Raw genomic sequence first — 56,010 nt, forward strand, 5'->3', positions numbered from 1 at the left:
CGGTCAGTCCCCTCTCCCTCCGGGCGGTCCGACGTTTCGGGAGGGTTAGGGTGAGGGCGCTTTTAAGCTCTTAGCTGCTCACCGGCAGAATCGGGCTGCCCAATCGCTCCAGCAACGTCGCCTGCGCACTGCGCGGGTTCTGGTTGCCGGTCGGCGTGTTGCGGATGTAGCGGCCGTCCGATTGCAGGCTCCAGCTGTGGGTGTTGTCGGTCAGGTACAGCTCCAGCTCTTTCTTGACCCGGGTCAGCAGCTTCTTGCCTTCCACCGGGAAGCAGGTCTCGACGCGCTTGTCGAGGTTGCGCTCCATCCAGTCGGCACTGGAGAGGAACATCTGCTCCTCGCCACCGTTGAGGAAGTAGAACACCCGGGTGTGCTCAAGGAAACGGCCGATGATTGAGCGCACGTGAATGTTGTGCGAAACCCCGGCGATGCCCGGACGCAGGCAGCACATGCCGCGCACCACCAGGTCGATGCGCACGCCGGACTGGCTGGCCTTGTACAGCGCGCGGATGATCTTCGGATCGGTCAGCGAGTTGAACTTGGCGATGATGTGCGCCGGCTTGCCGTCGAGGGCGAATTGCGTTTCGCGGGCGATCATGTCGAGCATGCCCTTCTTCAGGGTGAACGGCGCATGCAGCAGCTTCTTCATGCGCAGCGTCTTGCCCATGCCGATCAACTGGCTGAACAGTTTGCCGACGTCTTCGCACAAGGCGTCGTCGGAGGTCAGCAGGCTGTAGTCGGTATACAGACGGGCGTTGCCGGCGTGGTAGTTACCCGTGCCGAGGTGCGCGTAACGCACGATCTCGCCAGCCTCGCGACGCAGGATCAGCATCATCTTGGCGTGGGTCTTGAAGCCGACCACGCCGTAGATCACCACCGCACCGGCCGCCTGCAGACGGCTGGCCAGTTGCAGGTTGGACTCTTCGTCGAAGCGCGCCCGCAGCTCGATGACCGCCGTCACTTCCTTGCCGTTACGCGCGGCATCCACCAACGCATCGACGATTTCCGAGTTGGCGCCGGAGCGGTACAGCGTCTGGCGCACAGCCAGAACATGCGGGTCTTTCGCGGCCTGACGCAGCAGGTCGACCACCGGGGTGAACGACTCGAACGGGTGCAGCAGCAGGATGTCCTGCTTGCTGACGACGCTGAAAATGTTCTCGCTGTTCTGCAGCAGCTTCGGAATCTGCGGCGTGAACGGCGTGTATTGCAGCTCCGGATGGCTGTCCAGACCGGTGATGCTGAACAGACGGGTCAGGTTGACCGGGCCGTTGACCTGATACAGCTCGGTCTCGCTCAGGCTGAACTGCTTGAGGAGGTAGTCCGACAGGTGTTTCGGGCAAGTGTCGGCGACTTCCAGACGCACGGCGTCACCGTAACGACGGGAGAACAACTCCCCACGCAGGGCACGGGCCAGGTCTTCGACGTCTTCGGAGTCGAGCGCCAGGTCGGCGTTCCGGGTCAGGCGGAACTGGTAGCAGCCCTTTACCTTCATGCCCTGGAACAGGTCATCGGCGTGAGCATGGATCATCGACGACAGGAACACATAGTTGTCGCCAGGGCCGCCGACTTCTTCAGGCACCTTGATGATCCGTGGCAGCAGGCGCGGCGCCGGGATGATCGCCAGACCGGAATCGCGACCGAAGGCGTCGATGCCTTCGAGCTCGACGATGAAGTTCAGGCTCTTGTTCACCAGCAACGGAAACGGGTGTGTCGGGTCGAGGCCGATCGGAGTGATGATCGGCGCGATCTCGTCGCGGAAGTAGCGACGGACCCAGGTCTTGAGCTTGGTGGTCCAGTAGCGGCGACGGATGAAACGCACCTGATGCTTTTCCAGCTCCGGCAGCAGGATGTCGTTGAGGATCGCGTACTGGCGGTCTACATGACCGTGCACCAGCTCGCTGATGCGGGCCAGGGCCTGATGGGGCTGCAGGCCGTCGGCGCCAGCCTGTTCCCGGGCGAAAGTGATCTGTTTCTTGAGGCCGGCGACGCGGATTTCGAAGAATTCGTCGAGGTTGCTGGAGAAGATCAGCAGGAACTTCAGCCGCTCCAGCAACGGGTAGGACTCGTCCAGCGCCTGCTCCAGCACGCGGATGTTGAACTGCAGTTGCGACAATTCCCGGTGGATATACAGGCTGCTGTCATCCAGGCCGGGGATCGCGATCACCGGTGCCGCTGCGGCGGACTCGGTGGCCGGCGCGGGCGGCGCAGGTTCGAGTTCCGGCGGGGTCTCGGTAATCTGCTCGACCACGGGTTGAGCTTCTTTTACGGCAACTTCAGTGAGTCCTTCGGTATTCATCGAATGTTCCTGGGAGGGCTATTTCTGCTCTCGTAACAATTGAGCGGCACGGACAGCAAAGTAAGTCAGGATGCCATCAGCGCCGGCACGTTTAAAGGCGGTCAGGGATTCGAGGATCACGCCTTCGCTCAACCAGCCATTCTGGATCGCCGCCATGTGCATGGCGTATTCGCCGCTGACCTGATAGACGAAGGTCGGCACTTTGAAGGCATCTTTTACCCGGAACAAAATGTCCAGGTAAGGCATGCCGGGTTTGACCATGACCATGTCCGCGCCTTCAGACAAGTCCGCGCCCACTTCGTGCAACGCTTCGTCGCTGTTGGCCGGATCCATCTGATAGGAAGCCTTGTTCGCCTTGCCCAGATTCGCGGCCGATCCCACGGCATCGCGGAACGGCCCGTAATAGGCGCTGGCGTACTTGGCCGAGTAGGCCATGATCCGCACGTTGACGTGACCGGCCAGCTCCAGCGCCTCACGGATCGCCTGGATGCGACCGTCCATCATGTCCGACGGAGCCACCACCTGGGCACCTGCAGCGGCGTGGGACAACGCCTGTTTGACCAATGCATCGACGGTGATGTCGTTCTGCACGTAGCCGTCTTCGTCGAGGATGCCGTCCTGACCGTGGGTGGTGAACGGGTCGAGAGCGACGTCGGTGATCACGCCGAGCTCCGGGAAGCGATCACGCAGGGCGCGAGTGGCGCGCTGGGCGATACCTTCGGGATTCCACGCTTCGGCGGCATCGAGGGACTTGAGTTCGGATGGCGTGACCGGGAACAGCGCCAGTGCCGGGATCCCCAGCTCGACCCATTTCGCCGCTTCTTCCAGCAGCAGGTCGATGGTCAGACGCTCGACACCGGGCATCGAAGCCACGGCTTCGCGGCGGTTTTCACCGTCGAGCACGAACACCGGCAGGATCAGGTCATCGACCGTCAACACGTTCTCACGCACCAGACGCCGGGAAAAATCATCACGACGATTGCGACGCAGGCGGGTGGCAGGGAACAGACGGTTGGCTGGGGTAAAGCTCACGGCAGACTCCTGAGCCCGCGCAGACGGGCGAGCGTGACAGTTATAAGCGGCCATTATGACGGTCGTATTACAGTTATGTGCACCCCTGTGACACGTAGCCGCAATCCATTGTCGTTGTAGGAAATGTTAACGTCGAGACACATTTCGACACTTTCCTGAATGTGTCCGAAGGGTTAGGCTGCGCGTTCATTTCGCCAGCACCCAGACAATGCTCCAACAATTTCTGCATGACTTCGGCTACTTTGCCTTGTTTCTCGGCACGTTCTTCGAAGGCGAAACCATCCTGGTGCTCGCGGGCTTCCTCGCGTTCCGTGGTTACATGGACATCAACCTGGTGGTGGTCGTGGCGTTCTTCGGCAGCTATGCCGGCGATCAGCTGTGGTACTTCCTGGGCCGCAAGCACGGGCGCAAGTTGCTGGCGCGCAAACCGCGCTGGCAAATGTTGGGTGACCGCGCACTGGAGCACATTCGCAAGCACCCGGACATCTGGGTCCTGAGCTTCCGCTTCGTTTACGGCCTGCGCACGGTGATGCCGGTGGCCATCGGCCTGTCGGGCTATCCGCCCGGACGCTATCTGCTGCTGAACGGCATCGGTGCGGCGATCTGGGCCGCGGCCCTGGCCGCAGCGGCGTACCACTTCGGCGCGGTGCTCGAAGGCATGCTGGGCAGCATCAAGAAATATGAACTGTGGGTACTCGGTGCGCTGCTGGTGCTGGGGGTCGGCCTCTGGTTGCGCCGCCGGTTCAAGAATGCCCGGTTGGCGAAAAAGGTCTACGAAGAAGAACAGGCCGAGCAACTGGCCAAGGCCGAACGGCACAAAGCCGAACAGGCCAAGGCGGCCGAGCCTAAGACACCCACCGAGTAACCCGCTGGCGACAGCAATACAGCCCGATGCCGCTGAGCAGGCTGTAACCGAGCAGGCCGGCCCAGATTTCGGGACTGGCCGGCCACAGCCCGACCTGCGGTGCCAGCCACACCAGCGGCAGGTTCGCCGCCAGCCGCAACAGCTCCAGCTTCAGCGCCCACGGGCGATTCTCCAGGGCCACGCCCAGCACAAACAGACCCGACGCCATCGCGCCCCAGCCCAGCACCAGGGCGCCGGTCGGCAGACTGCGCTCCAGACTCATCAGATAACTGCCCAGCGCCACATACACGCCCAATTGCAGCAGCACGTACCACTGCTGTCGGGCGCCCAGCGACACCTCGAATTTGCGGAATCGGCTCAGGTCCGGCTTGTACATCGGGTACTTCGCCGCCACGTCCGCCGGACGCCATCCGGTGCGCATGAACCAGATTCGCAGCTTGTCCCATTTGCTCCCGGCGCGCCGCGCATCATTCCAGAGCTGTACGTAAAACTGCAGGTTGGCCCACAACGGATTCCAGCTCGCCAGCGGCGTGGTCACGCCAAAAATCACCGGTTCATTGTCGTCCTCTTCCTGGAACGAGCCGAACAGACGGTCCCAAATAATGAACACCCCGCCGTAGTTGCGATCCATGTAGAGAGCGTTCTGTGCATGGTGGGCCCGATGATTGGACGGCGTGACGAAGCACCCTTCGAACCAGCCAAGTTTAGGAATGTGCTTTGTGTGCACCCAGAACTGATACAGCAGATTCAACGCGGCGACACTGACGAACACCGACAACGGCACGCCAAGCACCGCCATCGGCAGGTAAAAGATCCAGCCCAGCACAAACCCGGTGCTGGTCTGGCGCAGGGCGGTGGAAAGGTTGTAGTCCTCGCTCTGGTGATGCACCGAATGAGCGGCCCAGAGGATGTTCCGCTCATGGCCCATACGGTGCAGCCAGTAGTAACAGAAATCGTAGAGGACAAAGGCGAAGACCCACACCCCGACACTGTCCGCCGGCAATCTGAACAGCGCCAGATGCTCCAGGGCAAACCCGTAAGTCACCAGCCCCACGCCCTTGGTCAGCAGGCCGGTGGTGGTCGACAACACCCCGGTGCTGATGCTGCTCACCGCATCGGCCAGGCGATAGTTGCTCACCCCTCGCCAACGGTCGGCGATCAGCTCGACCGCGATCAATACAGAGAAAAACGGCACCGCATACAGAATGAAGTTCATGACGTGCCCTGACGAGATCCGTGTGCACAGATCCTAGGTGTAGCGACAGCCTGCCCCTATGGCAACGAGCGACAAATTAGTGGACATTTAGCGCCATGAATCTGGAGAGAACCCCATGAGCAAAAAAGTTGCAGTGATCCTGTCCGGTTGCGGCGTGTACGACGGCGCCGAGATCCACGAGAGCGTCATCACCCTGCTGCGCCTGGATCAACGTGGCGCCCAGGTGCAGTGCTTCGCCCCGGACATCGCGCAATTGCATGTGATCAACCACCTCACCGGCAAAGAGATGCCCGAGTCGCGCAACGTGCTGGTGGAGTCGGCGCGCATCGCCCGGGGCAATGTCAAGGATGTCCGTGAAGCCGATGTCGATGATTTCGATGCGCTGATCGTGCCCGGCGGTTTCGGCGCGGCGAAGAACCTGTCGAACTTCGCCGCCGACGGCGCCGGCTGCTGCGTTCAGCCGGACGTACTGGCGCTGGCCGAGGCGTTTGCCGAAGCGGGCAAACCGGTGGGCCTGATGTGCATTTCGCCGGCACTGGCCGCCAAGATCTACGGCCCGGGCGTGACCTGCACCATCGGCAACGATGCCGACACCGCCACGGCCATCGGCAAGATGGGCGCCACCCACGAAGACTGCGCCGTGACCGACATCATCGAAGACAAGGCGCGCAAACTGGTGACCACCCCGGCCTACATGCTGGCGCAGTCGATCAGCGAGGCGGCTTCGGGAATCAACAAGCTGGTGGATCGCGTCCTGGAGCTGACCCACGAGAACGACGCCTGATCTCTTGGTCGAACACAAAACCAATGTGGGAGCGGGCTTGCCCGCGAAGACGTCAGGTCAGACAACTATTCGTTGAATGACACACCGCCTTCGCGAGCAAGCTCGCTCCCACAAGGGGTTTGTGTAATGTTCAGGGTTTGCGGGTGAGCCTGGTAAGGATCCGGTCCAGGGCATTGGCGAACGCCTGCTTCTCCCGGTCGCCGAACGGCGCCGGGCCACCGCTGACCTGGCCCTGCTCGCGCAGATCGGTGAACAGGTTGCGCGTCGCCAGCCGTTCACCCATGTTCTGCGCGTCGAACTCCTTGCCTCGCGGATCCAGCGCTGCAACGCCCTTCTTCACCAGCCGGTCGGCCAGCGGGATGTCGCTGCAGATCACCAGTTCGCCCGGCACCGCGTGTTCCACCAGATAATCATCCGCCGCATCGGGGCCGCTCGGCACCACGATCAGCTTGACGATCGCCAGCGCCGGTTTGCTCTGCGGCTGCCCCGCCACCAGCACCACCTCGAAGCGGCGCTTGAGGGCGAACTTCACCACCAGCTCTTTAGCCATCTTCGGGCAGGCGTCGGCATCGATCCATACGCGCATCATCTCAGGCCGCCACCCGGCGCTTTTCCGCCACCCGGCTGCGACCGTAGAGCACTATGATCGCCGCAATCGCCACGACCTGCGCGGTCAGCGAGTAGGCATCGGCGTGAATCCCCAGCCATTCGAAATCGAAGAAAGCCACCGGCCGGGTGCCGAAGATCCCGGCTTCCTGCAACGCTTTCACGCCGTGGCCGGCGAACACCACCGACAGTGCGCACAGCAGCGCCGCGTTGATGCTGAAAAACAGCGCCAGCGGCAACTTTGCCGAGCCGCGCAGAATGATCCAGGCCAGACCGAACAACAGCACCAGCGCCGTAGCGCCGCCCGCCAATACCGCGTTGTGCCCGGCAGGACCGGCCTGCAGCCACAGGGTTTCGTAGAACAGAATCACTTCGAACAACTCGCGATACACCGAGAAGAACGCCAGCACCGCAAAACCGAACCGCCCACCGCCACCGACCAGGCTCTGTTTGATGTAATCCTGCCAGGCCGCCGCATGCCGACGGTCGTGCATCCACACCCCGAGCCACAGCACCATGACACTGGCGAACAACGCCGTGGCGCCTTCCAGCAGTTCCCGCTGGGAGCCGCTGACATCGATCACATACGCCGCCAGCGCCCAGGTACCGAGACCGGCCAGCAACGCCAGGCCCCACCCGACGTTGACGCTGCGCACCGCCGATTGCTGGCCGGTATTGCGCAGGAACGCGAGAATCGCCGCCAGCACCAGAATCGCCTCCAGGCCTTCGCGCAGCAGAATCAGCAGCCCGGAAATGTAGCTCAGCGACCAGCTCAGACCGTCGCTGCCCAGCAAATCGGCAGACACCTTGAGTTTGCCCTTGGCCGCGTCAAGGCGCTGCTCGGCCTGCTCCACCGGCAAGCCGTCCTGCAGCGATTGTCGGTAGGCCATCAAGGATTTTTCAGTGTCCTTGCGCACGTTGGCGTCGACGTTGTCCAGCGAGCTTTCAACCAGCTCGAAGCCTTCCAGATAGGCAGCAACGGACAAGTCATACGCCTGATCACGATCGCCGGCACGGTACGCGGCCAGGCTCTTGTCCAGGGTCGCGGCGGTGTAGTCGAGCAACTGCGCCGGGCCGCGCTTGACCTGCGGCGGCTGCGCCCGTTGCGCGCGGAAGGTCGCGGCGGCTTCGGCGCCTTCGGCAGCCTGCACTTCGGCCGGTGTCTGACGGGCGAGGTCGGCGATGTTGTAGGTCTTGTCGGACTTGGTCGTGGCCGGGTCGGCACTGAACTGTGCGATGTAGGTCGCCAGATCCCAGCGCTGACGGTCGTCCAGTTGATCGGCGAAGGCCGGCATGTCGGTGCCTTCGACGCCTTGGCCGAGGGTGTTGAAGATTGCGTAGAGACTCAGATGATCCAGACGCGTGGCATCACGCAGGTTGGCCGGCGCGGGCTCCATGCCGACACTCGCAGGGCCATCGCCGGCCCCGTTGGCGCCATGACACACCGAACAGTGCTGGGCGTAGAGCGGCGCACCACGGGCCGGGTCCGGGGTGATGATCGGCGCCTGGCTGACTTCATAGGCCACCGCCAGTTTTGCCCCCAGTTGCCGGGCCTGACGGGCGACGTCCGCGCCGTCCTGCTTCGCGGTGATGGCGGCGAGCAGAGCGTCGACGCCCTGCTCCAGGCCGGCCTTCTCCGGTTTGGCCGGCATCCCGGCAATCAACCCTTGCAGCGCCCGGGTGAATTCCAGTTGCTCGCGGTATTCGGCATCGTCGACAACCTTGCCTGCCTCTACCGTTGGCGGGTAGTCGGCGCTGATGTAATCGAGCAGGTGCAGCGCCCGGGGCGCGCCTTCCACGGTATCGGCCAACAGATTGAAACTGCTCAGGGCAAACAGCGGGAACACCAGCCAGGCCAGGAATCGGGACGAGGCAGTCATGAAAGGATCTCAATTGGAAATGCGAAGTAACACATTGTTCACGTCAAGCAGGCCTGACTCAAGCTTTCTCGGCAACCGGGACGGATAACGTGCATTGTCATGCAGCACATAGCCATCACTCGCCCCTATACTGCGTCGCCTCCCGCTTCTCTCGATTAAGGAAAATCTCGTGGTCATGCGCCATTGCCTGCTGTTTCCCTTGCTGTTGAGTGCGCTCCTGCAACTGAGCGGTTGCGGGGCCTACCGCAATTACGATCTGGAACTGCAACAAACCACCGATCAATTGAAAGCAGGCAACACCGACGGTGCGCTGGCCATGATCGAGGCGCATAACCCGGATGAAGAAAAAGACCTGCTGTATTACTTCGAGAAAGGTGCGGTGCTCAGCGCCGCCGGCGAGTTCTCACAAAGCCAGGTGGCCTGGCGCAGTGCCGAACAGAGGGTGATCCAGCGCCAGGACACCATTGAAACCACTGGCGACAAGCTGCTGTCCGCCCTGGGCAATGAATGGGGCAGCATCATCAACGACAAGCTTCGTCGTTACGATGGCTATGACTATGAAAAGGTCATGCTGACTACGCAAATGGCCCTGAACCAGCTGGCCGTGAATGACTTCGATGGCGCCCGTGCGGACATCAAGAAGACCCACGAGCGCGAAACACTGATCGCCCGGCAACGAGAGCTCGAATACGAGCGTGTCGAAAACGCCGCCAAGGACCAGGGCGCCCGTGTGCATTACAAGGACCTGCAGGGTTATCCGGTGATCATGCTCGAGTCGCCAGCGGTCATTGCCCTGAAAAACGGCTATCAAAGTGCGTTCAGCCACTATCTGGCCGGCTTCACGTATGAAGCGCTGGGTGAAAAAGACCTGGCTGCACCGGGTTATCGCCAGGCGATCGAACTGCGTCCTGACATACCATTCTTCCAACAGGCGCTGCGCGACCTCGACAGTCCCGGGCTCAAGGCGGGCGAAAGCGATGTGCTGATCATTGTGCAAAGCGGACTGGCCCCTGCCCGCAGCTCGGTGCGCGTGCCTTACCCGGTGAAGCTCGACGACGGACAGGTGATCGTCGCCAATATCTCGTTTCCGGTGATGGTGCCGGATACCTCCACTCAATCTTTCAACCAGATAACGCTCGACGGTCGTCAAAGGAAGCTGATCACCGTCAACAACATCACCGACATGTCCCTGCGCACCCTGCGTGACGACATGCCCGGGATCATTCAGCGCACCACTTATCGAGCATTCCTGGCGGCGGACGTTCAAGGCACCGATAACCGCCGCAATCCCGCCAAGGCTTCTTACGTGACCCAGCATGACGGTTTCGAGCACGCCGATACCCGCACCTGGCGCACCCTGCCCAACCTCACCCAGGTACTGCGCCTGCGTCTGAAGAAAGGCGAGCACTCGATCAGCCTGCCTACGGCGCCCAGTGCTGCACCTCTGAAAATCCGCATTGATCAGGATCGCCAGGTCATCGGCTTGCGTGCACTTGGCGATCGGATCTACGCCAACGGAAGTGCCTTCCGGGACATCATCACAGGCGGCACGCGAACGGTATCCAGCATGAAGTAAGTGATGGCACTCGACTAACCAGTGCGATTAAAAAGCTATTACATAGCCAGCACCGCCCGCCTATAATGCCGCGCCCTCGTTATCGCGATGCGGCATTAAAGCTCCTCTGTTTATGAGGAATTGGCAGGAGGCCAACGCCACTGTCGATCGGTCCCAGCAGCCCGACCCGCACCCGAGGCTGTCGCTACTCATGGAAGAAGTACCCCATGGCATTTCGCGCTCCCACTCTGATCGCGCTTGGCGCCGTCACTCTGCTGTCCGGCTGTTCGGCGTTTCGCAATTACGATTCCGAACTGGCCCAGACCAACCAGCAACTGGCCACCGGCAACGTCGACGCCGCCCTGACCCTGCTGGAAAAGAACAACACCGGCCCGGACAAGGACCTGCTTTATTACTTCGAGAAAGGTGAACTGCTGCGCGCCAAGGGCGATCTGTCCGGCAGCCAGAACGCCTGGACCAGCGCCGACCAGGTGGTGGGCAAATGGGAAGACTCGGTCAAGCTCGACACCGACAAGTACCTGGCCCAGTTCGGCAGTTTCCTGGTCAATGACAAAGTCCGTCGCTACGAAGGCTATGACTACGAAAAAGTCATGCTGACCACGCAGATGGCCCTGAACCTGCTGGCGGTCAACGACTTCGACGGCGCCCGCACCGCGATCAAGAAGACTCACGAACGCGAAGCGGTGATCGCCGATCTGCGTGACAAGGAATACCTCAAGAGCGAAGAGGAAGCCGAGAAGCAAGGCATCAAGACCGAGTACAAGGACCTGCAAGGCTACCCGGTCGCCAGCCTCGACGCCCCGGAAGTGATCGGCCTGAAAAACAGCTATCAGAGCGCGTTCAGCCATTACCTGGCCGGTTTCGTCTACGAAGCCCTGGGCGAGAAGGACCTCGCTGCACCGGGCTATCGCAAGGCCGCCGAACTGCGTCCGAAAACGCCGCTGCTGGAGCAGGCGCTGGTCAATCTCGACAAGCCGGCCAAGAGCGATGACAGCGACGTCCTGATCGTGGTGCAGAGCGGTCTGGCGCCGGCCCGCGATTCGATCCGGGTGCCGCTGCCGCTGCCGATTTCCGACAACGTGGTCATTACTCCGCTGTCGTTCCCGATCATCAAGCCCGACACCTCCACCGCCACGTTCGCGCAGATCGGTGTCGACGGCCAGCAACTGGACCTGACCGCGCTCAACAGCACCACTGCCATGTCGCGCCGCGCCCTGCGCGATGACATGCCGGGGATCATCCTGCGCACCACCGTGCGCGCGATCACCAAAGGCGTGGCACAGAAGAAAATCAACGAAACCAATCCGCTGGCGGGTCTGGCCGTGGGTATCTCTTCAGCGGTGCTCGAAGGTGCCGATACCCGTACGTGGCGCACCTTGCCGGACACCACCCAGGTGGTGCGCCTGCGCCTGAAAAAGGGTGAACACCAGGTCACCCTGCCGAGCGCCGTGGGCGGTTCGGTGGTCAAGGTCAACGTCGATCAGCGTTATCAGGTCGTCACCCTGCGCGCCGTCGGCAATCAGGTATTCGCCGCCGGCCTCGCCGCTCACGTGACCCCAAGCACCGCCGGCACCGCCGTGGCCAGCCTCAAACAACCTTAAGAACGGAGTCTTTGCATGCGCTTCAAACTCTTCGCCGTCGCCGCCCTCGCCGTCCTGGCCAGCGGCTGCGCCACCCCGCCGCCCCCGGAGCCGGGCAGCGCCGCGAGCAAGGTCGTGGCCATGGGCCCGCAAAAACACATCGCGGTCGGCGCCATGCGCGTTGCCCGCGAGAACGGCTTCATGACCGTCAATGTGCAGTTGACCAACACCCTCAACAGCAACAAGACGTTCTATTACCGCTTCGCCTGGCTGGGCCCGGAAGGTTTCCCGATTGCCGAAGAAGAAGTCTGGAAGAGCCAGATGATGTACGGCGCCCAGACCAGCTTCATTCAGGGCATTGCCCCGACGCCGAAAGCCGTGGACTTCCGTCTGGAACTCAAGACGCCTTAAGCCCGACTCCCTATTCCCGATTCAGAGAGCACTCCCATGTTTGCACGCTTTTCCTTCATCGCCGTCCTCGCCCTGCTGGCCTCCGGCTGCGCCAACACTTCGCCGACCCTGGGCAGCAAGAACATCAGCTACGGCGATACCAAGGCCGTTGAAACCGTGACCAACGAATTCGGTTCCACCGACCTGCAGATGATTGCCGAATCGATGACCCGCTCCCTGGCCCAGTCCGGCGTTCTGCAGGGCCGCCCGGTGGTGCAGGTCTATGACGTGAAGAACAAGACCAGCGAATACATCGACACCCGCGAGATCACCACCACCATCAAGACCCAGCTGATGAAGTCCGGCACCGCCCGCTTCGCCAGCGACAACACCGCGATGCAGAGCCAGGTCGACCAGCTCAAGCTGCAAAACCAGAGCGGTCTGTACAAGAAGAGCACCGTGGCCAAGACCGGCAACATGATCGCCGCCAAATACCGCCTTGAAGGTTCGATCAGCTCGATCGTCAAGCGCAGCAGCGATTACAAGGACGTCTTCTACAAATTCAGCCTGCAACTCATCGACGTTGAAAGCGGTCTGGCCGAGTGGATGGACGAGAAAGAGATCCGCAAGACCACGGAGCGTTAATCGATGCGCACATGGATTGGCATGATGGCCCTGGCTTGCGCGTTCAGCGCGCAAGCGGCCCCGAAAGTCGCGGTGACGGACCTGGCGTATCAGGAACGCGTGGAGCAATACATCCACATCGTTTCGGCGCAGAACAACTACCGCGAGGGTTACTACAGCGCCAGCGGCTCTTCGAGCTACAACGAGCTCGAAGCGTCCACCAGCTACATCGAACAAGGCGAGCTGCGCAAATTCACCGGCGACATCAAGGGTGAAATCCTGCGCACCGGGATGTTCCAGCTGGTGCAGGGCACGCCGTACACGGCATCGTCCAAGGGCGACGTCTACGACGTGATCAAGCGGATCAAGGCCGGCAACTTCAAGGGTGCCGACTACGTGCTGTTCGGCACGGTGTCCGACATCGACTTCACCCAGGACATGAACGAGCTGGCCAATACCGACAGCTATTCAGCCGTACTGGGCCTGACACTGGTGGCGGACTTCAGCCTGATCAACACCAAAACCTACGAAATCACCTCGGCCTTCACGGCGATGGGCGAAGCGCAGGACACCAAACTGGTGAACCACCGCGACATCAAGATCTCGCTCAACCGCCCACGGGTGGTGCGCGAGGTCTCGAAGGCGCTGGGTGAAGACGTGGCCGGACAGCTGAGCCAGCAGCTCGGCGGTGGTGGCTACGAGCAACCGCGGGAACCGCAGCAGCGCAATAATCTGCCGCGTGATACGGCGCCAGTAATTCTGCGCTGACCGGCAGCCGGAAACGAAAAAGGCGACCTGAAAAGGTCGCCTTTTTTATGCCTGCCCGCTTTACGCGGCGGCTTTGCGCAACGTCGCCATGAACGCCGCCGCACCGATGAACAGCCCGGCAAACGTGCGGTTCATGCGTTTCTGCTGGGTCGGTGTGCGCAACAGGCGCAGTACCTTCGACGCCAGCCCGGTGTAGCCGGCCATGACGATCAGGTCGACGCAGATCATGGTCACGCCGATCACCACGTACTGGATCAGCAGCGGCGCGTGAGGATTGATGAACTGCGGCAGCACCGCCAGCATGAACACCAGCGCCTTGGGGTTGCTGATGTTCACCAGAAAGCCACGGAACACCAGCGCCATCGGCCGGCCGATCGGGCGCACCGCCGCGTCATCGCTCATGTCCATGGGCAGTGCACGCCACTGTCTGATCGCCAGATATACCAGGTAGGCGACACCGAACCATTTGATCGCATGGAACGCAGTGGCCGAAGCGGTGAGGATCGCGCCGACACCGGCGCCGACGATGGCGATCTGCAGGGCCAGGCCCAGTTGCAGGCCCAGGGCGTTCCAGTAACCGCGCCAGAAACCGTATTGCAGACCGCTGGACATCGACGCAATCGCGCCGGCGCCCGGAGAAAGGCTGATCACCCAACACGCGGCAAAAAACGCCAGCCATGTTTGAAGCTCCATCGCACACCTCGACTCAGACTCGTGACAAACGTCCAAGCTAATGGGATTCAGGCTGGATGACTACCGATTTTTTTCAGGATGTTGCGGCCGCCGACTAACGCGGCCGGCGCCCGATCACTTTTCGAAACCGCTGGAAGGAAACACATCCGACCCACGCCAGCGCCTTACCGAACGCTGGAAGAACAGGCTGTTGGGCACCTGCACCATGGCGCTGCCGGTGCCGAGTTCTTCGGCTTCGATCAGCGTGGTGTAGAGCAGATTGATCGCCACCACCCGGCCTTTGACGCCGGGTTTGTCGGTGGTGTCCACCAGCTCCACCACATCGCCCAGACGAAACGGGCCGACAGTGAAGATCAGAATCGCGCAGAGCAGGTTCGACAGCACGCTCCACATGGCGAAGAACGCCACCGCCGCGACGGCGACGAAACCGGACAACGCGGTCCATAGCACGGTGGCAGAAACACCGAGGCGCTCCAGCACGAAGATCAGCGCGCTGCCCATGATCAGCCAGCGCAGGCCCCCACGCAGCGGCATCAGTAACTGCGGCGGCAGCGGATACTTTTCTCCCAGACGGGTCAGGAAGCGGGCGACGACACGCTGAGCGAAGTAGCCGGCCAGCAGGATCAAGAGAATCTGCACGCCAAGCCAGACCGGTTCGATCCACTCTGCCGGCAACGGCAGCTTGAGCGCCTCCATCAGGACAGCGCCTCCAGCTCCGCCTGCATGCTTTCCAGGGTTTCCAGCGCCTGCATCCACGCCTCTTCAAGTTCGCCTTCGCGGACTTTCAGTCTGGCCTGTTCGGCCAGCAGGTCGCGCAATTCGTTCTTGCGCGCCGGCTCGTAGAGATCGCTGTCGCCGAGGCTGGCGTCGACCTTGGCCAGTTTCTCGTGCAGCTTGCCCAGCTCGGCCTCGAGCTTGTCGGCTTCGCGCTTGTGCGGCGCCAGTTGCTGACGCAACGCAGCGGCGGCCTGGCGCTGGGCTTTCTTGTCAGTCTTGTCCGGATTGACCGGCGTGTTGTTGACCGGGGCGTTGCGCTGACGATACTCGACCAGCCAACGTGCGTAGTCCTCGAGGTCGCCGTCGAACTCCTCGACCTTGCCGTCCGCGACCAGGAAGAAGTTGTCGGTGGTGCTCTTGAGCAGATGCCGATCGTGGGAAACCACCAGCACCGCGCCACTGAACTCCTGCAATGCCATGGTCAAAGCCAGGCGCATTTCCAGATCGAGGTGGTTGGTCGGTTCGTCGAGCAGCAACAGGTTCGGCCGTTCCCAGGCGATCAACGCCAGGGCCAGACGGGCCTTTTCGCCACCGGAGAAATTCAGCACCGGTTCGTCGATCCGCCCGCCCCGGAAGTCGAAACCGCCGAGGAAGTCGCGCAGGGTCTGCTCGCGTTCGGTCGGCGCCAGGCGCTGCAAATGCAGCAACGGGCTGGCCTTGGCATCCAGCGAATCGAGCTGATGCTGGGCGAAGTAGCCGACCACAGTGTTCTCGCCACGGGTCAGGCGCCCGGTCAGCGGTGACAGTTCACCGGCAAGGTTCTTGATCAGGGTCGATTTACCGGCACCGTTGGGGCCGAGCAAGCCGATCCGCGCGCCGGGGGTCAGTTGCAGCCGAACCTTCTCAAGGATGGTTTTTTCGCCGTAACCCAGGCGCGCATCGGACAGATCGATCAGCGGGCTGGAGATCTTGGTCGACTCGCGGAACACAAAATCGAAAGGCGAATCGACATGGGCCGCCGACAGCTCTTCCATGCGCTCCAGTGCCTTGATCCGGCTCTGGGCCTGACGGGCCTTGGTCGCCTGGGCCTTGAACCGGGCGATGTAGCTTTCCATGTGCGCACGTTGCGCCTGCTGCTTCTCGTAGGCCTGTTGCTGCTGGGCCAGGCGCTCGGCACGGGCGCGCTCGAACGCGGTGTAGCCGCCACGGTAGAGCACCAGCTTGCGCTGATCGACGTGGGCCACGTGATCGACCACCTCATCGAGGAAGTCCCGGTCGTGGGAAATCAGCAGCAAGGTGCCGGGGTAACTTTTCAGCCACTCTTCGAGCCAGATGATGGCGTCGAGGTCCAGGTGGTTGGTCGGTTCGTCGAGTAGCAGCAGGTCCGACGGACACATCAATGCCTGCGCAAGGTTCAGACGCATCCGCCAGCCACCGGAGAAATCTCCTACCTGACGATCCATCTGCTCATTGGTGAATCCGAGACCGGCCAGCAGCTTGCGCGCACGGGCATCGGCGGTGTAGCCGTCGGCGCTGTCGAGTTCGGCGTGCAGACGTGCCAGGGCAGCCCCGTCGTGAGCCTCTTCGGCGGCAGCCAGGTCACGCTGGACTTCGCGCAGGCGCAGGTCGCCGTCGAGCACGTAGTCGACCGCCAGACGTTCGAGGGTGTCGACCTCCTGGCGCATGTGGGCGATACGCCAGTCGGCCGGCAGCAGGCAGTCGCCCGAGTCCGGGTGCAACTCACCACGGAGCAAGGCGAACAGGCTGGATTTGCCGGCGCCGTTGGCACCGATGAGGCCGGCTTTATGGCCGGCGTGCAGGGTCAGCTCGGCGTCTTCTAGCAGACGTTGCGGGCCACGCTGTAAAGTCAGGTTCTGAAGTCGGATCATAATGGCGGCGGAGTCTACCAGCTTCGTCCGCAACTGGCGCGAGTAGCACGATGTCCTCTGACCTGTGGAGCTTTGCCCTTGCCGTCTACGCCCGTCCCGGCGTGGAAGAGGCCTGCCTGCGCCTGCAATCGGCGGGAGCCAATGTGTGCCTGATGCTGTGTGGTTTATGGCTGGAACAGCGCGATGCGACGTGTGACGAGGTGAGTGCCCGGCAGCTTCTGGAACTGACAGAGCCTTGGGACCGGGAAGTGGTGCAACCGTTACGCACATTACGCATGCAGTGGAAAACCCTGGCCGAGACCGATCCGGTGCTCAAGGGCATGCGCGAGCAGATCAAGGGATTGGAGCTGGAAGCGGAGCGTGCACTTCTGTCGCGACTTGAAGGCGCCGCGCAAGGCTGGAAGCGTAATTCGAAGGAATCGAGTGACTGGCTGGAGGTGCTGGCCGGCCCGGCGGCCAACCTGAACCGCGACGCGCTGCAAGTGCTGCGCGTCGCGGCGAGCGGCGCTTAGGAAGCGCTGCTCGGGTTGCTGGCGACGCTCGACGCCGGGGATGGCGTGGTGGCGGTGGTCGAGGTAGTGGCGGCGGATGCCGGTGCTGCGGCCGGAGCCGGGGTTGCCGGTGCGGCAGGTTTGGCAGCAGGCGTCGTGGCCGGTTTTGCTGCAGCTGGTTTTGCTGCTGGCTTGGCGGCAGCTGGCTTGGCGGCGGCAGGTTTTTTCACCGCAGGTTTTGCAGCAGGTTTCGCTGTTGGCTTGGCGGCCGGTTTGGCAGCGGTCGCTGGCTTGGCTGCGGTCGTTGCAGGCTTCGCGGCGGCAGCCGGTTTGGCAGCGGGTTTGGCCGCTGGTTTCACTGCCGCTTTGGCTGCAACCGGTTTGGCAGCAGCTTTTGCCGCAGGCTTGGCAGCAGCAGTTTTGGCGGCTGGTTTGGCAGCGGCTTTAACGGTCGGTTTTGCTGCCGGTTTGGCAGCTACTTTGGTGGCTGGCTTGGCAGCGGGTTTGGCAGCGGCAGTTCTCGCCGGAGCCGCTTTTGCAGCAGCGGTTTTCGCCACAGGTTTGGCAGCGGGTTTGGCCGCTGTGGTTTTAGCTGCAGGTTTGGCAGCACTGGCTGCTGCGGGTTTCCTCGCAGCTGGTTTGGCAGCGGCTTTAACGGCTGGTTTTGCAGGCGCTTTGGCCGGTGCTTTTGCAGCAGGTTTGGCAGCCGCTTTTTTCGCAGGTGCCGCTGCCGGCTTGGCCGAACGCAGAGACAGCGCCTTGCCGACGGCTTCCTGTACACGACCGACACCCTGGGCCAGTTTCAGGCTTTCCTGGGCATCGCGCTTGAGCTGCAGAATGTAGCTGCGGGTGTCGGACTGACGTTCCTTCAGCGCATCGAGCAGATCTTCCAGCTCCTTCACGGCAGCCTTGGCCTTGGTCTGCGCCTTGGCTTTGCCGGCTGCTGCCGCGTCCTGCAATTTGGTGCGGGATTTGTGCAGTTTCTCTTGCGCCTTGCCGCGTTGCTTTTCCAGTTTGGCGAGCAGTTTTTCAGCATCAGCCAGAGCTTGGGAGCAAGCGTTTTCCAGATGCTCGAGCAGGCTGCCCGAGAGTTGTTGGAGTAAATGCAACGGAGTGTTTACAGGCTTCTTGGTGGCCGACATGGTTTACCTCCTGGCTGACGTGAGTGCGGCTCATACTAGACCTCTGCTGCTACCGCCGCTAGGGCATGTTGACCGTAATGGAAGCACTCGGTTGCAGGCTCGCGAAAAACTTCTGCGCATTGGCAAAAGCAGTTCACCGTTGCAGACGTTCGCGCTGGCATAATCCACCGCAATTCAGGACGGAGAGTGCCCATGTCGCGCTACCTTTTTTTATCCCTCTGCATGATGTTTTCCGTGGCTCAGGCTGACGAAAAAACCACGGCGAACGATGCCCACGATCTGGCTTACAGCCTCGGCGCCAGCCTCGGTGAGCGACTGCGCCAGGAAGTGCCGCAGCTACAGCTCCAGGCATTGATCGAAGGCCTGCAGCAGGCTTATCAAGGCAAGCCTCTGGCACTGAGTGAAGCACGCATCGAGCAGATCCTGGCCGATCACGAATCGCAGACGGCCGAGCAGGCGACCATGCCTTCGACCGACGCCGCGATGGAGAACGAGCGACGCTTTCTCTCGGCAGAAAAAGCCAGGCCCGGTGTTAAAGAACTGGCGGATGGCATCCTGCTGACCGAACTGGCACCCGGCAATGGCGCGAAGGCGGGTCCCGACGGAAAGGTGCAGGTGTTGTATATCGGTCGTCTGCCGGACGGCACCGTGTTCGACCAGAACACTCAACCACAGTGGTTCAACCTCGACAGTGTGATCGCCGGATGGCGCACCGCCTTGCAAAACATGCCGGTGGGCGCGAAGTGGCGTCTGGTGATTCCATCGGATCAGGCTTACGGCGCCGACGGTGCCGGCGACCTGATCGCACCGTTCACACCGCTGGTGTTCGAAGTCGAGTTGCGCGGCGCGACCAGTTGATCACCCAATAAAAAAACGGTGCGTTGTTGGCGCACCGTTCTTGTGTCTTGCAGGGTCGGCTCAGGCCTGAACCGGATCTTCTTCCTTGTGGGCCGTATGCAGTACTTCGATCAGGCAGTCCTCCAGTTCGAAGCGCTCGTGGAGCAGCCCACCCAGCTCCTTGAATTTTTCGGCGACGCATTTGCCTTCATCACACAGGTCGTTGAAAGCGAGCAGTTTTTCCGTGATGACATCGATGCGCGGATAGATCGTCTCGGCCAGTTCAAGGCCGCGCTTGTCGTTGAAGGCCTTGGCCTCGCCCGTCAGCTGTTCGTAGATTTCGAAATGCCCGGCCGACACGTAATCGACCAACACTCCGCAAAACTCCTGCAAGGGTTTGCGATCCTCGGAGAGTGATTGAGGTTCGGCACCCAGCTTGTCATAGGCAGCGATCAGTTCCTCACGCTCCTGGAGCCAGCGGTCGATCAGCAGATGAACTCCACCCCAACGTTCCTGAGCATTCTGACAACTTTCGAGCATGGCGATCTCTCTTCCCTTGTGGGTCATGCTGCCCTGCACCTGCGCCTCCTTTTCGGTTGTTGCTTTGAGAGGCGGACAGACAGGGCGTCATCGAGCAACACGAATCCAATGACACGTGCGGGCCAGATTATGCCCGCGCGCCTATGGCTTCAAGGTACGCAGGAGAGAAAGTTCATACAAGTGTTTAATCCCTGACCAGCGCCCGATGCGACGGTTCGTCGCTGAGCGGTCGTTGCAGAGCGTTCCAGGCCAGCCGCAGCAATTGATAAATCGCCAGGATCGACATGGCGACGAAGAACAGCAGGCTCCACTCCGGAATGCTCAGATCGAACAACGTCCAGGACAATTGCGCGCAGTCCTCATTGTCATTGAACATCCGCCGCAGAGCGCAAAGCCAGGGCAGATGGCCGAACGACTCCTGGATGCCGGGCGAACACTGCGCCATGTGATGCAGCGAATCACTCTGCAGCAGTACCTGACGCCACGCGGCCATCGTGCCGCCGAGGCTGGCCGACAGTGCACCGAACCAGTAGAGCGATAGACCAAAACGCCTGGGTCCGTGCACGGCTGCCACTGCACAGCAGGCGATGAGGACACTCAGGAAAAGTCGCTGCACCAGACACAGACTGCACGGCATGAGGCCGACTGTGTATTCAAGGTAGTAGGAAGCTCCCAGCGCCAGGATTCCCGCCGTGAAAACCATAAAAAACAGGGAGCGTGAGCAGGTCGCCGACATGGCTAATCCGTAACAATAAAGACAGTGAGTAACGGTAGAGTAAAGGGCCTCGGCCTTTCAAGGCGGACCACTGACGACACTTCACCAGAAGTGTAGGGAAATCCCGACAGGCATGAGAGGAATGGGTGTAGTCCTATGTAGGACTTTGCCGAGGAAGGGGAAAAGCGATCACTATTCGGGCGAAAGTGCGAGCGAGGGAGCGTGCTCCCTCGCTGATTCAGGCATGCGCCTGGGCCGGCAACGGCGCGGCCAGCAAACGCTCATCCAGCAGACCGAGACCTTCCTGAAACAACTGATTGCTGCGCTCGGTATCGCCGAGTCGAGCCAACAATCGCGCCAGTTCGGCACAGGCTTCGGGATTGCGCTCGGTGCGCAGGCTGCTTTCCAGATAATCCCTCGCCTTGCCCCAAAGACTGGCTTGCAGACACAAGCGACCGAGGGTCAGCAACAGGCTCGGGTCCGCAGGGTGATCCTTGAGCCAGCCTTCGGCGGTCTGCAATTGACGCGCCGCATCGTTGCCACGCACCAGGCCATAAAGCCGCGCAAGATGACTGTCATACTTGCGCTTGAGGGCGCTGCGCAGCACTTCCTCGGCTTCGACCTGAGCACCCAGCTGACGCAGTTGCTCGGCATAGGCCAGAACCAGCGGCGGCTCCTGACGTTGCGACGAGCTCAGTTGTTGCCAGGCGCGATCGAGCGACTGCTGGCCAGCCTCGCCATCTTCTTCGCGATGCGCTGCCAGCGACAGATTCTTGCCCCAGGCGCGACGCTCCAGCTCGGCCAGTTCGGCGGGGGGCAGGACCTTGTCCTTGCGCAGTTCGGGCAACAGCCTGATGACGGCCGACCAATCACCTCGCTGTTGATGCAGACGCTGCAATTGACGCAGGGTCTGGACATTGTGCGGGTGACGCTCGCGCATGGCCTGCAGGGTCACCAGCGCGCCTTCGGTATCGCCGCGATCGGTCTGCAGTTGCGCGTGACTCAAGGCAATGGCCAGCTCGGCCTGTGGCTGACGCTCGAGGGCGCGCTCCAGCAACCGATCGCATTCTTCGTAGTTGCCTTGCTCATTGGCGGCACGGGCGGCACCGAGGTAATACAGCAACGGCTGGCGCTCGGCCTCCGCGGCCCGGTAGAGATGACGCTGGGCGCTGGCCCAGCGACCTTCGACAAGGTCCAGCTGGCCGTGCTCGATCGCCACTTGCACGCGGCGACTGCGGTTGCGGCGCGACCAGGGATTGACCACGCCACCGGAAGTCAGCACCAGTTCGACCAGTGCCTTGATACCCCAGATCAGTAGCCACAACACCGCGACCAGAGCCAGGGTCGCCCACAGGCTCGACTCATAGCGGAAGCTCTTGTAAGCCACCAGCACGTAACCGGAATGCTCGGCGATCGCCAGTCCGAGGGCTGCTGTCGCTGCGATGACCAGAAACACGATGACATACAGGCGTTTCATGGTGTGGCCTCCTGCGCGGTGGCAGCAGGTCTGGCGAAGGGCTTCACCGAGTCTTCAGCGTTGACGTTGCGACGCTCCAGATAAGCCTGCACCGCACTGAGGGTGCCTGCCAGATCCGGAGTGACAACCGTGACGGGTTGCTTGCTCAGCTCCGCCACCTGTTCGAGCATGATTTTGCTCTGCGGATTGTCCGGGTTGAAGTTGCCTTTGAGCACATCCCGCGCTTCAGTCAGGGCCTGGGTGTAGACCGCTGCCTGACCGTTGAGCGCCGCCCATTGCGCCTGCTCCAGCGACAGGCTGAGGGCCAGGCGCACCTGGCTCAGGCTCTGCCCGGCGAGCAGTGGCCGTACGTTCTTGTCGGCGTTGAAATCGATGCGGATGTAGCGCGAGATCTGGTCCCACCACTGCGCCCAGCGACTGGCACCGTCACCATCGGCGGTCAGGCCCAGCAACGAATCGCCACGATCCTTGTATTCGGGCGCCAGCTCGGTGAGCCCGATGACCTGATCGCGCAGCGCGCCCAGTTTCAGGAACAGACCGGTACGATCGGGCTGCTCGGTACTGCGCAACGCCACCAGGGTTTTCGCCACTTGCTCACGCGCGGCAAACGAACCCGGATCGTTTTGCTCCTTCAGGATATCGTCGGCACCCTGCACCAGTGCCTGAGCGCTGCTGATGTCCTGCAAGGCAGAGAGGCGCAGGCTCGCCAGACGCAGCAGATGCTCGGCCTCGGCCAGACGCCAGTCCTTGCGGCTTGCCCCGAGGACGGTTTCCAGACGCTGATTGAGGCGCTGCTGATCGCCCTGGAGCTGCGTCACCAGACGCTGGCGATCGGCGAGTTCGTCGGCGCCGGGCAATTGTGCCAGACGCTCGGTCAGACGCTGCTCGTTGAGCTTCAGGTTCTGGGCCTGATCATTCAACGCTTGCACCTGACTCAATTGCTCCTGGGTATTGGCTTGCAGGTGCTTCACCTGCCAGACACCCCAGCCACCCACCGCAACACCGGCGGCGCCCAGCAGCAGTGCGACAATGGCCAATCCGTTGCCTCGGCGCGGCTCGGCGACCGGTGGCGGTGCATCAACCGGTGCATCGATCACAGGTTGAACGTCATCTTTAGGCAAGGCTGTTTCGCTCACGTATCCATCCTTTGCATTAGAGAACGGGCACGGGGTGCTCCCGTAACGCCGTCAGCAAAGCCGCGGCACTGGCGCCGCGACAATCCACAACTGTTCGGGCCCCGGCGGCACGTGCCTGCTCGGCGACCCTTGGGCTTGGAACAAACAATGGCATCTGCGCAAGCGCCGGCCAGGTATCGCCGGCCAATTGGCGCAGGTGCTCAAAACCCTGTCCACTGCTGACCACCAGCCCGTTCAGGCGTTCCGCCGTAATCCGTCGGGGCAGTTCCTGCGGCGGATAGTCCGGCAGGTCACGGCGGTACAACTCCAGATACTCGACACTAGCACCAAGCGCGCGCAGGCGCTCGGCCAGCAGCTCGCGACCGCCCTCCCCGCGCAGGATCAATACCTGTGCGCCGGGCCGTGCAACGGCCTCGAGCAGACGGGGCAATTGCAGCAAGGCTTCGCTGTCATCGCCCTTGTCCGGGCAATGTGCATCGAGGTTCCGTTCCCGGAGTATCTGCGCTGTCGCCGCACCGACACTGAACCAGGGCAGAGTCGGCAGCGACGCCCCATCGACGTCAAGCAGTTGCACGGCGAGGCGCGCAGCCGGCTTGCTGACGACGATCACCGCGCTGTAACACGACAATCCGGAAAATGTCCGGCGCATTGTGTCAGAGACCGGCAGAGGGGCGATTTCCAAAAGCGGCAGGCAACTGCTGAAAATCCCCTGACCGGCCAGCACTTCGGCCAGCGCCTCGCAATCGTCGGCGGGGCGGGTCAGCAGCAGGCGCCAGCTGGTCACTCGTGGCCTGCCTCGCCATAGACTGCCTTGAGAATATCGTCGGCCCCCTGGCGAAGCAGATCTTCGGCAACCTGCACGCCCAGCGCTTCAGCGTCAGAGCGCGGCGCCCGGGCTTCAGCGCCCAGCAGCTTGCCGCCGCTCGGCTCTCCGACCAGGCCACGCAGCCACAATTGCTCGCCCTCAAGCACGGCGTAGCAGGCGATCGGCACCTGGCAACCGCCATTCAAGTGTTTGTTGAGGGCACGCTCGGCGCTCACACGGTCAGCGGTATCGGCGTGATGCAAAGGGGCGAGCAAGGCATGGATTTCGGTATCGGCACTGCGACATTCGATACCGACGGCGCCTTGGCCACCGGCCGGCAGGCTGTCGTCGACACTGATCGCCGAGGTGATGCGGTCTTCGAATCCCAGACGGATCAGGCCGGCCGCCGCGAGGATGATCGCGTCGTACTCGCCGGCATCGAGCTTGGCCAGGCGGGTATTGACGTTGCCGCGCAAGAAGCGGATTTCCAGATCGGGACGGCGCGTCAGCAATTGCGCCTGACGACGCAGGCTGGAAGTGCCGACGATACTGCCGGCGGGCAATGCATCCAAGCTTGAAAAGGTATTGGAAACAAAGGCGTCACGCGGGTCTTCGCGCTCGCAGATGCAGAACAGGCCGAGACCTTCGGGGAAGTCCATCGGCACGTCCTTCATCGAATGGACGGCGATGTCGGCTTCGTTTTCCAGCAGCGCGGTTTCCAGCTCCTTGACGAACAGTCCCTTGCCACCGATTTTCGACAGAGGGGAATCGAGCAGCTTGTCGCCGCGACTAACCATCGGCACCAGCGTCACCAGCAATCCCGGATGGGCCGCTTCCAGACGGGCTTTGACGTATTCGGCCTGCCAGAGGGCCAGTGCACTTTTGCGGGTGGCGATGCGGATTTCGCGAGAGGACATGGATCAATCCGTACTGAAAAGATACGGCGGATGATAACAGCTCAGCCAAATCCACTTTGACCTGAATCAGAAACGGCACGCCCTCCCTGGCCGGCAATGCCTGGTGAAAAGCACGAAGAACCACCCGCAGCCTGCGGATTAAAGCCCTTGCATCATTTTGCGCACGCCCGCCACATGGCGGCGGCTGACGATCAGCGCGTCACCGTTCAGGCCCTTGAGGAACAACTGGAAGTGGCCAAGGGGTGTGCGTTGCAGCCGTTCTATCCGGTCGCGGGCGACCAGTGCATTGCGGTGGATTCGCACGAAGCGCTCGCCGAACTCGTCTTCCAGCGCCTTGAGCGGCTCGTCCAGCAGGACTTCACCGCTTTCATGGCGCAAGGTCACGTATTTGTGGTCGGCAATGAAATACACCACCTGATCCAGCGGGATCAGTTCGATACCCTTGCGAGTGCGGGCGCTGATATGACTGCGTGGACCATTGCCGCTTTCCGCGGCAGGGCGGGTCAGGGCCGACAACTGAGCCCGATTCGGACGTTCGGCCTTTTTCAGGGCTTCCTGCAGATGTTCGGTTCGCACGGGTTTCACCACATGGCCCACGGCGCTGGCCTGCAGGGCCTCCAAGGGAAATTCATCGATACCGGAGCAGAACACCACGGCGGGTGGCGTTTCGCGTTCGCACAGGCGGGCAGCGACCTGCAGGCCATCGAGGCCCGGCATGCGGATATCGAGCAGCACGATATCCGGCTTGTGGCTGTCGATCAGTGCCAACGCCTCTTCGCCATTGGTGGCGCTGGGCTCCAGGACTGTGTAGCCCTCGAGCTCGCTCACCATTCGGGCGAGGCGCTCGCGGGCCAGTGGTTCGTCATCAACGATCAGGACATTCATATTGCGCTGGATTCCTGCGTGAGTCTCGCACAAGGATAGCGTAGACAAGTGGAGTGACGTCCGTCACCGCGATCCACGCTAAGACTAGCGCGAGCGCCAAAAAGTGCCGTACGTCGGCCGGCAATATTTGTCGATACCCGGGACGCGCCACTCAAGGCTCGCTGCTGTCTGCGTTTTACGCAGGGTATGCCGATGGTCAAAACACCCACCCCTCTCTTCTTATAGTCGGCGGCTGAACCTTTGCACGTTCCACAGTCGCGCCGACCCTTAGTCCAACTGTAGACGCTCGCCGGGCCGATATTGCTCAATCGGAAAATATCCTTGCGCAAATCCCCCGGAACCGGCGGAGACTATGAACGCAGAGATGAGAAAAAAACGTATCGACCAGTGTCAGCGACAGGATTGGCAACCCTGTTATTATCCGCGCCAGCGTTTCACGCCTTCTTTCTTCAAGCCGATACGAGCGAATTCATGAGCACTGACAAGACCAATCAGTCCTGGGGCGGCCGCTTCAGTGAACCCGTCGACGCCTTCGTCGCCCGCTTCACCGCCTCCGTCACTTTCGACCAGCGCCTGTATCGCCACGACATCATGGGCTCGATCGCCCATGCCACCATGCTGGCCAAAGTCGGCGTGCTGACGGATGCCGAGCGCGACAGCATCATCGATGGCCTGAAGACCATCCAGGGCGAAATCGAAGCCGGCCAGTTCGACTGGCGCGTGGACCTCGAAGACGTGCACATGAACATCGAGGCACGCCTGACCGACCGCATCGGCATCACCGGCAAGAAGCTGCACACCGGCCGCAGTCGCAACGACCAGGTTGCCACCGACATCCGCCTGTGGCTGCGTGACGAGATCGACCTGATCCTGGCCGAGATCACCCGCCTGCAAAAAGGCCTGCTGGAACAGGCCGAGCGTGAAGCCGCGAGCATCATGCCGGGCTTCACTCACCTGCAGACCGCCCAGCCCGTGACCTTCGGGCACCACATGCTGGCCTGGTTCGAAATGCTCAGCCGCGACTACGAACGTCTGGTCGATTGCCGCAAGCGCACCAACCGCATGCCGCTGGGCAGCGCCGCACTGGCCGGCACCACCTACCCGATCGACCGGGAATACACCGCACAACTGCTGGGCTTCGACGCCGTCGGCGGCAACTCGCTGGACAACGTCTCCGATCGTGATTTCGCCATCGAATTCTGCTCGGCCGCCAGCATCGCGATGATGCACCTGTCGCGCTTTTCCGAAGAGCTGGTGCTGTGGACCAGCGCGCAGTTCCAGTTCATCGATCTGCCGGACCGTTTCTGCACCGGCAGCTCGATCATGCCGCAAAAGAAAAACCCCGACGTGCCGGAACTGGTACGCGGCAAGACCGGCCGGGTGTTCGGCGCACTGACGGGCCTGCTGACCTTGATGAAAGGCCAGCCGCTGGCCTACAACAAGGACAACCAGGAAGACAAGGAACCGCTGTTCGACGCCGCCGATACCCTGCGCGACTCGCTGCGTGCGTTTGCCGACATGATCCCCGCGATCAAACCGAAACAAGCAATCATGCGTGAAGCGGCGCTGCGCGGCTTCTCCACCGCCACGGACCTTGCCGACTACCTGGTTCGCCGTGGCCTGCCGTTCCGTGACTGCCACGAGATCGTCGGCCACGCGGTGAAGTACGGCGTCGATACCGGCAAGGATCTGGCCGAAATGAGCCTGGAAGAACTGCGTCGGTTCAGCGACCAGATCGAACAGGACGTGTTTGCCGTGCTGACCCTGGAAGGCTCGGTGAATGCCCGTGATCACATCGGCGGCACCGCGCCGGCGCAGGTCAAGGCTGCTGTTGCTCGCGGTCAGGCGTTGATCGCCAGCCGCTGAAAGCCAAAAGCATCGCGAGCAAGCTCGCTCCCACAGGTTTTGCGTAGAACACACAATCGTGATTCACACAAAGCCTTGTGGGAGCGAGCTTGCTCGCGAATGCGGCCCTCAGAACAGCAATAATTACTTCTTCGCTGCGATCATCGCCAAAAACGCAGGCATCGCCGCTTCCTTGTCCGCTGCAATCTTCTGCACATGCGGATTCTGTTCAAGTCGCTCCAGCAACGCCTTGGCCTCCGGCATGTCCGCCAGCAGATCCAGACCGAACAGCTTGTGCCCCACCGCGACCGCCAGCGGCACGCTGTAGAGGAAGTACAGATCCGCGATGCTCAGGCTGTCGCCCGCCACATACGGGGCGAACTTGCCATGACGGCCCAGTGCTGCGAACCCCAACAACAATTCAGCCTTGGTTTTTTCCTTGATCGCCTCCGGCAGCACCGCGCCGAAAAACGCTTCGCCATAACAGGCACGGGCCGGCAATTCGATATACAGCTCGATTTCCTTGGCTACCGCCAGCACCTGCGCCCGGGCGAACGGTTCGGTCGGCAGCAGCGGAACACCCTTCTGGGTGGTTTCAAGGTATTCGAGCATCACCATCGTTTCATTGATGTAGCCCCCTTCGGCGCCCAGCACCGGCACCTTGCCACGCGGGCTGATGGCCAGAGACTCCGGCGTGGACGTCGGGTAGAAGGTGACTTCCTCGAACGGCAGCCCCTTTTCCATAAGCGCCAGTTTGACCATGTTGTAGTAATTGCTGACTGAGAATCCGTAAAGCTTGAACATCACATAGCCTCCAGGCCGTGCGGGGTGGGCAGTGCCTGTTTATAGATCGCTCCGGGGAATCCCGCCAGCAGCATCACGCCGCTGAATGCGGGTAAACTGACGCCTTTCCTTGAGGAGCCTGCCATGAGCGAGCCGACAGACATCGATAACGACGACGAAGCGTTCACCGAGAGCACGTTGATCGAAGCCATCGAAAACCAGATCGAAAGCGACAACCCGCCCGCGGCCAAGGCGACGTTCAACAAACTGACCCTGGTCGGTTACGAGCGTGAAGACATCCTGAACATGATGGCCCACGTGCTGGCGTACGAAATCGACGCCATGCTTGACGAAGACCGCGCGTTCAATACCGAATGGTACGAAGCCGCCCTTCGCGCCCTGCCTGAATTGCCGCCGGAAAAGCCGTAACCGCATACCCCGGCCGTGGGAGCCGTCCCCGCTCCCACACAATTTGTCACCCTTCCAACCGGCCTTCTCCCGGCCCCTGACTACACTGGAATCCACCCCCGGGACAAAAACCCTGGCGCACACTGGACAGGCCGCGCCGGCAGGTTCACCTTAGGGGCGCTGTCGTTCAATTCCTAGAAAGTCTGGAGTCCTTATGTCGCTTACCCCTGAGTTGGTTGCCGAACTGGAAGTCCTCGCACTCTTCAACCTGGACAGTTCCCAGGAAGGTCTGAAAATCCATCAGACCGCTGCCCCGAAACATATCGCTGCTGCCAAACGCCTCTACGAAAAAGAACTGACCGACCAGCCTGATGGCGGTTATCTGACCAGCCTCGGTCGCGATGCCGCGCAGAACGTGCAAACCGTACTGACAATTCTCAAAGAGCAACAAACCGCCTGATTTTCCCCACTTTGCCCACGGAAACCTCTGCCAAGGGTTTTCCGCGGGCCGGCTTGAGCCACCGTCGGCGTCGCGCGGTGGAAATCTGGCGTCAAAAAACAAATTCAGCTTAATGCTCGCGCTGCACAGGCGCTAAACTCCCTCGCATTCCGTGACCCCTGCCTCCGTGCCCTTCGAGCCGGTTTGAGCCGACATGACCCGCACCCATGAAATCCGCCCCGACCTGGACGAGGGAATCGACCGCAAGGTACTCAGCCAGCTGCGCGCACGCTTTCTGAAACTCAACGATGGCCGCCTGAACCGGGCGCGGGAAGGTCTGTCGACACGCCAGCAAAGCGTGCTGACCTTGCTGCCACTGTTTTTTCACGTCAATCATCCGCTGTTGCCCGGCTATGTCTCGGGCAGCACGCCCGCCGGACTGTCGAATTACGAGCCGGATGCCGATGCACTCGCCGAAGCCCAGCGGCTGACCCGCTCGTTCTCCTACAAACCGCGCCACGGCAGCAACCCGCCACGACCGATTCACGGCCTGTTCCTGATGGGCAGCCTCGGCACCCTCGCCCAGGCCGACCAGAGCGACATGGACGTGTGGGTCTGCCACGCACCCGACCTGAGCGACAGCGAACTCGCCGAACTGCGCAAGAAATGCCAGCTGCTCGAAGCCTGGGCAGCGAGTCAGGGCGCGGAGGCGCATTTCTTCCTGATCGACCCGGTGCGTTTCGTCAAGGGCGAGCGTGATACCCGGCTCAGCTCCGAAGATTGCGGCACCACCCAGCATTACCTGCTGCTGGACGAGTTCTACCGCACTGCGATCTGGCTGGCCGGACGTACGCCGATCTGGTGGCTGGTGCCGGTCTACGAAGAGCGGACGTACGACCAGTACACCCACACGCTGATCTCGAAACGTTTCATCCGTAACGATGAAACCCTCGATCTGGGACCTCTGGCGCACATTCCGCCCGGCGAGTTCGTCGGTGCCGGTCTCTGGCAGTTGTTCAAGGGCATCGAATCGCCTTACAAGTCGGTGCTCAAGCTGTTGCTGATCGAGGTCTATGCCAGCGAGCATCCACAAGTTCAGTGCCTGAGCCTGCGCTTCAAAGCGGCGGTATTTGCCAACAGACTCGACCTCGACGAACTGGATCCGTACATGGTGATTTACCGTCGGATCGAGGAATACCTCACCGCCCGCAACGAACCGGAACGGCTGGAACTGGTGCGACGGGCGCTGTATCTGAAGGTCAACCGCAAGCTCACCGGAAACAGTCGCACCCAGAGCTGGCAACGCTCGCTGCTGGAAAGACTGGCCGGCGAATGGCACTGGGACCAGCGGCAACTGGCTTTGCTCGACAGCCGCAGCCAATGGAAAGTGCGCCAGGTCGGCACCGAGCGCCGGGCTCTGGTCAACGAGCTTAACTACAGCTATCGCTTCCTGACCCAGTTCGCCCGCTCCGAACAGACCGTCAGCCTGATCAACAAGCGCGATCTCAACGTTCTCGGCCGGCGCCTGTACGCCGCGTTCGAACGCAAGGCCGACAAGGTCGAGTTCATCAACCCCGGCATCGCCCCGGACCTGGCCGAAGACACCCTGACCCTGGTGCAGTCACCGAACAAAAAGGAACACGGGCAAACCCAGTGGGGCCTGTACAACGGCAGCCTGACGGCGCTGGAGTGGGAACACTTCGCGCCGATCAAGCGCTGCCGCCATCTGCTGGAGCTGCTGACCTGGTGCCACCGCAACGGCGTGATCGACAGCAGCACCCGACTGGCCCTGCATCCGGGCACCAGTGATCTGAGCGAATTCGAGCTGTTCAATCTGCTCGGCAGCCTGCAACAGAGCATCGCCCTGCCCTTGCCGACCGTCGCCGAAGAAGCGTTGCTGCGCGCCAGCGTGCCGAGCGAAGTGCTGATGCTGGTGAATGTCGGGGTCGATCCGCTCAAGCACCATCGCGACCTGAACATTCTGATGACCACCGAGCGCACGGATTCGCTGAGCTATGCCGGCGTGCGCGAAAACCTCGTACTGACGCTGGATCAGGTCACGCTCAACAGCTGGAACGAAGTGCTGGTCAACCGCTTCGACGGCCCGCATGCGCTGCTCGACTGCCTGCGCGACTACCTCAACAACCTGCCGCGCGGACCGCAACAGCCGTCGCTTCGAGTGCGTTGTTTCTGCCACAACCGCGCGCAGTTCATCGCCCGCCGGGTGGAAGAGATCGTCGATACCGCGCAGAACCTGCTGCTCAGCGACCTGAATCACCGCTACCTGATTCAGGTGCAACAGCATTACCACGTGCTGGAACTGGTGCCGGGCCAGGTCAGCCATGTCGCCCTCGCCACCCTGCCCGCGCTGCTCGATTACCTGGGCGAGGAGCAACCGCGCTACAGCCCCTTGCATCTGGATCCGATGGCGCTGGAAGACCACGACCTCGCGCTCGTCCTGCCGATGGGCCAACCCGAATGCATTCAAGTGTTCTACCGGATCACCGAACAGACGGCCGAGCTGTATGTGCTCGACGAATTCAATGCGTTGTGGCAACAACACTTGCCGTACCACGACGAGCAAAGCCTGCTGGTGCCCTTGCAGCGGTTCCTGCAATCGATCCAGTTCCGGCGCGAAGCGCTGCTGCCGATGGATTCAGGCCATGCCGCCGGCCTTGAAATCCTGTATTACCAGTTACTGCCGTCAGGCCCGGGACGTGCGCGTCGGGTCGAAATGCGTCCGCCGCCACAGACGCCGGCCGACAAACCGTTCTACGACGTGCAGGCGATCGTCGGCAAGGCCGCACCTGGCGAGGTGCAGGTCACGTTGTACTGCAATCAGCGAGAATTCTGCGAACTGGAACATGGCGACCAGCTGTTCAGCGTGGTCGCCCGGGAAATCGTCGGCCAGCGTCGGGAAACCGAGCGCTACCGCTGCTACATCACCGACCTGGACCTGTCGGGTGTGATCGGTGACGGGCAGAGTTCGAGCAATCTGTATCTGCGTTACAAGGCCGACCTGGAACGCGCCCTGAACGAGGCGCTCGAGCAGGTCTGAGGCAGGCTCACTCGGGGAAATCGCCACCGTTGGCCGGTTGCGATTCGACTTCCAGCAAAGTCAGCTTCAGGGTCTTGCCGCCCGGTGCCGGCCAGTCGATGTGCTGGCCGACCTTCAGGCCCAGCAGCGCACTGCCGACCGGGGCCAGGATCGAAATCTTGCCTTCGTCGGCGTTGGCGTGTTTCGGGTAGACCAGCGTCAGGTGGTAGTCCTTGCCACTGCCTTCTTCGCGACAGTGCACTCGGGAATTCATCGTCACCACATCGGCGGGCACTTCATCGTGGCCGACCAGGGTATCGGCGCGATCCAGTTCGGTTTGCAGCGCAATCACGCCCGGCAGCGTGTCATCCAGGCTGTCGATCAGGCGCTCCAGACGTTGCACGTCCAGACGGGTAAGGGTGATGGAAGGTGCGGTCATGATCCGGGCAGACTCCTTTCTTCTGCACACAAAAAAAGCAAAACCCCGCCACAAAAGACGGGGTTTATACCAGGCCTCGATGGGTTGAGGCGTGTTCGGACACTATCACAGCTCAAAGAATATACAAGCTACGTCCCGCAGAGCTGCCTGCGCCGGGCCGCTTGTTCGCAGATCACCCGACGGCGCTCGTCATCGGCCGAACGCCATTCGCGGATGTCTTCGACATGGCGCATGCAGCCGAGACAGACCTTCTGTTCATCCAGCCGACAGACGCCGGTACATGGCGATGGCACTGCCGGACTGACATTGCTGTAGAGCGGTTTGGCAGGACGTGGCGCGGTGCTCATCTCAGATTTCGTCGAAATCGAGTTTCTCGCCGGCGCGCTCCCAGACGATGCGTTCCAGCATTTCGCCCAGCAACTCTTCGGTCTTTTCGCAGACCCACTTGCCGGCCTGCTCGTCATAGTCGAAATGGAAACCACCGGAACGGTCGGCCAGCCATAGCTGACGCAGAGGTTCCTGACGACTGAAGATCAACTGGCTGCCGTTGTCGAACTTGACAGTCAGCACACCGGCCGAGTTCTCCATGTCCAGATCCAGGCCACTTTCATCAAAGATGTCCTCCAACGCCTGCTGGGTGGCGTCGACCAGATCATGGAAACGGGCTTCGGACAAACTCATTGCGGCAACCTCAAAAAATGTCTGATCAGGCTCAAGCGCCGCAAGATACGGACGCGGCCGGCCGATTGCAAAGGATAACGACCAATCCCCCTGCCTGCACGCGCTTCGGGCAAGCCCCGCCGGACGGGGACCCCGTCGCATAGGCAAGCTGACGGGTGGCCGGTATACTCCGGCGCAATTAACGCATTTTCAAGGATTTCGCCATGAAGCGCCTGATCTCTTCCATCGCTGCGATCGTCGCGGTTGCCTGCCTCGTTTCGGCCTGCGGTCAGAAAGGCCCGCTGTACCTGCCCGATGAAGATCAGGATCCGGCCGCACAAGCCCAGTCTTCGCAGAAGCCTGTCTCCAAGGCACACAAGCACGACGTCTACTAAGGGATCGCCATGGACGCTTTTAACTACCGTGGCGGGGAGCTGTTCGCGGAAGGTGTGGCGCTGTCCGCCATCGCCGATCGCTTCGGCACACCGACCTACGTCTACTCCCGCGCCCACATCGAGGCCCAGTACCTGGCCTACGCCGATGCGCTGGCCGGCATGCCGCACCTGGTGTGTTTCGCGGTCAAGGCCAACTCCAACCTCGGCGTGCTGAATGTCCTGGCCCGCATCGGCGCCGGTTTCGACATTGTCTCCCGTGGCGAGCTGGAGCGCGTGCTGGCGGCCGGGGGCAGCCCCGACAAGATCGTGTTCTCCGGTGTCGGCAAGACCCGTGACGACATGCGTCGCGCGCTGGAAGTCGGCGTGCATTGCTTCAACGTCGAATCCACCGACGAGCTGGAGCGCCTGCAAGTGGTCGCCGCCGAGCTGGGCGTTCGTGCACCGATTTCCCTGCGCGTGAACCCGGACGTCGACGCCGGCACCCACCCGTACATTTCCACCGGTCTCAAAGAGAACAAGTTCGGCATCGCCATCGCCGACGCCGAAGACGTGTACGTGCGTGCCGCGCACCTGCCGAACCTGGAAGTGGTCGGTGTCGATTGCCATATCGGCTCACAACTGACCACCCTGCCACCGTTCCTCGACGCCCTCGATCGCCTGCTCGATCTGGTGGACCGCCTGGGCGATTGCGGCATCCACTTGCGCCACATCGATCTCGGTGGTGGCCTGGGTGTGCGTTACCGCGATGAAGAGCCGCCGCTGGCTGCCGACTACATCAAGGCCGTGCGCGAACGTCTCGACGGTCGCGATCTGGCGCTGGTGTTCGAACCGGGCCGCTTCATCGTCGCCAACGCCGGTGTGCTGCTGACGCAGGTCGAATACCTCAAGCACACCGAGCACAAGGATTTCGCCATCGTCGATGCGGCGATGAACGACCTGATCCGCCCGGCCCTTTACCAGGCCTGGATGGACGTCACGGCGGTCAAGCCGCGCGACACCGCCGCACGCAAGTACGACGTGGTCGGCCCGATCTGCGAGACCGGCGACTTCCTCGCCAAGGATCGTGAACTGGCGCTGGAAGAAGGTGACCTGCTGGCCGTGCATTCAGCCGGGGCCTACGGCTTTGTGATGAGCTCCAACTACAACACTCGCGGCCGTGCCGCCGAAGTGCTGGTAGATGGCGATCAGGTATTCGAAGTGCGTCGCCGCGAGACCGTGGCCGAGCTGTTTGCCGGCGAAAGCCTGCTGCCGGAGTAACCCCATGCTGCTGCGTTTTACCAAGATGCACGGCCTGGGCAATGACTTCATGGTCCTCGACCTGGTCAGCCAGCACGCGCACATTCAGCCCAAGCACGCAAAAATGTGGGGTGACCGGCACACCGGCATCGGTTTCGACCAGTTGCTGATCGTCGAGGCACCGAGCAATCCGGACGTGGACTTCCGTTACCGGATCTTCAACTCCGACGGCTCCGAAGTGGAGCAGTGCGGCAACGGTGCACGCTGCTTCGCCCGCTTCGTGCTCGACAAGCGTCTGACCGCCAAGCGGCGAATTCGCGTCGAGACCAAGGGCGGCATCATCGAACTGGACGTCCGTAACGACGGCCAGATCGGTGTGAACATGGGGGCCCCGCGCCTGCTGCCGGCGGAGATTCCGTTCCAGGCGGACGAACAGGCCCTGAGTTATCAGGTCGACGTCGACGGTACGCCGGTCGAGCTGGCGGCGGTGTCGATGGGCAATCCCCATGCCGTCCTGCGTGTGCAGGACATCAATACCGCACCGGTGCATGAACTGGGGCCGAAAATCGAACACCACCCGCGCTTCCCGGCACGGGTCAACGTCGGTTTTCTCCAGGTCATCGACCGTCACCGCGCACAACTGCGCGTCTGGGAACGCGGTGCCGGGGAAACCCAGGCCTGCGGTACCGGCGCCTGCGCGGCGGCTGTAGCTGCGATCAGCCAGGGGTGGATGGATTCGCCACTATTGATCGACCTGCCGGGCGGGCGCCTGTCCATCGAATGGGCAGGCCCCGGCCAACCGGTGTTGATGACCGGTCCGGCAGTGCGTGTATACGAAGGACAAGTGCGTCTTTGAGTGAGCAGAAGCCATGACTGACAAGCCTCAGGTACCCGCCCGAAAGTCCACTGAAACAGCACCCGAAAGCCTGGAGGCGGCAGCGGTTGCCGCGTACCTGGAGGCTCATCCGGATTTCTTCGTAGAACATGAAGAACTGCTGCCGTCCCTGCGCATCCCCCATCGCCGCGGCGATACCGTGTCGCTGGTCGAGCGCCAGATGTCCATTCTGCGCGACCGCAACATCGAGATGCGCCACCGCCTCTCGCACTTGATGGACGTGGCCCGGGACAATGATCGTCTGTTCGAAAAGACCCGTCGCCTGATCCTCGCGCTGATGGATGCAGCCACATTGGAAGACGTAGTGATCAGTGTCGAAGACAGCCTGCGCCAGGATTTCCAGGTGCCCTTCGTCAGTCTGATCCTGCTGGGTGACAACCCGGCTCCGGTCGGTCGCTGGGTCACTCACGCCGACGCGCAGACCGCCATCGGCGGCCTGCTTACCGAAGGCAAGAGCGTCAGCGGCAGCCTGCGTGAACACGAACTGGACTTCCTGTTCGGCGAAGAGCAGCGCAAACAGATCGGCTCCGCCGCCGTGGTCGCGGTCAGCCACCAGGGTATCCACGGAATTCTGGCCATCGCCAGCCGTGACCCGCAGCATTACAAGAGCTCGGTCGGCACCCTGTTTCTCAGCTACATCGCTGAAGTGATGGGCCGCGTGCTGCCACGGGTCAACAGTTCTCTGCGCTCGGTACGCTGAACATGGAACGACAACTGGACGCTTACTGCGAGCACCTGCGCAGTGAGCGGCAGGTGTCGCCGCACACGCTGTCGGCTTACCGCCGCGACCTCGATAAAGTCCTGGGCTGGTGCAACAAACAGAACGTCGGAAGCTGGCAGGCTCTGGATATCCAGCGCCTGCGCAGCCTGATCGCCCGCCTGCATGCCCAGGGCCAGTCCTCACGCAGTCTGGCGCGTCTGCTGTCATCGGTGCGCGGGCTCTATCACTATCTGAATCGCGAAGGCCTCTGCGATCACGACCCGGCCACCGGCCTGACACCGCCCAAAGGCGAACGACGCCTGCCGAAAACCCTCGATACCGACCGAGCGCTGCAACTGCTTGAAGGCGCGGTCGAGGACGATTTTCTGGCCCGACGCGACCAGGCGATTCTGGAGCTGTTCTATTCATCCGGCCTGCGTCTGTCAGAGCTGACCGGGCTCAATCTCGATCAGCTCGATCTCGCCGACGGCATGGTTCAGGTGCTCGGCAAGGGCAGCAAGACACGTCTGTTGCCGGTCGGCCAGAAAGCCCGGGAGGCCCTGGAGCAATGGCTGCCACTGCGGGCACTGAGCAACCCGGCGGACGACGCGGTGTTCGTCAGCCAGCAAGGCCGGCGCCTCGGCCCGCGTGCGATTCAGGTGCGGGTCAAACTGGCCGGCGAGCGCGAACTGGGGCAGAACCTGCACCCGCACATGCTGCGGCACTCTTTCGCCAGCCACTTGCTGGAGTCCTCCCAGGACCTGCGCGCGGTGCAGGAACTGCTCGGCCACTCGGACATCAAGACCACCCAGATCTACACCCACCTGGACTTCCAGCACCTGGCGGCGGTCTACGACAGCGCCCACCCAAGGGCCAAACGCATGAAAGGCGACGATTCATGAGTATCCAGTTGATCACCTTCGACCTCGACGACACCTTGTGGGACACCGCTCCGGTGATCGTCAGCGCCGAAGCGGTTTTGCGTGAATGGCTGGGCGAACATGCGCCGAATCTGGGCGCGGTGCCGGTGGAGCATCTGTGGTCGATCCGCGAGCGCGTGCTGGCCAGCGAACCGGGACTCAAGCACCGCATCAGCGCGCTGCGGCGCCGTGTGTTGTTTCATGCGCTGGAAGAAGCCGGGTACGCCCACATTGAGGCCTCGGAGCTGGCGGACAAGAGTTTTGAAGTGTTTCTGCATGCGCGGCACCAGATCGAGGTGTTCCCGGAGGTCGAGCCGATCCTGGAAACCCTCGCCAGACACTACGCCCTCGGCGTGGTCACCAACGGCAATGCCGATGTGCGACGCCTCGGCCTGGCGGACTACTTCAAGTTCGCCCTGTGCGCCGAAGACATCGGCATTGCCAAGCCGGATGCGCGGCTGTTCCATGAAGCCCTGCAGCGCGGTGGCGTGAGCGCCGAGGCGGCGGTGCATATCGGCGATCATCCGGGAGACGACATTGCCGGCGCGCAGCAGGCGGGATTGCGGGCGATCTGGTTCAACCCGGCGGGCAAGCCGTGGGAAGCGGAGCGTCTGCCGGATGCCGAGATTCGCAGCCTCAACGATTTGCCTGCCGTGCTCGCCCGCTGGAATGCTGCCTCCAACTGACATATGAACCCTGTGGGAGCGAGCCTGCTCGCGAATGCGATCTGTCGTTCAAATTGATGCTGACCGGCCCGCCGCTTTCGCGAGCAGGCTCGCTCCCACAAGGTAACCGCGTTCACTCCAGTTACTGGATTCCAGGCATGAAAAAGCCCGCAGCGACGGCGGGCTTTTTCAGCAAGCGAGCGACACGCCTCAGATCGGGCGGCTGCCGTACTTGTTGTCCGGCTTCTTGGGCGGATCGGCGACCACGTTGGCCTCCACTTCCTGAACCTTGCCACCGCGCGCAAGGAACTCTTCCATGGCCTTGGCCAGGGCATCGCGCTCCTTGTTCTTGGCTTCGATGCTCGGCATCTCGTCGACCGACACTGCAGCCTTGGCCTTGCCTTTGGCTACCGGGGCCGGCGTATCGTCACCGCCATCGTCTTCGGCAACGTCATCCGCTGCCGCTTCCAGACCCTCATCGGCCTCGTCTTCATCGCCTACTTCGAGGTCGTCGTTTTCCAGATCATCGTCGCTCATGTTCTACCTCATGACTTGCGAAAAGCAGATTAGTTATAGACCAGCTTTGGCGACTGTCGAAAGCCGCCGTAAAAAAATCGACAACCATTGGTGACCAACGGTTTATGCCTCTTCACCGTACAAGGTGGCGAGGACTTTGCGGGCACCGCCATGATCGCGATGCTCGCCCAGATAAACGCCTTGCCAGGTGCCCAGTGCCAGACGACCCGCCGAAACCGGCAGGCTGATCTGGCAACCCAGCACGCTGGCCTTGAAGTGCGCCGGGAGGTCGTCCAGGCCTTCGTCGTTATGCTCATAGCCGTCTGCTCCTTGTGGGATCAGACGATTGAAAAATCGTTCGAAGTCGCGACGTACCGCCGGATCGGCGTTCTCGTTGATGGTCAACGACGCCGAGGTATGCTGCAGCCACAAATGCAACAGACCGACCCGGCATGCCTTGAGTTCAGGCAGCCCGGCAAGCAACTCTTCCGTTACCAGATGAAAGCCCCGGGGCCGTGCCCGCAGGGTTATCAGAGTCTGTTGCCACATACAGTTCTCCGCACGTTCGGGGCGCATTCTAGCGCGCTCTGAAAAAAAACAAAGGCCCTAATATTCCTTCAATGGTGTAAGCCATTGGCCGCAGAAAAACACCCGTCGTAAACACGACCAAAGCCGTACGAGAATTCCATTCAGCCACATCAGGGATGACAAATTCCGGACAAAAAAATGCCCGGCGAACCGGGCAAGTTTTTAGAGGCGCGTGCTTACAGGTTGTAGCCGCGTTCGTTGTGTTGTGCCAGATCCAGGCCCACCGACTCTTCTTCCTCAGTGGCGCGCAGTCCCATCACGGCATCCAGCACCTTGAGGATGATGAAGGTGACGATCGCGGTGTAGATCACCGTGAAACCGACGCCCTTGCACTGAATCCAGACCTGGGAAGCGACATCGGTGACAGTGCCGAAACCACCCAGCGCCGGAGCGGCGAACACACCGGTCAGGATCGCACCGAGAATACCGCCGATCCCGTGCACGCCGAAGGCATCCAGCGAGTCGTCATAACCGAGTTTGCGTTTCAGGCTGGTGGCGCAGAAGAAGCACACCACGCCCGCGGCCAGACCGATGATCAGCGAGCCCATCGGGCCCACAGTGCCGGCCGCCGGAGTGATTGCCACCAGACCGGCAACCACGCCCGAAGCGATACCCAGTGCGCTTGGTTTGCCGTGGGTGATCCACTCGGCGAACATCCAGCCCAGTGCAGCGGCGGCGGTTGCGATCTGAGTGACCAGCATCGCCATGCCGGCAGTGCCGTTGGCCGCAGCAGCGGAACCGGCGTTGAAACCGAACCAGCCGACCCACAGCATCGCCGCGCCCATCAGGGTGTAACCAAGGTTGTGCGGCGCCATCGGGGTGGTCGGGAAACCTTTGCGCTTGCCCAGCACCAGGCACGCCACCAGACCGGCGATACCGGCGTTGATGTGCACCACGGTGCCACCGGCGAAGTCGAGCACGCCCCAGTCACCCAACAGCGAACCCGGACCGCTCCAGACCATGTGCGCAATCGGCGCGTAAACCAGGGTGAACCAGACCCCCATGAACACCAGCATCGCGGAGAACTTCATGCGCTCGGCGAAGGCACCGACGATCAGCGCCGGGGTGATGATGGCGAAGGTCATCTGGTAGGTGACGAATACGGCTTCCGGGAACAGCGCGGTCGGGCTGGTGATGCTGGCCGGCGTGATGCCCGCGAGGAAAGCCTTGCCCAGGCCACCGACGAAGGAGTTGAAGTTGACGACGTTGGCTTCCATCCCGGTGGTGTCGAACGCCATGCTGTAGCCATAAATGAACCACAGGATGGTGACCAGGCCGGTAATGGCGAAGCACTGCATCATCACGGAAAGAATGTTTTTCGACCGCACCATGCCGCCGTAGAACAGCGCGAGGCCCGGAATGGTCATGAACAGCACGAGGGCTGTGGAGGTCAGCATCCAGGCAGTATCGCCGGAATTGAGGACTGGAGGCGCCACCGGATCTGCCGCCAAAGCCAGGCCGGGCATTACGATGGACAACAGGGCGCCTAGCCCTGCGAATTTACGCAGAGTCATATTGTTTTCTCCTGGGGCGTTGGGTTTGTGGCGGCGCTTAGATCGCGTCGGTATCGGTTTCGCCGGTACGGATGCGAATCGCCTGTTCCAGATTGACCACGAAGATCTTGCCGTCACCGATCTTGCCGGTGTTGGCAGCCTTGGTTATCGCCTCGATAACCCGATCCAGATCCTTGTCGTCGATGGCCACGTCGATTTTCACCTTGGGCAGAAAATCGACCACATATTCCGCGCCGCGATACAGCTCGGTGTGACCCTTCTGCCGGCCGAAGCCTTTGACTTCAGTAACGGTAATGCCCTGCACGCCGATTTCGGACAGCGACTCGCGCACGTCGTCCAGCTTGAACGGCTTGATGATGGCAGTGACTAGCTTCATGAAACTCTCTCCCGAATTGGTGGACTTGCCCCAGGAAAACAAACCCGACTCAAGTCTAAGCGCAGTGCCTGGCTTTGTAACGCATCGTCGGCCCTACCCGCCCGACTGACGCCAGCTAACCGCTCCCGACGAAACTCCCCGTCCCGTCCGGCGCACTGCATTCGTCACAGCGACTGCATCAGTGCATGGGTCACTACCGACTAAGCAGAAAGCTTGCCATCTCGCCAAAATCCCCTGATTTCAATCCCTTGGCCGCGGCCGTCGATGCCATCACCGAAATGGCACACGGGATACGCACAACAACGGTGCGCAACCGTTCGTCCTTTTGCGCGAAAAGCGTGCATCCCGGCCCGCGCGAATGACTATAGACACTGCGTGATACACTGCCGGCCATTGTTTTCAGGACATATCCCATGCTCGCGCCCAAAGACTTCCTCGACGCCCTGAGCGGCACCGCCTCCCGCCTGTTCAGTGGCGACACGCCATTGCCAAAAGCCGAAATCGAAAGCCAGTTCAAGATGCTGCTGCAAAGCGCCTTCAGCAAACTGGACCTGGTGAGCCGGGAAGAATTCGATAGTCAGATGGTGGTACTGGCGCGCACTCGCGCCCGGCTTGAGAGTCTTGAGGCGAAGGTGGCTGAGCTGGAAGCGAAGCTGACGCCGCCGGCTGAGTGAGACAAGAAGCTAAAACCGCTCCTGCCGAGGCAGGAACGGTTTCCGTCGGTTCAATTCCTACAGCGAATTATTCCAACGGTCTCGCAGAATCTCGTACAGGCGAAAAGCCCATAGCGCGATCCTGACGAGGCGCCACATATGTTTAAGAAACTTAGACATATTTTGGCCCTCCTTGCGTGGGGCCAAACCTCCGATGCTCTTTCCGGCCTACGAACACCTTCGGGACTACACACGAGTGTGCCCACCAAGGCGGCCGGGTGTGGGTCCCCCAAAACAACACCGGCACGGGTCTCACACCGCGTCGGGGAACATGAAAATCGTTATGCTCCCGACCACACTTTGCGAACACTCGATGAGTGGGCATCGTCGCAGCGGATGGTATTGCAGCCCTTAGAATGCAAATTAAACAAGTTGTATCAAGCCATTAATCGAGCGCTGGCAAAAGGATGGTTACCCCTCATTCCAGACCACAATTGGTTGGCGAAAAATTCGCTGATGCTTGCGCCAACGATCAAACATGCATAACCTCGGAATACGCGAGTGTGTCCACTAAGGATGCGCAGGCCTTGGCCTCACCGAAGCCTGCAACTAAAAACCGTCTTCTCAAGGCGGTTTTTTTTCGCCTGAAGATTAGTCATTTCTATTTCAGCAACATCCAGTGAAGCTTTGCCCAGGCAACTGTCCCTTCAACCTCCTCCCCGACTACCCTTGAAAAACCCGCAGGAAGCGGCCCCCGACTCAGCTCAAGGAACGACCATGTCCCTCGCCATCGTCCACAGCCGCGCCCAGATTGGCGTGGATGCCCCCGCCGTCACCGTCGAAGTCCACCTGGCAAACGGTTTGCCCTCGCTGACCATGGTCGGCCTGCCCGAAGCCGCAGTGAAGGAGAGCAAGGACCGGGTGCGCAGCGCGATCATCAATTCCGGGCTGCAGTTTCCGGCGCGGCGGATCACCTTGAATCTGGCGCCGGCGGATCTGCCCAAGGATGGCGGGCGCTTCGACCTGGCGATTGCGCTGGGGATCCTGTCGGCCAGTGTGCAGGTGCCAACATTGACGCTGGATGATGTGGAATGCCTTGGCGAACTGGCGTTATCCGGTGCAGTACGGGCGGTGCGCGGGGTGTTGCCGGCGGCGCTGGCAGCACGCAAGGCCGGGCGGACGCTGGTGGTGCCGAGGGCGAATGCAGAGGAAGCGTGCCTGGCGTCAGGATTGAAGGTGATTGCGGTCGATCATTTGTTGGAGGCCGTGGCGCATTTCAATGGGCATACACCGGTCGAACCCTACGTCTCGGATGGGTTGATCCATGCCGCCAAACCCTATCCCGACTTGAACGAAGTGCAGGGTCAACTGGCTGCCAAACGGGCGCTGCTGATTGCCGCTGCCGGCGCGCACAACCTGCTGTTCAGCGGGCCGCCTGGGACGGGCAAGACGTTACTGGCCAGCCGATTGCCGGGGTTGCTGCCGCCGCTGGCCGAGAGTGAGGCTCTGGAGGTGGCGGCGATTCAATCCGTGGCCAGCGGCGCTCCCCTGACTCACTGGCCACAGCGCCCGTTCCGCCAACCCCATCACTCGGCCTCCGGGCCGGCACTGGTCGGCGGCAGCTCAAAACCGCAACCCGGCGAAATCACCCTGGCCCATCACGGCGTGCTGTTTCTCGATGAGTTGCCGGAGTTTGATCGCAAGGTCCTGGAGGTTTTGCGCGAACCCCTGGAGTCCGGATGCATCGTAATTGCCCGGGCCAGGGAGCGCGTGCGTTTCCCCGCAAGATTTCAGTTGGTGGCGGCGATGAATCCCTGCCCCTGTGGATATCTTGGCGAGCCCAGCGGCAAATGCTCCTGTACGCCGGACATGGTGCAGCGCTATCGCAACAAACTGTCGGGGCCGCTGCTCGATCGGATCGATCTGCACCTGACGGTGGCGCGCGAAGCGACAGCGTTGAACCCTGTGGCAAAACCGGGAGAAGACAGCGCCAGCGCAGCCGCACGGGTCGCCGAGGCCCGCGAGCGGCAGCAAAAGCGCCAGGCCTGTGCCAATGCGTTTCTCGATTTGCCAGGGCTGAAAAGGTACTGCAAGTTATCCCCAGCCGATGAAACCTGGCTGGAATCGGCGTGCGAGCGGCTGACCCTGTCGCTGCGCTCGGCGCATCGGTTGCTCAAGGTCGCGCGGACACTGGCGGATCTGGAAACGTGCGCGGATATCAATCGCGAGCATCTGGCCGAAGCGTTGCAGTATCGGCCGGCGACTCAGTAGGTGCTGAAACATGGGCGTCCCAATCGCGGGCAAGCCCGCGCCCACAGGGTTTTGTCTTGAAACACTATTGCGTGTTCAGCGGGAAACCTGTGGGAGCGAGCCTGCTCGCGATAGCTGTTTCAGAGATGCATCAGCGGAAGCGATCAACCTCGGAACGCAAATCCGCCGCCAGCTTCTCCAGCTCTTTAGCGGTGACGGCCAGATTGGAAACCACCTCACGCTGCTCGCTGTTGGCCAGCGCAATGCTCTGCAGATTGCTGCTGAGCAACGTCGCGGTGCTGCTCTGCTCCTGAGTCGCCGTGGTGATTGCCGCAAACTGCTGCCCGGCCGAGCGGCTCTGCTCATCGATACGCGCCAGCGCCGAAGCGACATTGGCGTTGCGCGAAAGGCCTTCCTGCATCAGCACGTTGCCCTGCTCCATGGTGCTGATGGCGTTGCCGGTTTCCTGCTGGATGCTGTGGATCATTCCGGAAATTTCGTCGGTCGCCTGACGGGTGCGCGACGCCAGATTGCGCACTTCGTCCGCCACCACGGCAAAACCGCGACCTTGCTCACCGGCTCGGGCCGCTTCAATCGCCGCGTTGAGTGCCAACAGGTTGGTCTGTTCGGCAATCGAGGTAATCACGCTGACGATGCCACCGATTTCCTGGGAGCGCTGACCCAGCGTGTTGATCACGGTCGCCGTGGTGTTCAGCGCGCCGGCAATCTGCTCCAGCGAGGACGATGCTTCTTCCATCGAGCTGCGACCGATCTGGGTCTGTTGCGCGTTTTCCTGGGCCAGACGCTGGGTGTTGCCCATGTTGTCGGCAATGTTCAGCGAGGTGGCGGAAAACTCTTCAACCGCGCCCGCCATGCTGGTGATTTCACCGGATTGCTGCTCCATGCCTTCATACGCACCACCGGACAGACCGGACAGCGCCTGAGCACGGTTGTTGACCTCTTCCGAGGCGCGACGAATGTGCTCGACCATGGTCGACAGGGCCTGGCTCATCTGGTTGAAGGCGCGGGCCAACTGGCCGATTTCATCGTTGCTCGAGACGTTCAGGCGCACACTCAGATCACCGTCGCCCAGGGCTTCGGCCTGACGCACCAGATCACCCAGCGGTTGCAGCTTGCTGCGCAGCAGCCACACCGCCGATCCCACCGCGATCAACATCGCCAGCAGGCTGCCGATGGCCAGTTGAATGCCGACGCTCCAGGTGACTTCACGGATCTCGGATTTCGGCATGCTCGCCACCACCGACCAGGGTCCGCCTTCGAACGGTACGGCGATGCTGTAGAAGTCTTCGGACGTATCGCTCCAGAAGCGGCCCTTGCCCGGCGTTTTCGCCAGACCGCTGACCACCGGCACCGCCTGATCGGGCGCCTGCACACCGGCTGGCGCTACCAGCCATTTGTTCTGTTCGTCCAACAGCGCGAGGGAACCGCTCTGGCCAATGCGAAAACGCTTGAGGTTGTCGAACTGGGCGTTCTGCGCATCGGTGTAATCGAAGCCGACGAACAACACCGCGATCACCTTGCCGCTGCTGTCACGCACCGGGGTGTACTGGGTCATGTAGGAACGATCGAACAACAGCGCGCGGCCGACATAGCCCTGCCCTGCCATCAACTTCGCGTAGGCCGGGTGCGCGTGATCGAGCAAGGTGCCGATGGCGCGGGAGCCGTCCTGTTTGGTCAGCGAGGTGCTGACCCGTACGAAGTCTTCGCCGCTGCGCACGAACAGGGTGGCGACACCCGCCGTCATCTGCTTGAACTCGTCGACTTCCTTGAAGTTGTTGTTCAGCACTTCGCTGCCCAGGTGCAGACCCGGGGTCCGGGTGCCCGCCACGTTGACCGGTTCGTCGGCATGAAGGCTCAGGCCGGCGCTGAAGCGCTTCTCGAACAACCCGCTCAGGCGCTGGGTGCTTTCACGCAGCGTGCCATGGAAGGTGCTCAACTGATCGGCGAGCAGGCGTGCCTCGCTGGCCAGGTGTTCTTCACGGGTGGACAGGTTGGCGGCGTCCAGCGAACGCAGGGCGAACACGGTACTGCCGCTGATGACAATTGCCAGTATCACAGCGAGCGCGAGGCCCAGCTGCGAGGCGATCCGGGCGCGAGGTTGAGACATGGACAGCTCCTGGCCGAGTCTGCGTATCCTCCCTGATCGCGGCTCGGAACATTTCTAATAATGGGGGTGAGGCGTGAAACCGGCACGACGGTTCCACCTGGACGTATTCGGCGGTGAACGCGAATACTTGAGCGCTCAGCAGGGTTATGGCCGAGGGCCGGCATTGTGGCGGCTCGAACGTTTCAGCTCAAGCGCGCGACCTGCGGCAGTTCCATTGCCCGAACCTCACCCTGAAGAAAATCACTGAGCCGGCGCAAACGTTCACCTCCCGGACGGGTCTTCGGCCATACCAGGTAATAATTCAGGCCGCTGGCGACCGCCGTCGGCCACGGCAGACTCAAGCGCCCCTGGGCCACATCCTCGGCCACCATCAGCAGATCGCCCATGGAGACGCCATAACCCCGGGCCGCCGCGATCATCCCCAGTTCGAGGGTATCGAACACCTGCCCGCCCTTGAGCGACACTTGATCGGACAGGCCCATGTGCTCCAGCCAGCTGCGCCAGTCGCGGCGATCCGGGGTCGGGTGCAGCAGTTCGGTGGCGGCCAGTCGTTCCACATCCCAGGGCTGGTCATTGAGCAGGTTGGGCGCGCCCACCGGGATCAGCTCTTCCGGGAACAACAGGCTGGCCTCCCAGTCCGGCGGAAAATGCCCGTCGCTCAACAGCACTGCGCAATCGAAGGGTTCGTTATTGAAGTCCACCGAATCCACGTCCATCCAGGCACTGGTCAGTTGCACTTCATTACCCGGCTGCAAATGGCGGAAACGACTGAGCCGCGCCAGCAACCAGCGCATGGTCAGGGTCGAAGGGGCTTTCATGCGCAGGATGTCATCTTCGGCGCGCAAGGTATTGCAGGCTCGCTCCAGGGCCGCGAAACCTTCACGGATGCCGGGCAGCAGCAGACGGGCCGACTCGGTCAGTTGCAGATTGCGGCCACTGCGGTGGAACAGCCGACAGGCGAAGTGTTCTTCCAGCGTGCGGATATGTCGGCTCACCGCACTCTGAGTGATCGACAACTCCTCGGCCGCGCGGGTGAACGAGCTGTGCCGCGCCGCTGCTTCGAATGCGCGCAGGGCATACAAGGGGGGCAGGCGACGGGACATACACAGGGCTCCGGTTGCGGGATGGCGTCAACTTAGCAGAATTGAGCCAGGATGAGTTTTAATCATGCCACCCATCCTTTTTATCCCTTTGTGCATCCCGTACCAAACCCCGAGAATCGACGGTCTCTTGCTCCCTCTTTTATAAGGATGTGAAACCATGCAGCGTCCTGTGCGTACCGAACTCTGGGCCATCCTGCGGCTGGCGGGGCCGTTGATCGCCTCGCAGTTGGCGCACATGCTGATGGTGCTGACCGACACCCTGATGATGGCGCGTCTCAGCCCGGAAGCACTGGCCGGCGGTGGCCTGGGCGCGGCGAGCTATTCGTTCGTGTCGATCTTCTGCATCGGCGTTATTGCGGCGGTCGGCACCCTGGTGGCGATCCGTCAGGGCGCCGGCGACATACTCGGTGCCGCCCGGCTGACCCAGGCCGGATTGTGGCTGGCGTGGCTGATGGCGCTGGGGGCCGGGTTGTTGCTGTGGAATCTGAAACCGGTGTTGCTGCTGTTCGGTCAGACCGAGACCAACGTCAACGCCGCCGGGCAGTTTCTGATCGCCCTGCCGTTCGCCCTGCCCGGCTACCTGAGCTTCATGGCCTTGCGCGGCTTCACCAGTGCCATCGGCCGGGCGACGCCGGTGATGGTCATCAGCCTCGGCGGTACCGTAGCCAACTTCCTGCTCAACTACGCGCTGATCACCGGCATGTTCGGCTTGCCGAAACTGGGGCTGACCGGTATCGGTCTGGTCACAGCGATCGTCGCCAACTGCATGGCGCTGGCACTGGCGTGGCACATCCGTCGGCACCCGGCTTATGACGCCTATCCATTGCGCCACGGCCTGTCCCGGCCAGACCGGCAATACCTGAAAGAGTTGTGGCGCCTGGGTCTGCCGATCGGCGGCACCTACGCGGTGGAAGTCGGGCTGTTCGCCTTCGCGGCGCTGTGCATGGGCACCATGGGCAGCACCCAACTGGCGGCGCATCAGATTGCCCTGCAGATCGTTTCCGTGGCGTTCATGGTGCCGGCGGGCATGTCCTATGCCATCACCATGCGTGTCGGCCAGCATTTCGGCGCCGGGCAACTGGGCGATGCGCGGATGTCCGGCCGGGTCGGCATCGCCTTCGGCGCGGTGGTGATGCTGGGGTTTGCCATGGTGTTCTGGCTGCTGCCGAATCAGCTGGTCGGGCTCTTCCTCGATCACAATGATCCGGCATTTGCCGAAGTCATTCGCCTGGCGGTGAGCCTGCTGGCTGTCGCGGCGTGGTTCGAGCTGTTTGACGGTACCCAGACAATTGCCATGGGCTGCATCCGTGGACTGAAAGATGCGAAAACCACGTTTCTGGTGGGGCTCGGTTGCTACTGGCTGATCGGCGCGCCGTCGGCCTGGCTGATGGCGTTCCACCTGCACTGGGGACCGACCGGCGTCTGGTGGGGACTGGCGCTCGGCCTGGCCTGCGCAGCGATCTGTCTGACGCTGGCGTTCGAATGGAAGATGAAACGTATGATTCGACTTGAGCCGCAATCTCGAGGATTCAAGATCGCTCAGGCCGAATGAGTTTCCCTGTGGGAGCGAGCTTGCTCGCGATGAGGGTGTGTCAGTGACTAATAAGCCGACTGTTACTCCGCCATCGCGAGCAAGCTCGCTCCCACAGGGATTTGAGGCTAAACCACAATGCCCAGCGGAGGCTGACTGGCGTCGGCAATCAGGTAGTCAACCAGCTCTGCCAGCGGCAACGGCTTGCTGATCAGGTATCCCTGCACCTGATCGCAGCCGAACCCGCGCAGCAGATCCAGTTGCTCCGGGGTTTCCACCCCTTCGGCCACCACTTCCAGATGCAGGTTGTGCGCGAGGTTGATCATCGCGTGCACCAGTTTGCGGTTTTCTTCGCGCTGCTCCATGCCACCGACAAAACTCTTGTCGATCTTCAGCAAGGTGATCGGCAGGCTGTTGAGGTGCACGAACGACGAGAACCCGGTACCGAAGTCGTCCAGCGAGAAGCGCACGCCGAGGCGGCCGAGGGCGTCCATGGTCTGCTTGACCAGATCGCTGCGGCGCATGACGGCGGTTTCAGTCAGTTCGAATTCCAGCCACTGCGCCTCGACCCCGCGTTCAGCGATCAAGCGGCTGAGGGTCGGCAGCAACTGGCTGTCCTGGAACTGGCGGAACGACAGGTTGATCGCCATGTGCAGCGCCGGTAATCCACGCTCGCGCAACACCTGCATGTCGCGCAGGGCCCGGGAAATCACCCAGTAGCCCAGCGGCACGATCAGGCCGCTCTGTTCGGCCAGCGGCACGAATTCGCTCGGCGGCAGCAGGCCGCGTTCGCTGTGGCGCCAGCGCACCAGCGCTTCAAGGCCGACGATCTGGCCGTCCTGCAGGTTCAGGCGCGGTTGGTAATGCAGCTCCAGTTCATCGCGACGCAAGGCCCGGCGCAGCTCGCTTTCGAGGTCGGCGATGCTGCGAGCGTTGCGGTTGATCCGTTCGTTGAAAATATGAAAGGTGCAGCCTTGCGTGCTTTTGGCCTGCTGCATGGCGATGTGTGCGTGCCACATCAGCGGATCGGCGCCACCCTGGGCCCGGGCGTGAGCGATGCCCAGGCTGGAACCGATCAACAGGCTTTCACCGTCGATCCAGTAAGGTTCGGCCAAGGCTTCGGTGATGCGCTCGGCCATCCATTCGGCCCGTTGCGGAGCGCGGCGGGTGTCGATCAGCAGGGCGAACTCATCGCTGCCCAGGCGTGCCAGTTGATCGCCGGCCTCCAGCTGGCTTTTCAGCCGGGCCACCACCTGCAGGATCAAGCGATCCCCGGCCTGATGGCCGAGGGCATCGTTGGCGTAGCGAAAGTTGTCGAGATCGAGATGCCCGAGGGCCAGACCGCGACCGTCGTTCTCGGCGAGGCGGGCTGTCAGCAAGGTCTGAAAACCCTGGCGGTTGGCGATGCCGGTCAGCGGATCCTGCTCGGCCAGGCGTTGCAGGGTGTTTTCCAGCACGCCGCGTTCACGGACATGGCGCAGGCAACGGCGCAGCATGCCCGCATCGAGGGCATCGAACACCAGCCAGTCGCTGACCCCATCGGGGACGGCTGCCGGTTCGGACTCCAGCAGCAGCACGGTCGGCAGACTGCAACGCCCGGGCGCCGGCTGCAACGCGGGAACGGTCAACAACACCGCATGGCGGTTGTCTTCGAACAGACTGCTGACGGACTCCCAGCTCGGCGCGCTGACCAGCACCGCCGCGCTCCCCATTGGAGCCAGACACTCGCGCAATAACGCTGTCCACGCCGGCTCTTCGGCCAGGAGCAGCAAACGCAAGGGTTCGACAGGCGTAGACAAGCTGACTCCCTAGACTCTGCAATGATGTGGGCGGCGGGCATTATGCCGTTGCGAAGACCAATGACCAATGACAACGGTTATCAAAACGTTATTTTGTGTCACGAATGAGTACATTAGCCGCAAAATCACCGCGCATCCTCCGCGAAAGTAACAAAACCGGCAAATTTGAACCGCGTGCTGCGTCACAAGTCGGAGAGAGCGGCACAAATCGCTGAGCCTGTTAAAATGCCGGCCCATTTCGTCAACGACTCCCGAATTTTCGTATGTCCCGACTCAATCCCCGGCAGCAAGAAGCCGTGAACTACGTCGGCGGCCCTCTATTGGTGCTCGCCGGCGCCGGCTCCGGCAAGACCAGCGTGATCACCCGCAAGATCGCGCACCTGATCCAGAATTGCGGCATCCGCGCCCAGTACATCGTCGCCATGACTTTCACCAACAAGGCGGCCCGCGAGATGAAGGAGCGGGTCGGCACCCTGCTGCGTGCCGGCGAAGGTCGCGGCCTGACGGTCAGTACCTTTCACAACCTGGGCCTGAACATCATCCGCAAGGAGCACGAACGGCTGGGCTACAAGCCCGGTTTCTCGATTTTCGACGAAACCGACGTGAAGTCGCTGATGACCGACATCATGCAGAAGGAATACGCGGGCGACGACGGCGTCGACGAGATCAAGAACATGATCGGCGCCTGGAAAAACGACCTGATCCTGCCGGCCCAGGCCCTGGAAAACGCCCGCAACCCCAAGGAACAGACCGCCGCCATCGTCTACACCCACTACCAGCGCACGCTCAAGGCGTTCAACGCGGTGGACTTCGACGACCTGATCCTGCTGCCGGTAAAGCTCTTCGAAGAGCACGCCGACATCCTCGAAAAGTGGCAGAACAAGGTGCGTTACCTGCTGGTGGACGAATACCAGGACACCAACGCCAGCCAGTACCTGCTGGTGAAGATGCTCATCGGCAAACGCAACCAGTTCACCGTGGTGGGCGACGACGACCAGTCGATCTATGCCTGGCGTGGCGCGCGGCCGGAAAACCTGATGCTGCTCAAGGAAGACTACCCGTCCCTGAAAGTGGTGATGCTGGAGCAGAACTACCGCTCCACCAGCCGCATCCTGCGCTGCGCCAACGTGCTGATCTCGAACAACCCTCACGAATTCGAAAAGCAGCTATGGAGTGAAATGGGCCACGGCGACGAGATCCGTGTGATCCGCTGCCGTAACGAAGACGCCGAAGCCGAGCGCGTGGCCATGGAAATCCTCAGCCTGCACTTGCGCACCGATCGCCCGTACAGTGACTTCGCGATCCTTTATCGCGGCAACTACCAGGCCAAGCTGATCGAGCTGAAACTGCAGCACCATCAGGTACCGTACCGTCTGAGCGGCGGCAACAGCTTCTTCGGCCGCCAGGAAGTGAAGGACCTGATGGCCTACTTCCGCCTGATCGTGAACCCGGACGACGACAACGCCTTCCTGCGCGTGATCAACGTCCCGCGCCGGGAGATCGGCTCGACCACTTTGGAAAAGCTCGGCAATTACGCCACCGAACGCAAGATCTCGATGTACGCCGCCACCGACGAACTCGGCCTGGGCGAACATCTGGACAGCCGCTTCACCGATCGCCTGTCGCGCTTCAAACGCTTCATGGACAAGGTGCGCGAGCAGTGCGCCGGCGAGGACCCGATCTCGGCCCTGCGCAGCATGGTCATGGACATCGACTACGAGAACTGGCTGCGCACCAACAGCTCCAGCGACAAGGCCGCAGACTACCGGATGAGCAACGTCTGGTTCCTGATCGAGGCCTTGAAGAACACCCTGGAAAAAGACGAAGACGGCGAAATGACCGTCGAAGACGCCATCGGCAAACTGGTCCTGCGCGACATGCTGGAACGTCAGCAGGAAGAGGAAGAAGGCGCCGAAGGCGTGCAGATGATGACCCTGCATGCGTCCAAGGGTCTGGAATTCCCTTACGTGTTCATCATGGGCATGGAAGAGGAAATCCTCCCGCACCGCTCCAGCATCGAAGCCGACACCATCGAAGAGGAACGCCGCCTGGCCTACGTGGGCATCACCCGCGCGCGCCAGACCCTCGCGTTCACCTTCGCCGCCAAGCGCAAACAGTACGGCGAGATCGTCGACTGCGCCCCCAGCCGCTTCCTCGATGAGCTGCCGCCGGACGACCTGGCCTGGGAAGGCAATGACGACACCCCGACCGAAGTCAAAGCCGTTCGCGGCAACAACGCATTGGCCGATATACGCGCGATGTTAAAGCGCTAGAATTGACCACTTTTACTAGACCTTCGGCGCCAAGGGCGCCAATTGAGGACAGCTTCATGGAAGCCCTGCATCAAAAAATCCGCGAACAAGGCATTGTGCTTTCCGACCAGGTCCTGAAAGTCGACGCTTTTCTGAACCACCAGATCGACCCGGCCCTGATGAAGCTGATTGGCGACGAATTCGCCGCGCTGTTCAAGGATTCGGGCATCACCAAGATCGTCACCATCGAAGCCTCGGGTATCGCTCCGGCGGTCATGACCGGTCTGAACCTCGGCGTGCCGGTGATCTTCGCCCGCAAGCAGCAGTCCCTGACCCTGACTGAAAACCTGCTGTCGGCGACCGTTTACTCGTTCACCAAGAAGACCGAAAGCACCGTGGCCATTTCCCCACGCCACCTGACCAGCAGCGACCGCGTGCTGATCATCGATGACTTCCTGGCCAACGGGAAGGCATCCCAGGCGCTGATTTCGATCATCAAGCAGGCCGGCGCCACCGTGGCAGGCCTGGGTATCGTGATCGAGAAATCGTTCCAGGGCGGCCGCGCCGAGCTGGATTCCCAGGGCTACCGCGTCGAGTCGCTGGCTCGCGTGAAGTCGCTGGCGGGCGGCGTCGTGACCTTCATCGACTGATCACTGACTCAACTGCACCGCAATACTTGTGGGAGCGAGCTCGCTCCCACAGTGGTTTTGTGCCGGGGATTATTGCGCGGTAGCTTTGAGGCCAGTGAGCAACAACCGCTGAAACAGGTCTTCCTTCAGGCCTTCCGGGTGGGTGAGCTGCATGCGCGCCAGATGCTCCGGATACAGCGAAGCCTCAGGCGCGTCCAGCGCTGCCTTGCCCAGCTCCAGAATCTCCGTCAGCTTGAACTTGCTCTTGAGCCAGTTGAGCGCCCGCAACAGATCCTTCTCCACCTCATTGAAATCGCAGCCCAGCGGATATTCCGGAAACAGGTTCGGGTGCCGGGCGGCAATCGCCTGCAGGCGCTGCGGGGTGTTGTCGGTGAAGCGTGGATCGAGACGGAAATCCTTCGGCAACTTGCCGACCTTCTGCGCCTGTTCGATCAGGCCTTGCTGGAAGCGCGAGTCGCTGATGTTCAACAACGACTCGATCACCACGGCGTCCGGCTTGCCGCGCAGATCCGCGATACCGTACTCGGTGACCACGATGTCGCGCAGATGCCGGGGAATCGTGCAGTGGCCATATTCCCAGACGATATTCGAACTGACATCGCCGCCGGATTCGCGCCAACTGCGCAGCAGCAGAATCGAGCGGGCATCGTGCAGCGCATGGCCCTGGGCGACGAAGTTGTATTGCCCGCCGACGCCGCTGAGCACCCGTCCGTCCTGCAGTTGATCCGCCACCCCCGCGCCCAGCAGGGTCATGGTGAACACAGTGTTGATGAACCGGGCATCGAGGCGCTGCAGGCGCTTGAGTTCTTCCTGACCGTACAGCTCGTTGATGTAACTGATGCGGGTCATGTTGAATTCAAGACGTTTGCCATGAGGCAGCTCGCGCAGACGCTCATAGAAACTGCGCGGCCCGAGGAAGAAACCGCCGTGCACTGAAATGCCGTCGTTTTGCGCCGCCTCGTCGAGGGTGCCGGCGTTGGCTTGTCGCTGGGTCTCGATGTCCGGGTAGACCTTGCGCCGGATGATCCCCGCGTCCGCCAGCACCAGCAGGCCGTTGACGAACATTTCGCTGCAACCGTAAAGGCCCTTGGCGAACAGCTCGATGCCGCCCTCGCGCTCTATCAGCTGCGCCCACTGGCTGAGGTTCACATCGGTCAGCAAGGCCCGGTATCCGGCATTGTCGGCCTGCCGCGCCAGCAACGCGGCAGTCAGCGCATCGCCCATCGAACCGATGCCGATCTGCAAGGTGCCGCCATCGCGCACCAGGGTACTGGCGTGCAGGCCGATCAAGTGATCCTGAAACCCGACCGGCATGTTCGGCGTGGAAAACAGTGTGCTGCTGTCCTTTTCGTCGATCAGCAGGTCGAAGGTGTCGATGTCGACTTCGGCATCACCCGGCATATACGGCAGCCCGGTGTGCACCTGGCCGACCAGCAGGATCGTTTCCCCCGCTGCCCGGCGTCTGGCGATCATCGGGAACAGGTCGAGGGTGATGTCCGGATTGCAGCTCAAGCTCAGGCGATCGGGATATTCACTGCTGCTGGCCAGCAACTGCGCCACCAGATTCAGGCCGGCGGCGTTGATATCCCGGGCGGCATGGCTGTAGTTGCTGCTGACGTAGTCCTGCTGGGCCGGCGCGCTGTTGAGCAAGCTGCCGGGCTGCATGAAGAACTGCTCGATACGGATGTTGGACGGCAGGCTGTCGCGGCGCAGGTCAGCGAGAAACTCCAGCTCCGGATAATCGCCGAACACCCGCTCGACGAAGGGCTCGATGAAGCGCTTCTGCAAACCGTCACCCAAGGCCGGGCGACCGAGGCACAGGGCGGTGTAGATCGTCAGTTGTCGCTCGGGCAAACCGGCGATGCGCCGGTACAGCGCGTTGACGAAGGGATTGGGTTTGCCCAGCCCCAGCGGCAGCCCCATGTGGATGTGCGCCGGCAACCGTGCCAGTACGTCGTCCACTGCCTGTTCGATCGAACACAACTGCACCATCTGAAGCCTCCTGCCCGTTCCGTGAATAGAGGTACGACCGAGATTGCCGGTTGTTTGCTGCAATGAACAGCCTCAGCCCCGAATCGCAGGCGCAAAAAAACCGTCCGGAGACGGTTTTTTTCGTCAGAAGCGCGGCTTATTTCAGGCCGGACATCTTCTGGATCGCGCCCTTCAGCTCGTCATCCGAGCAGTCGGCGCAGGTACCTTTCGGCGGCATGGAGTTGATACCGGTAATCGCCTTGGCGAGGATGCCGTCGAGGCCGCCCTGATGATCGGCGCGGTCTTTCCAGGCCGCTGTGTCACCGATTTTCGGCGCGCCCAGCAGGCCGGTGCCGTGGCAAGCGTTGCAGTGTTTGGCAATCACTTCGTCCGGAG

The 56,010-nt window shown here is 61.8% G+C and carries 53 protein-coding genes (1 of these 53 only partly in view); 24 read left to right on the top strand and 29 right to left on the bottom strand.

The features are described 5' to 3' along the window. Positions 1–70 precede the first annotated feature (70 nt). Positions 71–2,296 carry a polyphosphate kinase 1 gene (gene ppk1, locus BBF94_RS05895; protein WP_065258113.1) on the bottom strand — a complete coding sequence of 742 codons (2,226 nt, stop codon included), beginning with the start codon at positions 2,294–2,296 and terminating at the stop codon, positions 71–73. Positions 2,297–2,314: 18 nt separating this feature from the next. Continuing rightward, positions 2,315–3,328: a porphobilinogen synthase gene (gene hemB, locus BBF94_RS05900; RefSeq protein WP_065258114.1), complete on the bottom strand. Its 1,014-nt coding sequence runs from the start codon at positions 3,326–3,328 to the stop codon at positions 2,315–2,317. A 208-nt stretch (positions 3,329–3,536) separates the two neighbouring features. Here hemB and BBF94_RS05905 point away from each other — a divergent pair, with 208 nt between their 5' ends. After that, positions 3,537–4,193: a DedA family protein gene (locus BBF94_RS05905; RefSeq protein WP_065258115.1), complete on the top strand. Its 657-nt coding sequence runs from the start codon at positions 3,537–3,539 to the stop codon at positions 4,191–4,193. On the opposite strand, the gene BBF94_RS05910 is transcribed toward BBF94_RS05905, so the two are convergent. Further along, positions 4,174–5,409, bottom strand: coding sequence for a sterol desaturase family protein (locus BBF94_RS05910; protein ID WP_065258116.1), 1,236 nt, complete (start codon positions 5,407–5,409; stop codon positions 4,174–4,176). The genes BBF94_RS05905 and BBF94_RS05910 overlap by 20 nt on opposite strands. Positions 5,410–5,524: 115 nt before the next feature. Between BBF94_RS05910 and elbB the strand changes: the two genes are divergently transcribed. After that, positions 5,525–6,193 (top strand): isoprenoid biosynthesis glyoxalase ElbB, encoded by a 669-nt coding sequence (gene elbB / locus BBF94_RS05915; RefSeq protein ID WP_065258117.1) that lies wholly within the window; start codon positions 5,525–5,527, stop codon positions 6,191–6,193. A 130-nt stretch (positions 6,194–6,323) separates the two neighbouring features. Here elbB and BBF94_RS05920 read toward each other — a convergent pair whose 3' ends face one another. Beyond that, positions 6,324–6,779 carry a YaiI/YqxD family protein gene (locus tag BBF94_RS05920; protein WP_065258237.1) on the bottom strand — a complete coding sequence of 152 codons (456 nt, stop codon included), beginning with the start codon at positions 6,777–6,779 and terminating at the stop codon, positions 6,324–6,326. Between the two features lie 4 nt (positions 6,780–6,783). Continuing rightward, positions 6,784–8,679: an FTR1 family protein gene (locus BBF94_RS05925; protein ID WP_065258118.1), complete on the bottom strand. Its 1,896-nt coding sequence runs from the start codon at positions 8,677–8,679 to the stop codon at positions 6,784–6,786. Positions 8,680–8,854: 175 nt separating this feature from the next. Between BBF94_RS05925 and BBF94_RS05930 the strand changes: the two genes are divergently transcribed. The 5 genes from BBF94_RS05930 (at position 8,855) to BBF94_RS05950 (ending at position 13,617) form a co-directional block, all read left to right on the top strand. Beyond that, positions 8,855–10,255, top strand: a complete 1,401-nt coding sequence (locus BBF94_RS05930; protein WP_065258238.1) for a COG3014 family protein — start codon at positions 8,855–8,857, stop codon at positions 10,253–10,255. 206 nt (positions 10,256–10,461) lie between these two features. Further along, positions 10,462–11,856, top strand: coding sequence for a COG3014 family protein (locus BBF94_RS05935; RefSeq protein WP_065258119.1), 1,395 nt, complete (start codon positions 10,462–10,464; stop codon positions 11,854–11,856). A 15-nt stretch (positions 11,857–11,871) separates the two neighbouring features. Then, positions 11,872–12,246, top strand: coding sequence for a YcfL family protein (locus BBF94_RS05940; RefSeq protein WP_065258120.1), 375 nt, complete (start codon positions 11,872–11,874; stop codon positions 12,244–12,246). A gap of 36 nt (positions 12,247–12,282) precedes the next feature. Then, positions 12,283–12,870: a penicillin-binding protein activator LpoB gene (lpoB, locus tag BBF94_RS05945; protein WP_065258121.1), complete on the top strand. Its 588-nt coding sequence runs from the start codon at positions 12,283–12,285 to the stop codon at positions 12,868–12,870. 3 nt (positions 12,871–12,873) lie between these two features. After that, positions 12,874–13,617 (top strand): penicillin-binding protein activator LpoB, encoded by a 744-nt coding sequence (locus tag BBF94_RS05950; protein ID WP_065258122.1) that lies wholly within the window; start codon positions 12,874–12,876, stop codon positions 13,615–13,617. Between the two features lie 60 nt (positions 13,618–13,677). Here BBF94_RS05950 and BBF94_RS05955 read toward each other — a convergent pair whose 3' ends face one another. The 3 genes from BBF94_RS05955 to BBF94_RS05965 all read right to left on the bottom strand — a co-directional run bounded on the left by BBF94_RS05955 (position 13,678) and on the right by BBF94_RS05965 (position 16,916). Then, a complete protein-coding gene (locus BBF94_RS05955; protein ID WP_065258123.1) occupies positions 13,678–14,310 on the bottom strand; it encodes a LysE family transporter in 633 nt (210 codons plus the stop codon). Positions 14,311–14,424: 114 nt separating this feature from the next. Next, entirely contained in the window at positions 14,425–15,006 is a 582-nt protein-coding gene (locus BBF94_RS05960) for a mechanosensitive ion channel family protein (protein ID WP_065258124.1), read from the bottom strand. Then, positions 15,006–16,916, bottom strand: coding sequence for an ATP-binding cassette domain-containing protein (locus BBF94_RS05965; RefSeq protein ID WP_065258125.1), 1,911 nt, complete (start codon positions 16,914–16,916; stop codon positions 15,006–15,008). The genes BBF94_RS05960 and BBF94_RS05965 overlap by 1 nt, the downstream gene beginning before the upstream one ends. A 50-nt stretch (positions 16,917–16,966) precedes the next feature. Here BBF94_RS05965 and BBF94_RS05970 point away from each other — a divergent pair, with 50 nt between their 5' ends. Continuing rightward, on the top strand, positions 16,967–17,428 hold the full coding sequence (locus BBF94_RS05970; protein WP_065258126.1) for a TIGR02444 family protein: 462 nt from the start codon (positions 16,967–16,969) through the stop codon (positions 17,426–17,428). Here the strand turns inward: BBF94_RS05970 and BBF94_RS05975 are convergent. Continuing rightward, positions 17,425–18,549 carry an AlgP family protein gene (locus tag BBF94_RS05975; RefSeq protein WP_065258127.1) on the bottom strand — a complete coding sequence of 375 codons (1,125 nt, stop codon included), beginning with the start codon at positions 18,547–18,549 and terminating at the stop codon, positions 17,425–17,427. The two genes, BBF94_RS05970 and BBF94_RS05975, sit on opposite strands and share 4 nt — an antisense overlap. Before the next feature lie 192 nt (positions 18,550–18,741). Here BBF94_RS05975 and BBF94_RS05980 point away from each other — a divergent pair, with 192 nt between their 5' ends. Continuing rightward, entirely contained in the window at positions 18,742–19,407 is a 666-nt protein-coding gene (locus BBF94_RS05980) for an FKBP-type peptidyl-prolyl cis-trans isomerase (RefSeq protein WP_065258128.1), read from the top strand. A gap of 60 nt (positions 19,408–19,467) precedes the next feature. On the opposite strand, the gene BBF94_RS05985 is transcribed toward BBF94_RS05980, so the two are convergent. The 7 genes from BBF94_RS05985 to BBF94_RS06015 all read right to left on the bottom strand — a co-directional run bounded on the left by BBF94_RS05985 (position 19,468) and on the right by BBF94_RS06015 (position 25,861). Next, positions 19,468–19,926 carry an Rsd/AlgQ family anti-sigma factor gene (locus BBF94_RS05985; protein WP_065258239.1) on the bottom strand — a complete coding sequence of 153 codons (459 nt, stop codon included), beginning with the start codon at positions 19,924–19,926 and terminating at the stop codon, positions 19,468–19,470. A 184-nt stretch (positions 19,927–20,110) separates the two neighbouring features. Then, positions 20,111–20,662: a disulfide bond formation protein B gene (locus BBF94_RS05990; RefSeq protein ID WP_065258129.1), complete on the bottom strand. Its 552-nt coding sequence runs from the start codon at positions 20,660–20,662 to the stop codon at positions 20,111–20,113. 217 nt (positions 20,663–20,879) lie between these two features. Beyond that, positions 20,880–22,118: a heme biosynthesis protein HemY gene (locus BBF94_RS05995; RefSeq protein ID WP_065258130.1), complete on the bottom strand. Its 1,239-nt coding sequence runs from the start codon at positions 22,116–22,118 to the stop codon at positions 20,880–20,882. Then, positions 22,115–23,254: a uroporphyrinogen-III C-methyltransferase gene (locus BBF94_RS06000; RefSeq protein ID WP_065258131.1), complete on the bottom strand. Its 1,140-nt coding sequence runs from the start codon at positions 23,252–23,254 to the stop codon at positions 22,115–22,117. The genes BBF94_RS05995 and BBF94_RS06000 overlap by 4 nt, the downstream gene beginning before the upstream one ends. A gap of 16 nt (positions 23,255–23,270) precedes the next feature. Then, positions 23,271–24,038 carry a uroporphyrinogen-III synthase gene (locus tag BBF94_RS06005; protein ID WP_065258132.1) on the bottom strand — a complete coding sequence of 256 codons (768 nt, stop codon included), beginning with the start codon at positions 24,036–24,038 and terminating at the stop codon, positions 23,271–23,273. After that, the gene (gene hemC / locus BBF94_RS06010; protein ID WP_065258133.1) at positions 24,035–24,976 is read right to left on the bottom strand and encodes a hydroxymethylbilane synthase; all 942 of its coding nucleotides are present in this window, start codon (positions 24,974–24,976) and stop codon (positions 24,035–24,037) included. The genes BBF94_RS06005 and hemC overlap by 4 nt, the downstream gene beginning before the upstream one ends. 138 nt (positions 24,977–25,114) lie before the next feature. Continuing rightward, entirely contained in the window at positions 25,115–25,861 is a 747-nt protein-coding gene (locus BBF94_RS06015) for a LytR/AlgR family response regulator transcription factor (RefSeq protein ID WP_065258134.1), read from the bottom strand. 471 nt (positions 25,862–26,332) lie between these two features. Between BBF94_RS06015 and argH the strand changes: the two genes are divergently transcribed. Then, a complete protein-coding gene (gene argH, locus BBF94_RS06020) occupies positions 26,333–27,727 on the top strand; it encodes an argininosuccinate lyase (protein ID WP_065258135.1) in 1,395 nt (464 codons plus the stop codon). 123 nt (positions 27,728–27,850) lie between these two features. Here argH and BBF94_RS06025 read toward each other — a convergent pair whose 3' ends face one another. Further along, positions 27,851–28,510 (bottom strand): glutathione S-transferase family protein, encoded by a 660-nt coding sequence (locus BBF94_RS06025; protein ID WP_065258136.1) that lies wholly within the window; start codon positions 28,508–28,510, stop codon positions 27,851–27,853. 123 nt (positions 28,511–28,633) lie between these two features. On the opposite strand from BBF94_RS06025, the gene BBF94_RS06030 reads away from it, so the two are divergent. The 3 genes from BBF94_RS06030 to BBF94_RS06040 all read left to right on the top strand — a co-directional run bounded on the left by BBF94_RS06030 (position 28,634) and on the right by BBF94_RS06040 (position 32,394). Beyond that, on the top strand, positions 28,634–28,918 hold the full coding sequence (locus BBF94_RS06030; RefSeq protein WP_065258137.1) for a hypothetical protein: 285 nt from the start codon (positions 28,634–28,636) through the stop codon (positions 28,916–28,918). A gap of 193 nt (positions 28,919–29,111) precedes the next feature. Further along, complete coding sequence (locus BBF94_RS06035; protein WP_065258138.1) at positions 29,112–29,357, top strand: TIGR02647 family protein; 246 nt, start codon at positions 29,112–29,114, stop codon at positions 29,355–29,357. Positions 29,358–29,550: 193 nt separating this feature from the next. After that, positions 29,551–32,394, top strand: coding sequence for a class I adenylate cyclase (locus tag BBF94_RS06040; protein WP_065258139.1), 2,844 nt, complete (start codon positions 29,551–29,553; stop codon positions 32,392–32,394). A gap of 7 nt (positions 32,395–32,401) precedes the next feature. Here the strand turns inward: BBF94_RS06040 and rnk are convergent, their stop codons facing one another. The 3 genes from rnk to cyaY all read right to left on the bottom strand — a co-directional run bounded on the left by rnk (position 32,402) and on the right by cyaY (position 33,493). Then, positions 32,402–32,812 carry a nucleoside diphosphate kinase regulator gene (rnk, locus tag BBF94_RS06045; protein WP_065258140.1) on the bottom strand — a complete coding sequence of 137 codons (411 nt, stop codon included), beginning with the start codon at positions 32,810–32,812 and terminating at the stop codon, positions 32,402–32,404. Between the two features lie 128 nt (positions 32,813–32,940). Continuing rightward, positions 32,941–33,159 carry a DUF1289 domain-containing protein gene (locus tag BBF94_RS06050; RefSeq protein ID WP_065258141.1) on the bottom strand — a complete coding sequence of 73 codons (219 nt, stop codon included), beginning with the start codon at positions 33,157–33,159 and terminating at the stop codon, positions 32,941–32,943. Between the two features lies 1 nt (position 33,160). Beyond that, positions 33,161–33,493: an iron donor protein CyaY gene (gene cyaY / locus BBF94_RS06055; RefSeq protein WP_065258142.1), complete on the bottom strand. Its 333-nt coding sequence runs from the start codon at positions 33,491–33,493 to the stop codon at positions 33,161–33,163. Positions 33,494–33,696: 203 nt separating this feature from the next. On the opposite strand from cyaY, the gene lptM reads away from it, so the two are divergent. Genes lptM through BBF94_RS06080 form a run of 6 tightly spaced genes read left to right on the top strand, consistent with a single transcriptional unit; the run spans position 33,697 to position 38,304 of the window. Continuing rightward, the gene (lptM, locus tag BBF94_RS27040) at positions 33,697–33,867 is read left to right on the top strand and encodes an LPS translocon maturation chaperone LptM (RefSeq protein WP_082302373.1); all 171 of its coding nucleotides are present in this window, start codon (positions 33,697–33,699) and stop codon (positions 33,865–33,867) included. Positions 33,868–33,876: 9 nt separating this feature from the next. Further along, a complete protein-coding gene (gene lysA, locus BBF94_RS06060) occupies positions 33,877–35,124 on the top strand; it encodes a diaminopimelate decarboxylase (protein ID WP_065258143.1) in 1,248 nt (415 codons plus the stop codon). A 4-nt stretch (positions 35,125–35,128) separates the two neighbouring features. After that, positions 35,129–35,959, top strand: coding sequence for a diaminopimelate epimerase (gene dapF, locus BBF94_RS06065; protein ID WP_065258144.1), 831 nt, complete (start codon positions 35,129–35,131; stop codon positions 35,957–35,959). Positions 35,960–35,972: 13 nt separating this feature from the next. Then, positions 35,973–36,698: a DUF484 family protein gene (locus BBF94_RS06070; protein WP_065258145.1), complete on the top strand. Its 726-nt coding sequence runs from the start codon at positions 35,973–35,975 to the stop codon at positions 36,696–36,698. Positions 36,699–36,700: 2 nt separating this feature from the next. Further along, positions 36,701–37,600, top strand: a complete 900-nt coding sequence (xerC, locus tag BBF94_RS06075) for a tyrosine recombinase XerC (RefSeq protein WP_065258146.1) — start codon at positions 36,701–36,703, stop codon at positions 37,598–37,600. Then, complete coding sequence (locus tag BBF94_RS06080; RefSeq protein ID WP_065258147.1) at positions 37,597–38,304, top strand: HAD family hydrolase; 708 nt, start codon at positions 37,597–37,599, stop codon at positions 38,302–38,304. The genes xerC and BBF94_RS06080 overlap by 4 nt, the downstream gene beginning before the upstream one ends. A gap of 189 nt (positions 38,305–38,493) precedes the next feature. On the opposite strand, the gene sutA is transcribed toward BBF94_RS06080, so the two are convergent. The 4 genes from sutA to glnK form a co-directional block, all read right to left on the bottom strand. Beyond that, complete coding sequence (sutA, locus tag BBF94_RS06085) at positions 38,494–38,820, bottom strand: transcriptional regulator SutA (RefSeq protein ID WP_065258148.1); 327 nt, start codon at positions 38,818–38,820, stop codon at positions 38,494–38,496. A 102-nt stretch (positions 38,821–38,922) separates the two neighbouring features. After that, a complete protein-coding gene (locus BBF94_RS06090; RefSeq protein ID WP_065258149.1) occupies positions 38,923–39,348 on the bottom strand; it encodes a secondary thiamine-phosphate synthase enzyme YjbQ in 426 nt (141 codons plus the stop codon). Positions 39,349–39,563: 215 nt separating this feature from the next. Next, positions 39,564–40,901, bottom strand: a complete 1,338-nt coding sequence (locus tag BBF94_RS06095; RefSeq protein WP_065258150.1) for an ammonium transporter — start codon at positions 40,899–40,901, stop codon at positions 39,564–39,566. Positions 40,902–40,938: 37 nt separating this feature from the next. Continuing rightward, the gene (gene glnK / locus BBF94_RS06100; RefSeq protein ID WP_002555808.1) at positions 40,939–41,277 is read right to left on the bottom strand and encodes a P-II family nitrogen regulator; all 339 of its coding nucleotides are present in this window, start codon (positions 41,275–41,277) and stop codon (positions 40,939–40,941) included. 413 nt (positions 41,278–41,690) lie between these two features. Here glnK and BBF94_RS06105 point away from each other — a divergent pair, with 413 nt between their 5' ends. Together BBF94_RS06105 and BBF94_RS06110 are read left to right on the top strand one after the other, a co-directional pair. Further along, entirely contained in the window at positions 41,691–41,951 is a 261-nt protein-coding gene (locus tag BBF94_RS06105) for an accessory factor UbiK family protein (protein ID WP_011336527.1), read from the top strand. A gap of 756 nt (positions 41,952–42,707) precedes the next feature. Then, on the top strand, positions 42,708–44,201 hold the full coding sequence (locus BBF94_RS06110; RefSeq protein WP_065258151.1) for a YifB family Mg chelatase-like AAA ATPase: 1,494 nt from the start codon (positions 42,708–42,710) through the stop codon (positions 44,199–44,201). A gap of 130 nt (positions 44,202–44,331) precedes the next feature. On the opposite strand, the gene BBF94_RS28540 is transcribed toward BBF94_RS06110, so the two are convergent. Both BBF94_RS28540 and BBF94_RS06120 read right to left on the bottom strand, forming a co-directional pair. Next, entirely contained in the window at positions 44,332–46,308 is a 1,977-nt protein-coding gene (locus tag BBF94_RS28540) for a methyl-accepting chemotaxis protein (protein WP_065258152.1), read from the bottom strand. A 182-nt stretch (positions 46,309–46,490) separates the two neighbouring features. Beyond that, positions 46,491–47,411 carry a LysR substrate-binding domain-containing protein gene (locus BBF94_RS06120; RefSeq protein ID WP_065258153.1) on the bottom strand — a complete coding sequence of 307 codons (921 nt, stop codon included), beginning with the start codon at positions 47,409–47,411 and terminating at the stop codon, positions 46,491–46,493. Between the two features lie 157 nt (positions 47,412–47,568). Between BBF94_RS06120 and BBF94_RS06125 the strand changes: the two genes are divergently transcribed. Continuing rightward, on the top strand, positions 47,569–48,963 hold the full coding sequence (locus BBF94_RS06125) for a NorM family multidrug efflux MATE transporter (protein WP_065258154.1): 1,395 nt from the start codon (positions 47,569–47,571) through the stop codon (positions 48,961–48,963). A gap of 107 nt (positions 48,964–49,070) precedes the next feature. On the opposite strand, the gene BBF94_RS06130 is transcribed toward BBF94_RS06125, so the two are convergent. Then, on the bottom strand, positions 49,071–50,741 hold the full coding sequence (locus BBF94_RS06130; protein WP_065258155.1) for a putative bifunctional diguanylate cyclase/phosphodiesterase: 1,671 nt from the start codon (positions 50,739–50,741) through the stop codon (positions 49,071–49,073). Between the two features lie 263 nt (positions 50,742–51,004). On the opposite strand from BBF94_RS06130, the gene rep reads away from it, so the two are divergent. Beyond that, complete coding sequence (gene rep, locus BBF94_RS06135) at positions 51,005–53,014, top strand: DNA helicase Rep (protein WP_065258156.1); 2,010 nt, start codon at positions 51,005–51,007, stop codon at positions 53,012–53,014. Positions 53,015–53,070: 56 nt separating this feature from the next. Then, positions 53,071–53,643 (top strand): xanthine phosphoribosyltransferase, encoded by a 573-nt coding sequence (locus tag BBF94_RS06140; protein WP_065258157.1) that lies wholly within the window; start codon positions 53,071–53,073, stop codon positions 53,641–53,643. A 69-nt stretch (positions 53,644–53,712) separates the two neighbouring features. On the opposite strand, the gene BBF94_RS06145 is transcribed toward BBF94_RS06140, so the two are convergent. Then, positions 53,713–55,635, bottom strand: a complete 1,923-nt coding sequence (locus tag BBF94_RS06145; RefSeq protein WP_065258158.1) for an acetyl-CoA hydrolase/transferase C-terminal domain-containing protein — start codon at positions 55,633–55,635, stop codon at positions 53,713–53,715. A gap of 136 nt (positions 55,636–55,771) precedes the next feature. Beyond that, a protein-coding gene (locus BBF94_RS06150; RefSeq protein ID WP_082302372.1) for a c-type cytochrome crosses the window boundary here: on the bottom strand, positions 55,772–56,010 show its 3' portion. The gene runs 178 nt beyond the window's last position; 239 of the gene's 417 nt are visible here — the last part of the coding sequence; its start codon lies off the right edge, out of view; its stop codon occupies positions 55,772–55,774.

This window comes from Pseudomonas bananamidigenes, from assembly GCF_001679645.1.
Classification (GTDB): Bacteria; Pseudomonadota; Gammaproteobacteria; order Pseudomonadales; family Pseudomonadaceae; genus Aquipseudomonas; species Aquipseudomonas bananamidigenes.

Excerpts from the sequence above, each read along its gene's own strand:
- cyaY (WP_065258142.1), bottom strand. The coding sequence starts at position 33,493 with ATGAGTTTGTCCGAAGCCCGTTTCCATGATCTGGTCGACGCCACCCAG.
- BBF94_RS06110 (WP_065258151.1), top strand. The coding sequence starts at position 42,708 with ATGTCCCTCGCCATCGTCCACAGCCGCGCCCAGATTGGCGTGGATGCC.
- lptM (WP_082302373.1), top strand. The coding sequence starts at position 33,697 with ATGAAGCGCCTGATCTCTTCCATCGCTGCGATCGTCGCGGTTGCCTGC.
- lysA (WP_065258143.1), top strand. The coding sequence starts at position 33,877 with ATGGACGCTTTTAACTACCGTGGCGGGGAGCTGTTCGCGGAAGGTGTG.
- BBF94_RS05965 (WP_065258125.1), bottom strand. The coding sequence starts at position 16,916 with ATGATCCGACTTCAGAACCTGACTTTACAGCGTGGCCCGCAACGTCTG.
- BBF94_RS05935 (WP_065258119.1), top strand. The coding sequence starts at position 10,462 with ATGGCATTTCGCGCTCCCACTCTGATCGCGCTTGGCGCCGTCACTCTG.
- BBF94_RS05950 (WP_065258122.1), top strand. The coding sequence starts at position 12,874 with ATGCGCACATGGATTGGCATGATGGCCCTGGCTTGCGCGTTCAGCGCG.
- BBF94_RS05980 (WP_065258128.1), top strand. The coding sequence starts at position 18,742 with ATGTCGCGCTACCTTTTTTTATCCCTCTGCATGATGTTTTCCGTGGCT.
- hemC (WP_065258133.1), bottom strand. The coding sequence starts at position 24,976 with ATGTCCTCTCGCGAAATCCGCATCGCCACCCGCAAAAGTGCACTGGCC.
- BBF94_RS05990 (WP_065258129.1), bottom strand. The coding sequence starts at position 20,662 with ATGTCGGCGACCTGCTCACGCTCCCTGTTTTTTATGGTTTTCACGGCG.
- BBF94_RS06025 (WP_065258136.1), bottom strand. The coding sequence starts at position 28,510 with ATGTTCAAGCTTTACGGATTCTCAGTCAGCAATTACTACAACATGGTC.
- BBF94_RS06140 (WP_065258157.1), top strand. The coding sequence starts at position 53,071 with ATGGAAGCCCTGCATCAAAAAATCCGCGAACAAGGCATTGTGCTTTCC.
- sutA (WP_065258148.1), bottom strand. The coding sequence starts at position 38,820 with ATGAGCGACGATGATCTGGAAAACGACGACCTCGAAGTAGGCGATGAA.
- dapF (WP_065258144.1), top strand. The coding sequence starts at position 35,129 with ATGCTGCTGCGTTTTACCAAGATGCACGGCCTGGGCAATGACTTCATG.
- rep (WP_065258156.1), top strand. The coding sequence starts at position 51,005 with ATGTCCCGACTCAATCCCCGGCAGCAAGAAGCCGTGAACTACGTCGGC.
- rnk (WP_065258140.1), bottom strand. The coding sequence starts at position 32,812 with ATGACCGCACCTTCCATCACCCTTACCCGTCTGGACGTGCAACGTCTG.
- BBF94_RS05940 (WP_065258120.1), top strand. The coding sequence starts at position 11,872 with ATGCGCTTCAAACTCTTCGCCGTCGCCGCCCTCGCCGTCCTGGCCAGC.
- BBF94_RS05925 (WP_065258118.1), bottom strand. The coding sequence starts at position 8,679 with ATGACTGCCTCGTCCCGATTCCTGGCCTGGCTGGTGTTCCCGCTGTTT.
- BBF94_RS06070 (WP_065258145.1), top strand. The coding sequence starts at position 35,973 with ATGACTGACAAGCCTCAGGTACCCGCCCGAAAGTCCACTGAAACAGCA.
- BBF94_RS06120 (WP_065258153.1), bottom strand. The coding sequence starts at position 47,411 with ATGTCCCGTCGCCTGCCCCCCTTGTATGCCCTGCGCGCATTCGAAGCA.
- BBF94_RS06040 (WP_065258139.1), top strand. The coding sequence starts at position 29,551 with ATGACCCGCACCCATGAAATCCGCCCCGACCTGGACGAGGGAATCGAC.
- BBF94_RS06105 (WP_011336527.1), top strand. The coding sequence starts at position 41,691 with ATGCTCGCGCCCAAAGACTTCCTCGACGCCCTGAGCGGCACCGCCTCC.
- BBF94_RS06125 (WP_065258154.1), top strand. The coding sequence starts at position 47,569 with ATGCAGCGTCCTGTGCGTACCGAACTCTGGGCCATCCTGCGGCTGGCG.
- xerC (WP_065258146.1), top strand. The coding sequence starts at position 36,701 with ATGGAACGACAACTGGACGCTTACTGCGAGCACCTGCGCAGTGAGCGG.
- BBF94_RS05955 (WP_065258123.1), bottom strand. The coding sequence starts at position 14,310 with ATGGAGCTTCAAACATGGCTGGCGTTTTTTGCCGCGTGTTGGGTGATC.
- BBF94_RS06035 (WP_065258138.1), top strand. The coding sequence starts at position 29,112 with ATGTCGCTTACCCCTGAGTTGGTTGCCGAACTGGAAGTCCTCGCACTC.
- BBF94_RS05910 (WP_065258116.1), bottom strand. The coding sequence starts at position 5,409 with ATGAACTTCATTCTGTATGCGGTGCCGTTTTTCTCTGTATTGATCGCG.
- BBF94_RS05975 (WP_065258127.1), bottom strand. The coding sequence starts at position 18,549 with ATGTCGGCCACCAAGAAGCCTGTAAACACTCCGTTGCATTTACTCCAA.
- BBF94_RS05960 (WP_065258124.1), bottom strand. The coding sequence starts at position 15,006 with ATGGAGGCGCTCAAGCTGCCGTTGCCGGCAGAGTGGATCGAACCGGTC.
- lpoB (WP_065258121.1), top strand. The coding sequence starts at position 12,283 with ATGTTTGCACGCTTTTCCTTCATCGCCGTCCTCGCCCTGCTGGCCTCC.
- BBF94_RS06015 (WP_065258134.1), bottom strand. The coding sequence starts at position 25,861 with ATGAATGTCCTGATCGTTGATGACGAACCACTGGCCCGCGAGCGCCTC.
- BBF94_RS05930 (WP_065258238.1), top strand. The coding sequence starts at position 8,855 with ATGCGCCATTGCCTGCTGTTTCCCTTGCTGTTGAGTGCGCTCCTGCAA.
- BBF94_RS05985 (WP_065258239.1), bottom strand. The coding sequence starts at position 19,926 with ATGCTCGAAAGTTGTCAGAATGCTCAGGAACGTTGGGGTGGAGTTCAT.
- ppk1 (WP_065258113.1), bottom strand. The coding sequence starts at position 2,296 with ATGAATACCGAAGGACTCACTGAAGTTGCCGTAAAAGAAGCTCAACCC.
- BBF94_RS28540 (WP_065258152.1), bottom strand. The coding sequence starts at position 46,308 with ATGTCTCAACCTCGCGCCCGGATCGCCTCGCAGCTGGGCCTCGCGCTC.
- argH (WP_065258135.1), top strand. The coding sequence starts at position 26,333 with ATGAGCACTGACAAGACCAATCAGTCCTGGGGCGGCCGCTTCAGTGAA.
- BBF94_RS06050 (WP_065258141.1), bottom strand. The coding sequence starts at position 33,159 with ATGAGCACCGCGCCACGTCCTGCCAAACCGCTCTACAGCAATGTCAGT.
- BBF94_RS05970 (WP_065258126.1), top strand. The coding sequence starts at position 16,967 with ATGTCCTCTGACCTGTGGAGCTTTGCCCTTGCCGTCTACGCCCGTCCC.
- BBF94_RS05905 (WP_065258115.1), top strand. The coding sequence starts at position 3,537 with ATGCTCCAACAATTTCTGCATGACTTCGGCTACTTTGCCTTGTTTCTC.
- BBF94_RS06145 (WP_065258158.1), bottom strand. The coding sequence starts at position 55,635 with ATGGTGCAGTTGTGTTCGATCGAACAGGCAGTGGACGACGTACTGGCA.
- BBF94_RS06090 (WP_065258149.1), bottom strand. The coding sequence starts at position 39,348 with ATGTGGCAACAGACTCTGATAACCCTGCGGGCACGGCCCCGGGGCTTT.
- BBF94_RS06030 (WP_065258137.1), top strand. The coding sequence starts at position 28,634 with ATGAGCGAGCCGACAGACATCGATAACGACGACGAAGCGTTCACCGAG.
- BBF94_RS06080 (WP_065258147.1), top strand. The coding sequence starts at position 37,597 with ATGAGTATCCAGTTGATCACCTTCGACCTCGACGACACCTTGTGGGAC.
- glnK (WP_002555808.1), bottom strand. The coding sequence starts at position 41,277 with ATGAAGCTAGTCACTGCCATCATCAAGCCGTTCAAGCTGGACGACGTG.
- BBF94_RS05995 (WP_065258130.1), bottom strand. The coding sequence starts at position 22,118 with ATGAAACGCCTGTATGTCATCGTGTTTCTGGTCATCGCAGCGACAGCA.
- BBF94_RS06095 (WP_065258150.1), bottom strand. The coding sequence starts at position 40,901 with ATGACTCTGCGTAAATTCGCAGGGCTAGGCGCCCTGTTGTCCATCGTA.
- elbB (WP_065258117.1), top strand. The coding sequence starts at position 5,525 with ATGAGCAAAAAAGTTGCAGTGATCCTGTCCGGTTGCGGCGTGTACGAC.
- BBF94_RS05920 (WP_065258237.1), bottom strand. The coding sequence starts at position 6,779 with ATGCGCGTATGGATCGATGCCGACGCCTGCCCGAAGATGGCTAAAGAG.